The sequence below is a fragment of the Bacillus cereus group sp. RP29 genome (genome assembly GCF_040459765.1).
In the GTDB taxonomy this organism is placed as follows: Bacteria; Bacillota; Bacilli; order Bacillales; family Bacillaceae_G; genus Bacillus_A; species Bacillus_A paranthracis.
On the sequence record NZ_JARVHN010000001.1, the window covers coordinates 5,275,001 to 5,325,000 of the forward strand.

Consider the following 50,000-nt stretch of genomic DNA (forward strand, 5'->3'; position numbering starts at 1 on the left):
GATCAAACTCTCCAATAAAGTTAGTTTGTCTAGCATCATAAACTAAAAATTGACGTTTCACGTTGTTTGTTTCGTTCAGTTTTCAAAGAACTACTTCGTCGCTCAGAAGCGACTTTATTAATATAACATTTTGTTATATTTTCGTCAACAACTTTTTTCAAAAAGTTGTTTTTCGTTTGTTTTGCTTGTTACCTTTCGTGGCAACGAATATAAATATACCAGTTTGATTATTAAAATGCAATAGTTTTTCTAATAAAATTTTTAACTTAGTAAAAAAGTATAAAAACAGCACTTTTCTTCTATATAAATATAATTTCTTCCAACATCAACATCTAATCTCCACACTCATACTCAAATAAAGTGAAACTTTAATCAAGCCTCACCAATCGCGATAAAAAAAGCTTTGGAGAAATCTCCAAAGCTTAGTCTTGTTTATGACGCATAGCAGGGAATAATAGTACGTCACGAATAGATGGTGCATTCGTTAATAACATAACAAGACGATCAATACCAATTCCTAGTCCACCTGTAGGAGGCATACCATACTCAAGAGCTTCGATATAATCATCATCCATCATGTGAGCTTCATCATTACCTTGTTCGCGTTCTTTTAATTGCGCTTCAAAACGTTCTTTCTGATCGATTGGATCATTTAATTCAGTGAATGCATTTGCATGTTCACGTGCAACGATAAATAATTCGAAACGATCTGTGAATCGTGGATCTTCGTCATTCTTTTTCGCAAGTGGCGAAATTTCTACCGGATGACCGTAAATAAATGTTGGTTGGATTAATTTATCTTCTACTTTTTGCTCGAAGAATTCATTAATAATATGACCAACTTCCATTGTATCCTTAATTTCTACATTATGTTCTTTTGCAAGTTCACGCGCTTCTTCTACACTCATCGGATTCCAGAAATCTGCTCCAGAATGTTCTTTAATTGCATCTACCATATGAAGACGTGTCCATTCTGGTTCTAGATTAATTTCATAATCACCATACTGGATTGTTGTTGTACCTAGTACTTGCTTCGCGATATGAGCAACCATATTTTCTGTTAGTTTCATAATATCTTTATAATCAGCATACGCTTCATATAATTCAATCATCGTAAACTCGGGATTATGACGAGTTGATACACCCTCGTTACGGAATACACGGCCGATTTCATAAACTTTTTCTAATCCACCCACAATAAGGCGTTTTAAATGAAGTTCAATTGCGATACGCATATATAACTCCATATCTAACGCATTATGGTGCGTGATAAAAGGACGCGCAGAAGCTCCACCTGCAATTGCGTGCATCATAGGTGTTTCCACTTCAAGATAACCATTGTCATCTAAGTATCTTCTCATTTCACGAATGATTTTACTGCGAGTAACAAATGTTTCACGGCTTTCCATACTTGTAATTAAGTCTAAGTAACGTTGACGGTAGCGTTGTTCAACATCTTTTAATCCATGATATTTATCCGGTAATGGACGAAGAGATTTCGTTAATAGCGTAAAGCCCGTTGCTTTCACCGAAAGTTCTCCAACGTTCGTTTTGAAAACTTTACCTTCAATACCTACTAAGTCACCTAAATCTGCTGTTTTAAATAATTCGTACTCTTCATCTCCAACAGCATCTTTACGAACGTAAATTTGAACTTGTCCATGTAAATCTTGAATATGTGCAAATCCAGCTTTTCCTTTACCGCGTTTTGTCATAATACGACCAGCGATAGAAACAGAGATTTCTTTCTCCTCTAATTCTTCTTTAGAGAACTCTCCATATAGGCTTAATAATTCATTTGTTGCATTTGTACGTTCAAAACGTTTACCGAACGGATCGATCCCTTGCTCACGTAAGTTATGTAGCTTTTCACGACGAACAAGCAATTGGTCGTTTAATTCTTCGTGGTTCATGTTATCCATGGTATTGATATCACTCCAGCTCTATTAATTTTTACAATATATACAGTATAGCATTTTCTACTCAACTAGAAAAACTGCCAGCAACTAACTGGCAGTTCTTCTTTCTTTCACGTAATTATAGGAAGTGTATAGAAGAATGTCAATCTTCCCTTCCTATTATTAACCAACGTGAATTGTTTGTTGTTTCGCTTCTACTTCTTCTACAAATGTACCTAATACATTTGCAAGGTCTTCACGCGTATTACAAGCATTGATACCATTACGTACAGTTGCATTACCACGAATGCCTTTTAAATACCAAGCTGCGTGCTTTCTCATCTCTCTTACAGCGACATTTTCATTCTTTAAATCGATCAGACGATCTAGATGCAACATACATACGTCAATTTTCTCACGTACTGTCGGTTCCGGCATTAATTCACCAGTCTCTAAATACTTTACCGTACGATAAATCATCCATGGATCTCCAAGGGCAGCGCGGCCAATCATAACACCATCTACACCAATTTCATCAAGCATACGCTTTGCATCTTGCGGCGTTGCGACATCACCATTTCCGATAACCGGGATATTTACAGCTTGCTTTACTTGTTTAATAATATCCCAATCCGCTTTTCCTTCATACATTTGTACTCGTGTGCGCCCATGAACTGCTACCGCTTGTCCACCAGCACGCTCAACAGCTTTCGCATTCTCGATTGCGAAAATATGATCCTCATCCCAACCAATACGCATTTTTACTGTAACTGGTTTTTTTACAGCATCTACAACTGCTGCTACCATTTCATATATTTTATTTGGGTCTAAAAGCCACTTTGCTCCTGCATCACACTTAACGATTTTTGGTACTGGGCACCCCATATTAATATCAATGATGTCTGCTGTCGTATATTGATCTACGTATTTCGCAGCATCTACAAGAGTTTCTTTCTCGCCACCAAAAATTTGTAAACTTAATGGCTTTTCTCTCTCATCAATATATAACATATCTAATGTTCTTTTATTGTTCAGTAGTATCGCCTTATCACTTACCATTTCAGCACAAACTAGGCCTGCACCGAATTCTTTTACTGTCAAACGGAATGCAGAGTTACACACTCCCGCCATCGGTGCTAATACAACCGGATTTTTCATCTCAATATTTGCGATTTTTAACACTCGATTTACTCCTTCCTTCATGGTCACTTTGGCATTAGCTCATCTATCGAGACCTTTAATGCTTTAGCAACTTCCACTACAAAGTCTTGGGAAGGCGATCGATTTCCTCGCTCAACTTCACCTAAAACAGATACAGATACCCCTAATTCTTTTGCAAAACCTTCTTGCGTATAACCTTTTAGTTTTCGAAAAGCACGAATGCGTCTTCCCCATTTTTCTGCTTCCATACCGTTACTCCCTCTCGCCTTTTCATTTCTTCTACTTGTGAACGTGAAATGTTTTGTTTTATATCTTGATTAATCTCTAACAACGGAACGATAACAAAAGCTCTTTCGAACATCCGCGGATGCGGAACAATAAGATTCTCTGCTTCAATATTTTCTTGATTATATAGTAAAATGTCAAGGTCGATAGTCCTAGGTCCCCACCTAATTTCCCTTTTTCTTCCTAGATCATTTTCTACTTTTTGCGTTACTTTCAATAATTCTTGCGGTGATAAATTGGTAGAAATTTTTATAACTAAATTTAAAAAGCAACTTTGGTCAGTATAGCCAACCGGTTCCGTCTCATATACAGACGAAACATCCTCAACTTTGATATAAGGATTTTTATTCAGAAACTGAATCGCTTCAGTTAAATACGTATAACGTTCTCCAATATTTGAACCTAATGCAATGTAAGCTATATTATTCATGGACGTTCTCTCGTAATTTCTACCGCTACAGCACGATAATGTCCTGGTATCGGCGGATCTGGTTTAATTACCTTTATCGTACATCTTGAAATACTCTCATATTGTTTCAATATATCTGTAGCAATATTTTCAGCAATACTCTCTACAAGCTTATATGTTCTATCTTCTACAACCTTCCTACATAATTCGAAAAGCTCTCCATAATTAACAGAATGCTCTAAGTCATCACTTTCTCCTGCTTGTTTCAAATCCAATTCCACCGTTAAGTCCACTTTAAATCTCTGGCCCAATTTATTTTCCTCTGGGAATACACCATGATAACCGTAAAACTCCATATCATGAATATAAATTTTATCCAATTACTTTACCCCCTTACCAATCATCGCATCCATCATCTTAGCCATACGTGCCATTTCCTTCACATCATGAACACGAACAATCTCACAACCCTTTTCAATACCAAGACAAACGGTAGCTCCCGTCCCCTCAAGACGTTCTTCTACCGGCAAATCTAGCACATGCCCAATAAAGGACTTTCTTGAAGTACCTAAGAGAACTGGATAACCTAGTACGTTTAACTGTTCTAAATTACGCATCGCTTCTAAATTTTGTTCAGGTGTTTTAGCAAAACCGATGCCCGGGTCTAAAATGATATTCTCATCTCGTACACCAGCATCTTTAGCAATTTTAATACTGTCATATAAATCAGCAACCATATCAGCCATTAAATTACGATAATTCATGTTATCGCGATTATGCATTAAGATAATAGGTACATCGTAATGAGCCGCAACTTCAGCGATTTTCGGTTCCGCCTTCGCTCCCCAAACATCATTAATAATATGAGCACCAGCTTCGATTGCTTGTTTTGCAACTTCCGCTTTATATGTGTCGATAGAAATAGGCAAATTCACCTCTTTTGAAACAGCCTGAATCATTGGAACAACTCGTTTTATTTCTTCTTCCACTGACACTTTAGCAAAGCCTGGACGAGTAGATTCGCCACCAATATCAATAATATGAGCACCTTCATCTCGCATTTCTTTCGCATGGCGCACTGCAGCATCTACCTCGTTGTAACTCCCACCATCAGAAAACGAATCTGGTGTTACATTTAAAATCCCCATAATTAACGTTTTTTCATTTAAGTTCAATGTATATTCGCCGCAGCGCAAATCATAATCCCACTTCAAACTACACATCTCCTCTTTGTAATTCATTTCTGCTCCACAATTTCTCTCTCTGCATTTCATAAAGGTTCATAAATCTTTTTGTAACCATACCTACTTTACCCGGGAAATCTCGTCCCTCTATACGATTAAGCGGAACAATTTCTTGAATCGAGTTTGTTACGAAGACTTCATCGGCTGAAAGTAATTCATCTTTTGTAAAGAAACCTTCTTTTACTTCTATACCAATCTCTTCAGCAACCTTTATAATAAACGCACGAGTGATACCATTTAAAATCCCTGTTTCAAGCGAAGGTGTATATAAAATATCACCTTTCACAAAAAAGAGATTCGAAACAATACCCTCTGCAACATAACCTACTTCAGTCAGGAAAATCCCTTCCTTATTCACACCATTTCCAATTTCACGTTTCCCTAAAATGTTATTTAAATAATGGTGAGACTTCAAGCGAGATGCACCCTCTGGGGTATTTCTCACTTGATTTAAGATAACCCCTTCTTTTTCCACTACATCTCCCGGGGCCGCTAAAGGTTTTATAAAAACAATAATAGACGGCTCTTCATACATTTCTGTTTGCAATCCAATTTCATCTATACCCGCCGATACATTAAAACGGACATACGCATGCTCTAATTTATTCTTAACGATTAAATTCTTCAAAATAAGCATTACTTCATCTTTCGTCATTGTCCATTTTATTTGCAATGTATCCAGCGCATCTATTAAACGGTCATAATGATCATCCAATAAGAAAGGATGACCATTATAAATACGAAAAGTCTCAAAAACTCCAAGACCATATAAATAACCATGATCATAAGGAGAAATTCTCGCTTCACTCGATTCTACATACTGACCATTTACGTAAATTAACATGATGTCACACTTGGACTATATTTACGAATGAAATTTTGCAACAACTCTTTCCCGTGAGAAGTCATAATAGATTCCGGGTGGAACTGCACACCTTCAATCGGTAATGTTGTATGGCGGAGCGCCATAATTTCCCCTTCTTCTGTCCAAGACGTTACCTCTAAACAATCAGGTAACGTCTCTTTCTTAACAATAAGGGAATGATAGCGTGTCGCGGTAAACGGATTAGGGATATCCGAAAAAATCGTCTTCTCATCATGATGCATAAGCGATGTTTTCCCATGCATTAATCGCTCTGCACGAACAACCTCTCCACCAAACACTTGCGCAATAGATTGATGCCCAAGACAAACCCCAAAAATCGGAATCTTTCCAGCAAAGTATCGAATAACCTCCATACTAATTCCTGCCTCATTCGGACTACATGGACCTGGCGAAATCATTAAAAAGTCTGGTTTCATATTCTCAATATCTGAAATAGTCACTTCATCGTTACGTTTAACAACAAGATCTTGTCCAAGTTCTCCAAGAAACTGCACTAAATTAAATGTAAAAGAATCATAATTATCAATCATTAATATCATTTCTCTCACCTAACCGTTTCTTCACTACGTTCTTTTGCACGCCATAAAGCAATCGCCTTTTTTAACGACTCTTTATATTCATTTTCCGGATTTGAATCAATTACAATTCCCGCCCCAGCTTGTACATGCGCTTTTCCGTCTTTAGCAAGAAGTGTCCTAATTACAATATTCAATTCTGTATCTCCAGAATAACCGATCCAACCGATTGAACCTGTATAAATCCCTCGGCGAACAGGTTCTAATTCTTCAATAATTTCCATCGTACGTATTTTCGGAGCACCCGTAATTGTTCCTCCAGGGAATACAGCCTTCACTAAATCGAAAGCATCTTTATCTTCTTCCACCTCACCACGCACATTAGAAACAATATGCATAACATGTGAGTATTTCTCAATTACCATAAACTCGTCTACTTCTACAGTGCCATATTTACAAACACGTCCTAAATCATTTCGCTCTAAATCTACAAGCATGACGTGCTCTGCTCTTTCTTTTTCATTCTCAATTAATTCCCTTGCCAATTCTTCATCCTCTTGCTCATTTGCCCCTCTAGATCTCGTTCCAGCAATTGGTCTTGTACTTACTTCAGTTCCCTGTTTCTTAATTAGCAACTCTGGCGATCCACTTACAATTTGAAAATCCCCGAGCTCCAAGTAACCCATATATGGAGATGGATTAATTTCACGAAGACTTGTATATATTTCTAGTGGGTGTGTTTGTAACGTTCTTTCTTGTCTTGTCGACAAGTTTACTTGGAACACATCACCAGCCCCAATATATTCTTGAATACATTCAACCGCCTTCATAAAGCTTTCTTCAGTAAAAGCAACTGCTTCATTTTTCTTTTCAGGGCACGCAAACGGTATAGTCACTTCCGGCGCTTCTGTTGCCCAAAGAATCTTCCATTCATTTAATCGCTCTTTTGCCTCTTCGTGCTTATCTACATAATGTGTAATAATCCATAATACTTTTTCTTTTTGATCATACACAAACACATCATCAAATAATAAAAAGAATATATCAGGTATATTAATATCATCTTCCGCAAGAGAAGGAAGTTTTTCAATATAACGGATGCAATCATAACTAAAGTAACCAATTGCACCACCTTGAAAAGGCGGGTATTCCGGATTATAATCCGTTTTCCATCGCTCCATATATTCCTGCATTAAATCTAATGGGTTTCCTTGCTTTATTGTTTCCTTACCACTTTCACTTATATGTAACGTTTCACCCTTCCCTCGGATTACCGCTACTGGGTTTAATCCCACGATGTTATAACGACCGCCACGTCCACTCTCTAACAAAATATGTTGCGGTTTATCCTTAGAAAGAAATTTATATTGCTTAAAGAAATCTAACTGATATGGAATAGAAAGCGCTAAAGATTTTCTTCGTTGCATATCAACACCCCGTCTTCTTTTATCCCACCCTCTTATATTAACCACTTCAAGCTACATTCGTTATGTATATAGAAGGGTTATATTCGAAGGCTAGTGAAAATAAATTAATGATACTACCTCTTATTTTACATGAAGTTTTCTAGTCATTCACTCTTTTCCTATTTCCAATCCAAAAAGAAAAAGCATCCTTTTTTAAGGATGCTTTTTCAATCACATGTAATTAAGACTCAAATTGATAAAGTGGTGTACTTAAATAACGTTCACCATTACTTGGGATAATAACAAGTACCTTTTTCCCTTTACCTAACTTTTTCGCAACTTCTGTCGCTGCATAAATAACTGCTCCTGAAGAGATACCAACTAAAATACCTTCCTCTTTAGCCACTCTTCTTGCGTATTCGAACGCTTGCTCTGTTTTCACTTGAATGATTTCATCATATACTTCTACATCCAATGTTTCTGGAACAAATCCAGCCCCAATTCCTTGGATTTTATGTGGACCCGGTTTTCCACCAGATAACACTGGTGAATCCGCAGGTTCTACTGCATAAATTTTAATATCTTTATATGCTTCCTTCAGCACTTCACCAGCACCAGTAATCGTTCCACCTGTACCAATACCTGCAATAAATGCATCTAATTGGTCGCCCATTTGCTCAACAATTTCTGGACCTGTTGTTAAACGATGAATTTCTGGATTTGATTGATTTTTGAACTGTTGCGGTATAAAGTAGCCATGTTCTTTTGCTAATTCAGTCGCTTGACGAATTGCTCCGCCCATTCCTTCAGGCCCTGGAGTCAATACTAATTCAGCGCCATAAGCACGTAATAAATTGCGACGCTCAACGCTCATTGTTTCTGGCATTACTAAAATTGCCTTATATCCTTTAGCAGCTGCTACCATCGCTAAACCAATTCCTGTGTTACCACTTGTCGGCTCAATGATTGTATCGCCTTCTTTTAATAATCCTTTTTTCTCAGCATCTTCAATCATAGCTAATGCGATACGATCTTTAACGCTGCTCCCCGGATTCATAAATTCTAATTTTAAGTATATATCTGCGCTGTCTGATTCTACGATGCGGTTCAACTTAACGATCGGCGTTTTCCCGATTAATTCTGAAACTGATTGTGCCACTCGCATTCCTGTCACTCCTAACACCGAGTATTTTTATTGGTTTTGTCTATATTTAGATTTTGTCAGAAAATTCCCTGTTTGTCAATGTATTTAGAGGGTAAATTCCCTTATTACAAATTCTCAATTAAATTTGTAATATCTTCTTTAGAGAACTTGTATCGCTCATTACAGAAGTGACAATGAACTTCTGTTTCTTCTTCTTCTTCACGAACTTGCTCTAACTCCGTTTTACCTAAACTAATTAACACACTCTCGATACGTTCGCGTGAGCATGTGCAATTAAATTGAACATCCATCGTTTCTAATACTTTTACCTTATCTTCTCCAAGGACTGCATACAGTAACTCTTCTGGAGAAAGCCCTTGTTCGATCAATGTTGATACAGGAGGAATCTTCTGCAAACGCTCTTCAATGAATGAAATTGTCTCTTCCTGTGCACCCGGCATAATTTGAAGGATAAATCCACCTGCCGCTAATATGCTATCGTCTCCATTTACAAGGACACCAACACCTACAGAAGAAGGCGTCTGCTCAGAAACTGCAAAATAATACGTGAAGTCTTCTCCTAATTCTCCTGAAACAATTGGAGATTGACCAATAAACGGCTCACGCATACCAATATCTTTAATTACCGTTACAAATCCTTCAGTACCTACCGCTTGATATACACGTAATTTCCCTTGTTCTGTTCCTTCAAAGTCAACATGTGGATTCGTTACATAACCACGTACATCTCCATTTGCATGAGCATCTACTAAGATAGGACCAATCGGACCATTTCCTTCTACCTTAATTGTTAGCTTTTGGTCACCTTTTAACATTGCCCCCATCATTGTACCTGCAGTTAAAGAACGACCAAGTGCCGCTGAAGCTGTTCTCCATGTATCATGACGTCTTTGCGCCTCGCTTACCGTGTTTGTAGTACGTACACTATACGCACGCACTTCCCCATCAAATGCTAACGCTTTTACTAAATAATCTTTCATACTTATTTATTCACCTTTCTCATGCTGTAAATTTGCATTACGCTCGTATAACATATACAAACCTTTTAATGTTAAGAATGGATCTACAACATCAATTACATTCGATTCTTCTGAAATTAATTTCGCTAATCCACCTGTTGCAATAACTTTTGGTTCTTGTTTAGCTTCCTCTTTCATGCGCTTAACAATACCTTCCACTTGTCCAACATAACCATAAAGAATACCGGATTGCATCGCACTTACCGTATTCTTCCCAACTACACTGCTTGGTTTTGTAATTTCAATACGAGGAAGTTTTGCCGCTCTACTATATAAAGCCTCTGCTGAAATCATAATTCCTGGTGTAATAACTCCACCCATATAATGCTTTTCTTCGTTAATATAACAATATGTAGTAGCCGTACCAAAATCGACAATAATAAGCGGACTTCCATATAAGTGGATTCCTGCTACTGCATTTACGATTCGATCCGCACCTACTTCTCGTGGATTTTCATATTTAATATTTAGCCCCGTTTTTATTCCAGGACCTACTACAAGCGGCTTAATTTTAAAATACTTTTCACACATGCGCTCTAAAGCAAACATAATTGGTGGTACGACTGAAGACACGATAATACCTTTCACATCTTCAAACGAAAGACCCTCATGCTCAAGCAACTGTTTTACAAGCATTCCATATTCATCTTCTGTCTTATGACGATCCGTTTCCATGCGCCAATGTTGACGAAGTTCCCCCTCTTCAAACACGCCCAGTACAGCATTTGTGTTCCCTACATCCAATACAAAAATCATATTCTCACCACTTATCTTATTTAATCTATATTTGTGCAGTATGTATAAAACTTATAAAAACATCATATCACACATACTTATATAATCAGCTTTTCTATCCTCATCATTTTACAAAAAGATTACTCCCTATTTCAATTTTTAGTACCAGATTTATTTAAATTCTTTTTCTACTTAGTTCCCTTCTACAAATAAAAAAGGAGTGACTATCGTCACTCCTTCATCTCTTCTTACTTATCTTCTGATTCTTCATCGTCCTTCTTCATGTTGATGTTTACTTTCACATCAGCTGAAGATGTTGAACGTTCTGGCAATCTGCCATAGTCACATAAATGATTGATTTGCTCCGCATCTAACGTTTCTACTTCAAGTAACGTTTTCGCAATAAGATCTAGTTTATCACGATTGTCAGTAAGAATTTGTTTTGCACGAGCATAACATTCTTTCATAATCGTTTGCATTTCCATATCGATTTCGTGTGCAATCGCATCACTATAGTTTTGTTCTGAATGGAAGTCTCTTCCTAAGAACACTTGACCACCTTGTGAGCTACCAAATTGCATTGGTCCAAGCTTATCACTCATACCAAATTCCGTTACCATACGTCTTGCAATACCAGTCGCACGTTGGAAGTCATTATGAGCACCTGTACTTACTTCACCAAATACAATCTCTTCAGCTACTCGACCACCAAGTAAACCAGTGATTTTATCAAGTAACTCTGGTTTTGTCATGAAGTAACGATCTTCTTTTGGAAGCATTACTGCATATCCACCAGCTTGACCACGAGGGACAATTGTTACTTTATGAACGACATCAGCTTCATCAAGGACAACACCAATTACAGTGTGGCCCGCTTCATGGAAAGCAACGATATTACGTTCTTTTTCAGAGATAACACGACTTTTCTTAGCCGGACCTGCAATAACACGATCCGTCGCTTCATCAATGTCACTCATATCAATTTTCTTCTTATCTTGACGCGCAGCTACTAAAGCAGCTTCGTTTAATAAGTTTTCAAGATCGGCACCAGAGAATCCTGGTGTACGAGTTGCAATTGCTCTTAAGTTGATATTCTCATCAAGCGGTTTATTACGAGCATGCACTTTCAGTACAGCTTCACGGCCATTTACATCTGGACGATCTACTGTAATTTGACGGTCAAAACGACCTGGACGTAATAATGCTGGGTCAAGAATATCAGGACGGTTTGTCGCAGCGATGATAATAATACCTTCGTTGGCACCGAATCCATCCATTTCAACAAGCAATTGGTTTAACGTTTGTTCACGCTCATCATGGCCACCACCAAGACCAGCGCCACGTTGACGTCCTACCGCATCAATTTCATCAATGAAAATGATGCAAGGAGCATTTTTCTTTGCGTTTTCGAATAAATCACGTACACGTGATGCACCGACACCGACGAACATCTCTACGAAATCAGAACCACTGATAGAGAAGAACGGAACGCCTGCCTCACCCGCAACGGCACGTGCTAGTAAAGTTTTACCTGTACCTGGAGGTCCCACTAATAGAACACCCTTCGGAATACGGGCACCAACTTCAGCAAACTTACGAGGATCTTTCAAGAATTCAACTACCTCAACAAGCTCTTGTTTCTCTTCATCTGCTCCAGCAACATCTCTGAAACGAACTTTTTTCTTTTCGTCATTATATAACTTCGCCTTACTTTTCCCGAAGTTCATAACACGGCTACCGCCGCCCTGAGCTTGGTTTAATAAGAAGAAGAATAAAATGAAGATAATGACAAACGGGATGATAGAAGTAAAGAAGGTTACCCAAGCACTTGTTTCTTCTGCTGGTTGATACTTAACTTCAGCACCTTGCGCTTTATCATTAATTTTCTTTTGTAATTCCTCAGTATTTGGTGCATAAGTAACAAATTGTTCTCCCTGGCTAGAGTTATTAAATTGTCCTTTTACTTCAAACACACCATTTTTCGGTTGAAGCTGCACATTACGCACTTCACCTTTTTCTAGTTTAGTAATGAATTTATCGTAGCTAACTGATGTCGTTTTTTGTGTCGAACCATTAAAATAGCTCACGATTCCAATTACTACTAGGAATATCAGTAAATAAAAGATGGTATTACGGAAGATACGATTCATTCCTAACCTCCTCTCACGGCATAAACACTATAGTAAATCGTAACATAGAAAAACTTTCCTATACAATTGTGACGCCTGTATTTAATTAATTTGAGTAAACGCTTGGTTTTAATACTCCTACATAAGGAAGATTACGGTATTGCTCTTTATAATCTAATCCATATCCTACAACAAATTCATGCGGTACAGTAAACCCAACATAATCCGCTTTCAAATCTACCTTACGGCCTGTTGGTTTATCTAATAACGTAACGATTTTTACAGACTTCGCTTTACGATATTTAAATAGGTCTACTAAGTAACTTAGTGTAAGACCGCTATCAATAATATCTTCAACGATTAAAATATCGCGACCTTCTACAGAAGTATCAAGGTCTTTTAAAATTTTCACTTCGCCTGTTGAAACAGTTGAGTGACCGTAACTAGATACAGCCATAAAATCCATTTCAAGATATGTATCTGTTCTCTTTAATAAATCTGCCATAAATGGCATTGCACCCTTTAGTACACCAATCGCAAGAGGTACTGTGTTTTTATAGTCCTCTGCAATAATTGCGCCTAATTCGAGCACCTTTTCTTGTATTTGCTCTTCAGAAATTAATACTTTTTCGATATCTTGATTCATCATTTCATTATCCTCCCGGAAGACTCCTTGCTTTTGTAGTGAATAATCATATATTTATCCTTCTTTGCTGCCTCTTTCGAGATAGCAAATGCAGATCGCTTCAACAAGGGTAACCAAATAACATTCCCACTTGCATCACAAACGACCGGCCATTCTTCTCTTTTTTCTCTCGGTACTTTTGCTTCGATAAAAATAGCTTTTATCTTTTTGGTGCCATTCATACCTTGTATTGACATGCGATCTCCATTTTTTCTAGACCGAATACGAAGTGGATATGATATATCATTATACTTAGCAACAAATACTGTTTCATTCATGTCACTTGGTATATCTTCGCTCACCTCTGTTACAAGTTTATCCCCGTTCGATAGCGTAATTGTCCCGGGCACTGATAAATCTTGTAAGAAAGGAGAAACAATTTCTTGTTTAAATCCAAAGCTACACTCCTCGTATGCGCGAACAATTTTCAAATCACCTGGGAAATCAAGTGAACCCGAAGGCTGTGTCCGCTTAAAAAACTCAATCACTTTGTCAATATGTATAGAGGAAAGAGAAGATGGAATCTTATATTCATAAAGATAGTTTAATATTAGTTGAATCCCTCTTCTTTGTAAAGGCATAGACATGGATTCAAAGGCAGGAATTGATAAGCTAATTTGTTTATCACTTTTTTTTGTAATTACTTTATTCATTTTCTCAAAAGCTAATTCCTGCAAATACGCCTCATCCTCTTGCATCTGCATGCTAAATTTTTGGAATTTCTCATGCACTTGTGGGTTTTCTTCTTTCAAATGAGGAAGAACGTATTTACGTAATCGATTCCTTGTATATACTTCCTTTTTATTACTTGGATCTATACGAGGAATTATTTTCAGCTTATTACAGTAATCAACAATTTCTTCCTTTGTTACTCCAAGTAACGGCCTAATTAAATATCCATTATGAAAAGGACGCTTCACTGCAATTCCTGCATATCCTTTCGGAGTACTCCCTCGTACAAGACGCATTAAAATCGTCTCTACTTGGTCATCACCATGATGTCCAAGGGCTACATATCTCGCATCATATTTCTTCATTATTCTTTCCAAAAATGCATATCTGCATTCTCTAGCAGCAACCTGTGCATTCATCCCGTATTGCTGTTGATATTGCGACACATTAATTCTTATCGTTTCGCAAATAACTCCCAGTCCTTTACAAAGGTCCTGCACAAACTGTAGGTCCTCATGAGATTCATCACCTCTAAACATGTGATCCACATGCGCCACTACAATTTCAAACTGTTTTGCCGCTCTTTTTTCTAACAAATAATATAGAAGAGCCAAAGAGTCAGGACCACCAGAAACCCCTACAACAATTGTTGAGCGTTCCTTTAATACATCATGCTGCTTTACAAAGTCATCTACCTTTTCAACAAATGTATCTTTCAACTTCGTAATCACCTTTCATTAAACAAGAACAGCAACGTTAGTTACCTTGTTTATAATGGTACAACTTTTACAAACATTGTGCAAAAAAAAGATATACAAAAATTACATTTTTATCTTACATCATCCGTATATATTCACAAAAATAATAACATTATCTTTTAAAGCAAAAAAACCTAGGTATTCACCTAGGTTTTTAGAAAGAAACATTACACTTCAAGTTTCACTTTATTGCGCTTGCATTCCTACAATTGGAATGGTAGCCCACTTCGGCATATTTTTCTTCACTTTCGCTACTACAATAGTCATATCATCATTTATATAACCATCGCCAGATCGAATCACCTCTTCCATAATGATATCAGCAATTTCTTGCGGATCTTCAGTTTGTAACTCTTTAATTTTCCGCTTCATCCATAACTCGTGATTCTCCACATGCTGCGCGCCCTCAAAAATCCCATCACTCATCATAATAAGAATATCACCTGTTTTTAATTGCTCACCCACTACATCAACTTCAACATCCTCGATAATTCCCATTGGCAAATTACTTGCTTCAATTTTCAAAATATTATTTGCGCGTTTAACAAAACTCGGCGTCGATCCAATCTTTAAAAACTTCGCACTCGCATCCCGTAAATCTACCATAGCTAAATCTAACGTCGTAAACATCTCTTCTGTTGTTCTTAAAGAAAGAATAGAGTTAATAGACTTAATCGCTATTTCTTCATCAATGCCTGATTGAAGTATTTTTTGTAATAATTTCACCGTTTCTTTACTCTCCATATGAGCTCTTTGCCCATTTCCCATACCATCACTAATTGCAAGGGCATATTTCCCAACACTTAAATCCATCATCGCATAAGAATCACCCGAAACAAACCCACCGCCTTTCGCGGCTGTGGCCAAGCCGGTATCAAGGGAATACGTTTTTGCTGAACCAAATGATATTAAACTGTGCCCATTCGGATAAGAAGATTTTTCTTCATGTTTCACAACTATGTTTTCCTTCAGGATATCAGAAAGCATTGGTGCAACTAATTTTTCACACTCTCCATGTTCATTAGATGCAACTGGAATCAACATTTCAATATCAATACTTCCTCTATCTAAACAATAAATATCAACATGCTCTATTTCTACACCAAAATCACGAAACGCTTGCAGAATCTGTTCTTCCTGTACTTGATGATTTTCTCTTTCTCTTTGTATCTCCTTAGCAAAATCCTCCATAACTTTTGATACACCTAACAATTGCTCCGCTACTATTCTACGATTTTCTTTCATTTGTTTTCGTAATTTTTGTCCCTCATAGAAGTGATCTAATTCACCCGCTACTAAATCCGTCACTTTCTTGCCTCTTACGCAATGCTTGTCCCATTCACGAACTAACTTCCGATTATGCTGCAGAGTTCCTTCTTCCGTTTCACTCATTATTTGTTTCATATAATCATACGTTTTATCGAAATTAACTACCCAGCATTGGTCCTTTTTAAAGCATGTTTGACATGTTTTTGCAGTAATTGTACTTAAGAACAAATCTGCCTCCGTCTCTTTATCTTCCTCCTCCACATATCCATATACAGAAAAGCTATTAGATAAAGCAGCAAATACATTGGCAAATTGATTGATTTTATTCGCTGTAACATCACGCATTCTTCTTAAATACTGTTGTTGATCTTGCGAATGCTCCTGTGTGCCTGGCATAAATTTAGCAATACGATCCATAACAAGTTTCGGTGTTAATAAAAAGAAAGCAATCGCCACACCAGATTCAATTAAAGTTGTCACAATGTTTGTTTGCTTGTCTACATATAGCGTAATCAAGCTTGTCCCAATTAATAAACCTAAACTAACACCTAAGCGTTTCCCTTCTTTTAACAAACCACCAAGCAATCCAGAAAAGGCAAGCAGACTAAGTTGGGACAAACTAGAGACATTTGCTAAGCTTAATATTAACCCAGTGACGACCCCTACTGTAGATCCTGTAGCCGCTCCTGCGATAAACGCAAACACAAGCACTAAATACCTAGTAAAAATATGTTGAATAGAAGCGTCATATATGAACCAATCTGTTGTACCAGTTAAAACAGATGCTAGTAATATAATTAAACAAACAATTTCTTCTGTCTCTAACGCTTGTTGTTTCCCTTTTCTTTCTACTAAAAGCGGGACACTTTGTAAAAATATCATAGTTAATACGAAGCTAAGCCCTGCCTCAATCGTACTAACGAGTAAATCGTACATGGTAACAGTTTGTTGTGCAAAATATACGACAACTAAATGTGCAGTTAATGCGGAGATAAATACTTGGAATGGTACAAGTCCAACAGTTTTACGTGTAAACCGACTAAAGAAGATATTATAAATGAAGAAAGTAAAAATAGATGCAAAGGTAAAGAATAAATTATCTATCGAAACTGAAAGTGCGCCCCCCATTAGGGCCAAGAATGCGAGCGGCATTTTATCCCGCTTCATAACATAAACAGCAGCAAAAAACGGTAGTGCAAACGGTAAAATGTTTGTTAATATATATGCTCGTCCCAAAAGAAAACCAATAACAACAATAATGAATCCCCATCTAAAGAAAACTTGCTCAAACTTCATTCGCAACTTACTCGTCCACTTTACTCCTCCAAGCTGACCTTCATTCATTGCCAATGCACTTGTATTCATAGTATTCCTTCCTGCTTTAGGCATATTTTTAACACCACCTGCATAGTTTAATTACTGTCATTATAAAAGATGATTATTGGGATTTTTGTCAAAACAACAGTTTTCACTTTTATAATCGTTCGACTTTTTATTCGAAATAACTCTACATATATACACAGTATGTATTTTATTTTTAATATTTTAATCGAACATTCAGAAAATATAGGGTGATTTTGTAGAAGTGTTGTATGTCTTAATTTATTTAACAAAAAAAGATCATGCGCATTTGCATGATCTTTTTAGATGACCCGTACGGGATTCGAACCCGTGTTACCGCCGTGAAAGGGCGGTGTCTTAACCACTTGACCAACGGGCCGTTAAATTAAATATAGCGGCGGAGGGGATCGAACCCCCGACCTCACGGGTATGAACCGTACGCTCTAGCCAGCTGAGCTACACCGCCATGTCGTCTTATTTAACGGACAATTAGTATCTTACCTCAGATATAATTTAAAGTCAACACATCTTGAAAACTTTTTTAAAAATATATTTTCACATATAAAAAAGCACCCTGAGCAATCGCCCTGGGCACCTCTCTATATTCTAAGAATTAAACGTTCTTATTATCCGCGACGTGCGCCACGGCCACCACGTTTAGATTCAGTGTTACGCTTTAAAGAAGTTAAACGATCTTCGCTATCCTTTAAGAAACGTGCCATCTTTTGCTCGAATGTTTCTTTTGGAGCACGGTCGTTACCGCCACCACGGTTATCTCTGTTGAAAGAACGATTACGTTGTGGACGTCCAGAACGTTGTTGATCACCACCGCGTTGGTATTCACCACGTGGACGATCTCCTTCTGTTTTTTCACGCTCTTTCGCTTTTTTAATAGATAGACCAATCTTACCATCTTTTTCAACGTTAATAACTTTTACTTCTACTTGGTCGCCCACTTTTAAGTGATCGTTAATATCTTTCACATAATTATCAGCAACTTCACTAATATGAACAAGACCCGTTAAGCCTTCTGGCAGCTCCACAAAAGCCCCAAAATTTGTAATACCTGTTACTTTACCCTGTAACTTGCTGCCTACCTCGATTGACATAAAAAAAATGCTCCTCCTTAGTGGTTAAAAAGTCAAATTTTACTTTATTATATATAATCCTAAAATATAGTGTCAATAAGACATACTCTACTTAGAAACAGGAAAAATTATCTCCCCTTTTCCAGAGAAGAAATAATCCCTTCTAGCAATCTTTAATACGTACTCTTCATCATTTAACTTTTGAACTTCGTCTTTTAGACTCTTTTCTTTGTTCGTTAATGAATCCAGTTCTTTTTTCATGTCCTTAACTTTTGCTTCTTTTGCTTTAATGGAACTGTTTTGTTGATAAAACGTTACACTAATACTCGCAATAATTGTAAAAGCAAAGACAAGAAAAACCGCTAAACGGCGATAAAGTCGCTTCCTGTTCTCATCCGTTTGTATTATATGCTCTTTAACAGGATTTGGACTCTGTTTTTCGATTGTTCTTTGTCTCAGTTCCCTCATTTCCGAGGTCCCCCTAACTTCTTTTTTATACGCTCCCATAATTGGAAGATATGTCCCTTCAATTTTGCTATATATTGCAGGAACCCTACATGCTTCATTATAAAAAGTTTAACACGATTAGGGAGAAGTTTCCATATGAGCGAAGCAATAAATCGAACAGGCCAGAAAAAAACTTTCCATATGAAAAGTAATATCCAAATCACCATTTTCCATAACACATGTCCAATTGAAAGCAGTATACGAAATAAGAATAATATAAATGCAATAAATAGCTGCGCTATAATAATAACAGGTTTTATCATGAGTAGCTGTATAATTTGAACAAAAAAGTGTGTTGTTTGCACAAAAATATAGATGAGAAAATTTAACAGTCTCATGTATATTGCTTTCAACATGCTTTGATATGCCGCAAAACCACATAATAATGCTAAAAATACATATATACGTAGTTCAGCTTCATTTACAAGAAGTAATACGTAAAAAACGAATAATGCTTGGACAATCCAAAATAGTATATCATGTATAAATACAATCCAACGCTTACGTTCTTGACGTTTTAAAAATCGTTGGTATGTATCTAAAGACGCTCCAATCCAAGCACCCATTCCGATCATTGAGAGCATCGTATACAACTGAATTGTTAGACTCATTTAAACAACTTACTAAAGAAGCCTTTAGTTTTCTCCCCTTGATTCTCATCAATATACAGCATCTCATGAACTTTCCCTTTAATCGATACAACACCTTTTTCTACATCTAAATTTTTCATTTGCAAATTTTGACCGCGAATTGTTAAAAAGCCCATTACGGTCTCAAGTAAAAACTCTTCGCTATCAAAACTCTCTACCTGCTTTACACCGGTAATATCAATTACACGTCTGCCACGCATAATAATATCATGCTCTACAGAAACATTTTGTTGATTAGAAGACATAGGTGAGTAACCATTATTCACGTAAATCCCCCCATACATTTATACTAGCTAATAGTAATGTATGAAGGGATAATCAATTTTAGAACAAGCCTTCTTCGGCCTTTACTTTTTCTTCACGAACTAAGCTATACATATTTGCTGCATCTTCTTTTTTAGTCGTTTCTTTCAATTCATTTATTTTTACAGTTACTATTTTTTGACCAAAACGAATTGTTAATTCATCAGCTACTTTTACATCTGAACTTGCTTTTGCCACTTGACCATTAATGGATATTCTTCCTTGATCAGCTACTTCTTTCGCCAATGTTCTTCTTTTAATTAAACGTGATACTTTTAAAAACTTATCTAGACGCATATTAAATCCCCCTATTAACGCTCTGTTTGTTTTGCCTCTTCCCAGAAAATATCTAACTGCTCTAATGATAAATCTTGCATCTCTTTCTTCATTTCAGCTACCTTTGCTTCCATGTATAAAAAACGACTGACGAATTTCTCATTTGTTGAACGTAACGCTTCTTCTGGATCTATTTTATAATGACGAGCTATATTAACAAACGCAAATAGTAAATCGCCAAATTCACTTAACATCTTCGCCTCATCCATGTTTGTAACTTCTTGTTGGAACTCTTGCCATTCTTCTAAGGCTTTCTCTATCATCGGCTGTACATCAACCCAATCGAAACCAACCTTACCAGCTTTTTTCTGGATTTCATAAGCGCGTAGTAACTGCGGCAAACTTTTTGGAACCCCATTTAAAACAGATTCTTTTACAAACCCTTTTTCTTGTTTTTTAATTTCTTCCCAATTGGCAATTACTTCATCGGCATTATTTACATCCGTATTCCCAAATACATGCGGATGACGACGAACCATTTTCTCAGATAAAGTTCGAATAATATCATCTATAGAGAACCAACCTTCGTCCTCTCCGATTTGGGCATGAAGCATAACTTGTAATAATACATCACCCAGTTCTTCTACTAAGTGATCATCATCCTCTTCATCAATTGCTTCTAATACTTCATAAGCTTCCTCAATTAAATATTTCTTTAAAGATTGATGTGTTTGCTTTTTATCCCATGGACAGCCATTCGGGCCACGAAGATCTGCAATAATTTCTCTAAGCACATCAAACTGTTGATACAAGGATGCACGTTCCTGAACTGGTGGTATGTACACACTCGTTAAATTATTCAACTCCGTTTCATGATCTAACATGTACAACGGCACCTTTTTCACTTGCTCAAATGAAGTCCCTGCAGCTGTTACGATATACACTTCATAATCATCTGGCAGCATCTCCATTAATGTTAATTTCACATCTGATGCAACGAATGCGTCATATACCTGGCAAAAGATTAAGTGTTGACGTAATTCTAATTGTCCTCTTTCAAATGATGTAGCGTCAATTAATTGGAATCCTTCAATCGGATCAATCTTAAGACTTGCAAACATAGGATCAAGGAAACTTTGCCCACCTTCAATTCGCACTTCAATATTCGCTACTTCACTTTTTTCCAATAGTAGCTGAACCGTTCTTTCCGCTACAAGTGGATGCCCTGGAACAGCATAGATGATTTCTGCACCTTCAGCTTGTTTTAGCAATGTATTCGCAATTGTTTCATATACAATTTCAAATGTATCATGTGCTTCATATACATTGTCAAAAGCAGTATATCGTATACCTTCTTTCTCTAACTCTTCTATAACGGGATGTTCCTTCGTTCTAACAAACATGTGATCTGCTTCTTTTATTTTTCTATATACACCCATCGTTAACTGATCTAATTCACCAGCACCTAATCCTAAAATAGTAATGATTCCACTCACAACCTGTCACCTCTATCCACTCTTCTTCAATGAACCTTCTTTTTTCTCTTTTTTCATAACGGTTCCTATTTCTGTTTTTGTAAATACACGTAATTTTAAAATGAAAAACATATATGCCAATCCGCCGATGGCTACACCTAACAACGCCTCAAGTGTTGCAACACCTCTATGACTTGTATCCATTACTAATCCAGACATTTGCAATACACGCATAAACATTATTAGTACAAATCCCATACCGATACCACTAATAACTATACCTAACATATTCCGTTTGTCGATAAGCGATTCGGATACAGCTCGCATAAGTAATACACTATTTAGTATAGAAATTACAATTAACGCAACTAGCGTCGCAATTGCAGCTCCCTTCACACTAAAATATGGCATTAATATATAATTTAAAGCTAACTTTAAACAACCGCCAAATATAACGAATATTGCTGGTTTTAATGTTTGTCCTAACCCTTGCAAAATAGAAGCAGTTGTAATCGACAATGAACTAAATAAAATAGATAAAGATAAAATAGATAAAACATCTGACCCATCACTATTTTCAAACAACATAATATTCGTAGGTTGGATAATACAAGTTAATCCAATGGCTGCTGCAAATCCGATAACAAATGTTATTTTCATCGCTAACCTTACCTTTTCTCGAATAAAGGTAAGATCCCCTCTTTCCTTCGCTGCTGTAATAATTGGAATAAGCGACAACGAGAAGGAAGTTGTCACGACAGTACCCAATTGCATAAGCGGGATACTTCTGTCATAAACACCTTTTAACACCTTTGCACTTTCAACTGGCTCTCCCGCTCCAATAAGTAGAGAATAGAAAGAAATAGAATCAGCCATTTGTATAAAAATAAGTACTAAGTTACTAACACAAATCGCTAACCCCTGCCAAAACAGGATTTTTATAATCTTCTTTTTCCCTTTAATCCTCTTTACACTTTTGAAGAATATAGAACGAAAGTCATGACGCATATAAAGTATAAGTACGATAATCCCAATCAATCCACCTGCGATTGAACCGAGCATAGCACCTGCACCAACTGTATATAAATCAAATTCGTGAGCAATTAGGAATAGAGATAAAAATACAATAATAGAAACACGAATCGTTTGTTCTATCACTTGCGAAACAGCTGTTGGCATCATATTATTGAATCCCTGGAAATATCCTCTTGCTACAGATAAAAACGGCATCAATATGAATGAAAAGGAAATAACGCGTAATAGCTTATCTAAGTGTATATCGCCCATAGCTATCGCAATTGCTTCGGCACCAAAGAACAATGTAAAAAATCCTATGAAACCAATCCCTAATAAAAACCAAAAAGATACACAAATAATTTCCTCTGCTTCTTGTTTTTTCCCTCGCTCTAATCGTTCCGCAACCATTTTTGAAATTATAATAGGGAACCCATAAGTAGCTAAAATTAAACAAAATCCATAAAATGGATAAATTTGTTGGTAAATATAAAAACCAACGTCACCCGCTATATTTTGATATGGAATACGGTAAAAGGCGCTTAATACCTTTGTAACAAAACTTGCGATTGTTAATATAATAGCCCCACGCCAAAAGGCTTGATACTTCTTCGATTCCATGCAAGAAAACTCCTTTTTCTATTCTCACCCCTCGTATTATATCATAAAGAAAAGGACAAGCTTCCTTACCTACACAAGTAAGAATACGTTCGTGCAACGTTAGAAATATTCAATGAAAAAAGGTAGCAAAGCGCTACCTTCATTCAATATACATATATCTCCAAATAATTGATTTCTCAAGAAGAAATATCATAATTAGGAAAGATTGCTACTTCTAAAATCATACACCTTTACTGTTCCATTTGTTTCGCTAAGAAACTGGCAGCAGTATTGACCGCCTTGTGCTCTATTTCGCTTATAATCGCTTCTTTTGAAAAAATAATGACAGCCCCAATTGGGTCTCCATTTGCAACAATCGGCCCAACTGTATAAGAATGAACCTTTTCTGTTACACCATCAATAATGGAAATATCACTTTCGTCCGTCATAATAACAGACTTTCTTTCTTCCATCGTTTTTTCAATTAGATCGCCAACGCTTTTATTTAAGTATTCTTTTTTTGATACACCTGATACTGCGATAATAGAATCTCGATCACATACAAGCACATTATGTCCTAAGCTATCATATAAAGCATCTGCATATTCTTTTGCAAAATCACCTAGCTCGCTAATTGGAGAATATTTCTTTAAAATTACTTCTCCATCGCGATCTACAAATATTTCTAGTGGGTCCCCTTCTCGAATACGTAAAGTTCTACGAATTTCCTTCGGGATTACTACCCTACCTAAATCATCAATTCGACGTACGATTCCAGTTGCTTTCATTCTAATGCTGCCTCACTTTCTACTGATGATGAAAGTGGTGAATTTACCTGTTCATGTAAAAATCACCAACTGTTAGACATAGTATTTTACACATTAGTTCTTCTATGCACGTCGAATTGCATTTTTTTATCTAATATTAGGCATTTATGACTTCTTTTTTTACATCTGGCAAGCCTTTTAATAAATTTTCAGCAATTGTTAACCACTTCGATGTCTCTAAGCCATTTGTTTTCATGACGATTTTCAATTGTGATCCTTCCATTCCTAGACCGATCATTCGTCCAAAACTATTTCCAAGCATGAATAATTTTCCGCCATCAATGTTTTGACTCGCTTGTTCTGAGAACAGAATTGTTACTTCAAATTTATTTTGCTTAATTAATTCAATTTGTTCTTTCATTGCTAATACTTTAATATTTGCGATTTGCAATAAGTAACCAACTTCTTGCGGGTAATCACCAAATCTATCTATCATCTCTTCCTGCAACTCTTCAATATCCTCAATTGCAGAAACACCTCTAAACTGTTTATACATCATAATTTTTTGTTTACTATCAGAAATATAAGCATCCGGTAAATATGCATCTACTTCTAAATCAATTTCAACATTAACTGTATTTTCAACTCCGTCTGTTCCTCTACGCTGTTCAATTGCATCTTTTAACATTTGAGAATATAAATCAAATCCGACAGAATCAATAAATCCATGTTGTTCGGCTCCTAACAAGTTACCAGCACCACGAATTGATAAATCTCGCATCGCAATTTTGAAACCAGATCCAAGCTCTGTGAACTCCTTAATGGCTTGCAGGCGCTTCTCCGCAACTTCCGATAACACTTTATCCCGTTTGTATGCAAAGTAAGCATATGCAACACGATTAGAACGTCCAACACGCCCACGAAGCTGATACAACTGCGATAATCCCATACGATCTGCATCAAATACAATTAATGTATTTACATTTGGAATATCTACACCCGTCTCAATAATCGTTGTACTTACAAGAACATCATGCTGTCCTTCTAAAAACGATAGCATAACAGACTCTAATTCACTCTCGTTCATTTTCCCATGTGCATAAGTTACACGCGCATCTGGAACTAACATCGAAATTTCATCTGCTTTTCGTTCGATATCCTCTACACGATTATATAGGAAGTAAACTTGACCACCTCTTGCAAGCTCCCGTTCTATCGCTTCTCGCATTAATGCTGGATTATACTCTACTACATATGTTTGAACCGGGAAACGATTTTCCGGCGGCGTCTCAATAACAGATAAATCACGCACACCAAGCATAGACATATGGAGCGTACGCGGAATCGGAGTTGCCGTTAATGTTAATACGTCAACATTTGCTTTTAATTGTTTAATTTTTTCTTTATGCGTTACACCAAATCTTTGTTCTTCATCAATAATAAGAAGACCTAAATCTTTATAAGTAACATCTTTAGATAAAATACGGTGCGTTCCGATTACAATATCTACTGTGCCATCTTTTAAACCTTTAATTGTTTCATTTTGCTGCTTTCTCGTACGGAATCTACTTAATAATCCTATATTGATTGGATAATCTTGAAAACGCTCTCGAATTGTTTCATAGTGTTGTTGTGCAAGGATCGTTGTCGGCACTAAAATTGCAACTTGTTTTTCATCCATAATTGCTTTAAACGCCGCACGAATAGCTACTTCCGTCTTTCCATATCCTACATCACCACAAAGAAGCCTATCCATCGGACGTCCACGTTCCATATCCTTTTTAATCTCTTCAATAGAACGTAATTGATCCTCTGTCTCTTGATACGGGAAAGAGGACTCGAATTCTTGTTGTTCTGCCGTATCCGGTGTATATGCATAACCCTTTGAAGCTTCGCGCTCAGCATATAGTTTAATTAGGTCATCCGCAATGTCTTGTACAGATTTTTCAACTTTCGTTTTGACCTTCTTCCAATCATTTCCACCCAATTTATAAACTTTCGGATCCTTACCCTCAGATCCTACATATTTTTGCACTTGGTCAATTTGTTCAATTGGAACGTATAACTTATCATTACCTTGATATTTAATGTTTAGATAATCTTTATGAACACCGTTAATCTCTAATGTCTCAATACCTAAGAATTTACCTATACCATGATTTACATGAACTACATAATCCCCAACTTTTAATTCCGAATAACTTTTAATACGTTCAGCATTCGATAACTTTTGCTTACGTTGTGATTTTTTAACTTTCTTATGAAAAAGCTCTTTTTCAGTAATGACAACAAGCTTTTGCATCGGCATTTCAAATCCTGCATGCAAATCACCTACAGCAATTTGTAACCTTCCAGGCAACAATATATCTGTGCCCTCTACAATATCTGCCTCAATATCATAATCACTTAAAATATGTTGTAGTTTTTTCACACGTTCATCATCTGTACCTAGCACAACAGTCGTAAAATGCCCTTCGTTCCATCTATCAATTTCAGTTTTCAACAACTGCATCTGCCCATGGAAATCTTGCATTGTTTTACATGTCACATTCACAATGTTTTGTGGATGTGTATGTGCTATATGACGTAAGAATAACGTTAAATATACAAAGCTTCTTTTTTTATGATGAAGAAATTCTTCAAACGAATGAGAGAAAGTTAAATCTTGAATAATTGTTCCCTCACCAAGAAGGGATATATACCATTCCGCCTCTTCCGTTTCAAGATGTGATGCTGTTTCTTGAATACGTGAAATCTCATCTAAAATCACAACACCATCTTCTGGTAAATAATCTATCAGACTAGCAGGTTCGTTATAGAAAATAGATAAATATTTAAACATCTGTTCTATACTTTGCCCGTTTTTTAACATCTCAATTTCATGACTTACCGTCTCAAGCACTGTAGTCTTCAACTTATCATCAGAAAGTTTTTGCATCGTCTTAGTCAGACCTTCTTCAAGATGCTTAATTCCTGATTTCAATTCTTCCTGCGAAAATAAAAACTCTGTTGCTGGACCAAATCTAACACTTTCTTTTTTATCTTGAGAGCGCTGTTCATCCACATCAAATAATCGAATAGAATCGACTTCTGTATCGAAAAATTCAATACGAAATGGTAACTCTTCAGTTAGTGGATATATATCTAATATTCCCCCACGCAAACTAAATTCTCCAGGAGCTTCTACCATAGACTTACGCTCATAGCCAATATGATGTAAAGTATGCAAAAATGTATCTAAATCAATCTCTTGCCCTAGACTGATTTCGATTTGCCTTTGCTTCCACAACTCTTTCATTGGTAAAAATCTGCGTAGTCCTGCAACTGGTGCTACAATAATCCCATGCTCTCCTGCAGCTAAGCGATTTAACACTTCAATACGTTGCGCCTTCAATTCTGGGCTTGCAACACCAAGTTCTGATGCTATCAATTCATTTACTGGATATAGCCATACATCTTTTTCACCAAGTAACGCCACTAAATCTTCATGTACTTTTTGTGCTTGATATAAATTATGCGTCACAATAAGTTGTGATTTTTTTGTTTTTTTATATAAGGCCGCCATTAATAACGAACGAGAAGAGGTTGCCATACCTGATACAAGTTGCTCTTTTAAACCATCTTCTAATCCATTAATGACCGATTGGATCTCTTCATTTTTATAAAATTGCTCTAATAAACCTATCATTTTCAAAACCCCTCTCAACATAAAGAGCAAGCCACTATATTTTATGCAAATATTTTGGAAAAAGAAAACAGAAAAATGCTTTGGACATGCCAAAGCGACAACATTTTATTGCAGAAATTTTTCATATTCATAATACTCAGGATAAGATGCGAGCGTTTCTTGACACAATTCACAAATCGTTTTTATATATATATTTCCATTCTCATGAAAATGAATCATCTCTACTACTTCTTGCTCTGTTAGTTGAAATAAAACGTCGCTATATACTTTTTCTGCGGTAACGGAGCCTACATTACTCCCGCAATGTCTGCAATAATAATACCCTTCCATACTAGCCTCCTAAAAATCCAATTACTGCTAGTATGGGTAAAAACAAAATAAAATATTCCCAATTGTACCCTTAACTATTGAAAGTATTCATAATTTGAAGAAAAGGTTTATTTAACCACTCTTCACATGCATCTGCTGCTTTTTCAATAGAATGATTTACATCAGGAATTTCTTCCGATGTAAAACGTCCTAATACGTAATCTACTACCTTCATTCCATTTTTCGGACGATCGATTCCCATGCGGATACGTTGAAACTCTTGTGTTCCTAAATGTGAAATTGTTGATTTCACACCATTATGTCCACCAGCACTGCCTTTCATACGAAGACGTAATTTACCTACAGGAATGTCTAAATCATCGTACAGAACAACGAAGTCCTCTACATCAATTTTATAGTAATCCATTAGCGGACGAATACTTTCCCCAGATAAATTCATATATGTAAGTGGCTTTAATAAGATTACTTTTTCTCCATTAACAAATCCTGCACCAAATACTCCTTTAAACTTTTGTTCGTTCAAAGAAATATTCCAACGCTTTGCAAGTTCATCAATCGCCATAAATCCAATATTATGCCTTGTTAATTCATATTCTCTACCCGGGTTCCCAAGTCCTACTATCAATTTCATTCTTGTACCACTACTTTCTTTTTTCGATACGAAAAGACGTAACCAATCTTGGTTACGTCTCATTCTATCCAATTAATTGAATAATACACTTACAGATTCTTCTTCGTATACACGAATGATTGCTTCTCCGATTAGTGGAGCAACTGAAAGTTCATGTACTTTGTCGATTTTCTTCTCTTCTGGTAATACGATAGAGTTCGTTACAACTAACTCTTTAATATTTGAGTTTTGGATACGCTCAATTGCTGGACCAGATAATACTGGGTGTGTACAGCAAGCATATACTTCAGAAGCACCGTTCTCAACAAGAGCGTTTGCTGCTAATGTAATTGTACCAGCTGTATCAATGATGTCATCAATTAAAATTGCCGTTTTACCTTCAATATTACCGATAATGTTCATTACCTCAGATACGTTCGGACGAGGGCGACGCTTATCAATAATAGCGATTGGTGCTTTTAGGCGATCTGCCATTTTTCTAGCACGAGTTACTCCACCGTGGTCAGGTGACACGATTACGATATCTTTAAGACCTTTTGTTTCAAAGTAATCTGAAAGAATCGGTACACCCATTAGGTGGTCGATTGGGATATCAAAGAACCCTTGAATTTGTGGAGCATGTAAATCTAGAGTGATTACACGAGTTGCACCTGCTGTTTCAAGCAAGTTTGCTACAAGTTTCGATGTAATTGGTTCACGAGAACGCGCTTTACGGTCTTGACGCGCATAACCATAGTAAGGAATAACAATATTAATTGTTTTTGCAGATGCACGCTTTAATGCATCGATCATAATAAGTAATTCCATGATATGTTCGTTTACTGGGAAGCTTGTAGATTGAATAATGAATACATCGCAACCACGGATACTTTCTTCAATGTTAATTTGAACTTCTCCATCACTAAAACGATCAACAGAACATTTTCCTAGTCCTACTCCAATGTGCTTTGCAATTTGCTCAGCAAGTTCCTTATTAGAGTTTAAAGAGAATACTTTCAAATTAGAATTTAGATATTGAGTCGACATCTAGATTAACCCTCCACATTATGATTTTTTCTTATTCAGCAATTGATCAACATAGTCTTCTTTGTTAACTTGACGTGCACGTGCTACAGATAATGCTTTTGATGGAACATTCTCTGTAATTGTAGAGCCTGCTGCCACATAAGCACCATCTTCAACTGTTACAGGAGCAACAAGGTTTGAATTACATCCAATAAATACCCCGTTACCAATCACAGTTTTAAATTTATTCTTACCGTCATAGTTCACCGTAATTGAACCACAACCAAGATTCACGTCTTCTCCAACTTGTGCATCCCCGATATAACTTAAGTGTGAAGCTTTACTTCTATTACCAAAAACAGTTTTTTTGATTTCCACGAAGTTTCCAACGCGTACTTCATCTCCAATAACTGAATCTGGGCGAATATGTGCAAATGGGCCAACCGATACTTCTGTACCAAGCTTACTATCATGTACAGTAGATTGACGAATTGTCGTACAATCTCCAATTTCACTATCGCGAATTACTGTATGCGGTCCAATCTCACAATCAGAACCAATTACAGTGTTCCCCTCAATAATTGTTCCTGGATGAAGAACTGTATCACTACCGATAATTGCATCAGCAGAAATATACGTGTTACTTGGATCAATAATAGTAACACCATTTACCATGTTCTTTCGGTTGATACGGTTTTTCATAATAATTTCCGCTTGCGATAGAGCGACTCTGTCGTTAACACCTAACGTTTCATCGAAGTGCTCTGTTTGATAAGCTGATACAATATGACCTTCATTTTTTAAAATTTCAATAACATCTGGCAGGTAATATTCACCTTGTACGTTATCATTTGAAACTTTAGAAAGTGAAGCGAATAAAGCTTTATTATCAAAACAATACGTGCCTGTATTGATTTCTTTAATAGCTAATTCTTTCTCATTTGCATCCTTATGCTCAACAATCTTTTCAACATGACCATTCTCATTACGAACGATACGACCATATCCAGCAGGTTCTTCTATGTAAGCTGTTAATACCGTTGCCATTGCCCCTGCTTCTTTATGTTGCTGAAGTAATGCTTCCATCGTTTCAGCAGTTATTAGCGGTGTATCACCACAAATAACTAAAGTTGTTCCTTCTTCGTTTGCAAGTACACTTGCAGCTTGATCTACGGCATGCGCTGTACCAAGTTGTTCTGCTTGTAATGCAAACTCACTTACGTTTCCTAGCTGTTCTTGTACCATTTCAGCACCATGTCCTACGACTGTTACAAGTTTCTGCAATCCTAATTGAGATACTTGATCGACAACATGTTGTACCATAGGTTTTCCACATACAGGATGAAGCACCTTGTATAGCTTAGACTTCATACGTGTGCCTTTACCTGCCGCTAGAATCACTGCAAATCTGTTTGACATATAGACCCTCCATCGCAACCTATTTATCCATTAACGATATTATCCTAAATCATCATATATTTCAAGAAACACATTTTAACTATTAAATTTTACCATAATTCTTATAAGATGTTTTACTCTTTAGTATCTTTTTTAAGAAATAAGCTATACTATTTAAAATGATTTTGAAAAAATTAGAAGTTCCCCTCTTTATTTTATTTAATTCAGAATTTTCTAAACGAGATATATGTATAAACACAAAAAAACAAACCCCTGTAAATGCTTACAGGAGTTTGTTGCAAAATTATAGGGCTTCCTTTAAAAAGCCCTTTTCATTCGAATTTTACGAAGCGCCCGCTTCTTCAAACTCAACCTCTTCTAACTCGCCTAAACGATGATACTCTGTTAAAACCGCATCTTGAATTTTAGAGCGTGTACCAGAATTAATTGGATGTGCAATGTCACGGAATTCTCCATCTGGAGTACGTTTACTTGGCATTGCTACAAATAATCCATTATTACCATCAATTACACGAATATCATGAACAACAAATTCATGGTCTAGAGTAATAGAGGCAATTGCTCTCATGCGGCCTTCTGTGTTTACGCGGCGTAATCTTACGTCAGTCACTTCCATCTTGTGTTCACCACCCTTTTCTAAATAAGCGATATATTTGTATAAATTCCACAAAATTTCTATTTTCCCTTTAATTTTTTAAAAATTTTTAAGATAAAAATTTTTAGTGTAATTGAATATAGAGATTAGTGGAGGTTATCGCTTACAAAGAATTACTTAACTAGGGCAATTACTTCAATTTCAACTGAAACATCTTTCGGTAATTTTGCTACTTGTACGCAAGAACGAGCTGGCTTATGAGCAGAGAAATAAGATCCATATACTTCATTAACAGCATTAAAATCATCCATGTCTTTTAAGAATACTGTTGTTTTTACTACCGTATCAAATGAAGCACCTGCTTCTTCTAATACTGCTTGTAAATTTTGAAATACTTGCTCTGTTTGTACTGTTACGTCTCCTGCTACAAGCTCTCCACTTGCAGTCAACGGAATTTGTCCTGAACTGTAAAACATATTATTTACAATAATCCCTTGTGAATATGGTCCAATCGCTTGTGGTGCATTGTTTGTTTGAACAACTTTCATACTTTTCACCCTTTTATTATTTATTTTTACTCTTTAAAAATAGTGCACGAAAAGCAGTTTGTCCATCTATTTTATAACTTATAAATAGAATAAAAAAAGATAAAGCTATTTGCTTTACCTTTTTACTCAGCCTCTACAAGCCCTTCATCAAATGGTGCCAGTGAATAATTTCCCTTTTCCACTTGAATCGCTTTTTCTTTCACATCAACTTCCGATAGACGAATTAATGATACAAAATTATTAATTAGTCTTTCTTCAATATCCGTAGACTCTACTAATACACCAATACCAACAACATTAGCTTTAAACTCTTCTAACATACTCATCATACCTTGAATGGTTCCGCCAGCTTTCATGAAGTCATCAATAATTAAAACATTGGATCCTTCTGGAAGGCTACGCTTCGCTAACGTCATTGTTTGAATTCGCTTAGAAGAACCTGATACATAGTTAATACTAACAGTGGGGCCTTCTGTTACCTTATTATCTTTTCTTGCAATCACTACCGGTACATCTAAGTAGTTCGCCACTGCATATGCAAGTGGGATCCCCTTCGTTGCCACCGTCATAACTGCATCAATTGGTTGCCTAGCAAAAACAGAAGCAAACAAACGACCTGCGCCATTAATATGACGAGGATTACTTAAAAGATCTGTCATATATAAGTAACCACCAGGCAAAATACGATCTGGATTTTCAAATAAGCTACACAGCTCACCAATAATTAGATCTGCCTCTTCTTCACTTATATATGGTATATATTTCACTCCTCCTGCTGCTCCTGGTATCGTTTGCAATGTGCCGACCCCTTGTTGTTCAAACGTTTGCTTAATAATAACTAAATCTTCACTAATAGAAGACTTAGCTGATTGATACCTTTCAGCAAAAAAAGTGAGAGAAACTAGCTGACGAGGGTTTTGTAACAAGTAATAAGTCATATCGACCAATCTTGTACTTCGTCTAATTTTCATACTCTCACCTCAAATCACGAATATTCTAAACAAATCATAACGTATTATACGTCTTTATTCAAGCGTTTCTCGCTCTCCTAATAAACGTACTGCGTATACTTGTTCACAAAATCCTTTTAATCCGTTATATATACGATGCATTCGCGAATCATGGTGCACAAGACCGAATACAGTTGGACCACTACCACTCATTAATACGGCATCTGCTCCAAATCGCTTCATCTGTGCCTTAATACGTGCAACTTCAGGATGCATCGCAAACGTTACATCTTCTAAAACGTTACCGACAGTATCACAAATCCCTTTGTAGTCTCCAGCATTTATGACATCCACCATTTTATCTACATTTGGATGTGTAACTCGATTTAACTTTAAATTTCCATACACATCAGCAGTAGATACACCAATATGGGGTTTTGCTAAAATAACCCAACAAGAAGGTGGAGTTTTTATGTGCTCAATCTGCTCCCCTCTTCCAGTGGCAATTGCTGTCCCACCATATACGCAAAACGATACGTCTGACCCAATTTCTGCGCCAAGCTCTGCTAACTGATCAATTGTAAGCCCTAAATTCCATAATTTATTAAGGCCACGTAATGTCGCTGCTGCATCACTACTTCCACCCGCTAATCCAGCTGCTACTGGAATCGTTTTTTCAATAGTAATAGATACACCTTTTTTCACATTAAACTTCTCTTTTAATAATTTCGCTGCTTGATAAGCCAGATTTCTTTGGTCGTCTGGGACATACCGATTATGGGATAAAATTTCAATACGGTCTTCTGCTAATTCCATTAGTTCTAAACGATCCGCTAAATCAATTGTTGTCATAATCATTTTCACTTCATGATATCCGTCTTGTCTTTTTCCCAGTACATCTAACGACAGATTAATCTTTGCTGGTGCTTTCACTAGTAGCTTCAATCTATTCACCCACTCTATGTACTCAATCTTTTATCGTTTATTTTACCATAAATTTATAGTAAGACGATGACACTTCCCTAATTATAACGAAAAGCATTCAGAATGAAACTACTTATGTAAAATGATGGCACCTTTTATAGTACAAAAAGCCGAGGAATCACTCCTCGGCTACCGTAGCATAGAAAGTATCTTACAACTACTGGTTTTGTTTCATTAATTGCTGTTCTGCAATTTCTATAGCACGTTTCACCATGTTACCAGCATCTTTCGCACGAATTCCGCCCCATCCTTCTTTCTGAACAACATCATAAAAGCCCAACTCTTTTGCAAGCTCTTCTTTAAATTGATTCGACATGACACCTCTTCGTCTACTCAATGCAGAGTCCCTCCTTATTTTGCTACGGTATCATTAGTATGCAAAATAATATAGCTTTTCATTTGTGGGAATATATGTAACGATACATGAATTATAAAATCACTTCATTATGAGGTTCACCATAAAATGTTAACTCTACTGTCTCTGTTAAAACATCCGCATAACTATACGATACACGTTGTAACGCATCTTCTTGTTGATCCAGTTGTACAACAAAAACAGAACGGTACGTTTCTGCAAGTACACCCGATTGTTCTACAGTTTTTCTTCTCCCACTGTTCGCCTTTAACATCAGTCTCTGTCCAAGATGGTGATCTAATTCGCTTTTAATTTCATCTAAACGTTTTGACATATACTTCGTTACACCTCGCTGTAATTTAGATTGAACACTTAAAACACGATATATCTATCCCAATTATTAACCGCAACTCACAGACAATATCATTATAAAAGCATCATGCGTTCGAATAGATAGAAGAAATACTATATTGTAAAAGTATCATTATGTAGTCTGTGCGTTCTTGTCTCTTTTTATCCAAACTGATTTAAATCCTCTCCAAATAAAAAAGCAAGATACATATGTACCTTGCTTATTCTTCATAATGTTGAAAAGGTAATCCAGTTCGTAAAATCCCCCTCGTCTCAATCCCGCCAAGCCCCTTTTCACCAGTAATCGTATTACGTACAACATCCCATACATTAACCCTTTCCATAAATGACGTAAAACTAATTTTACCAACCACATATACAGGATCTAGTGCGTGAATATTAATTCTAGATGGGGAACTAGCAAAATTAGCGCCTGCTCGAATTAATGCTTCAAAGTGTGATTGACATGCCCCAGCAAAAATAACGAGTTGATCCAATGATGGATATTTTTTTCTCACTTCTCGAACAGCCTGTACAAAATGCCTTGAATGCCTATAGGCTGCTAAATCTCCCTTTACGCCTTTTGATTTTGTATACGCATCGTGCCCTGTAATAACTAAAATGTCCGGACGAAAATGATCTATTAAATCTACTACCTTTTCATGCATCTCTGTTTCTTTACAATGAATACCTTGTACAGGAACACCAATTTTATTATATAAATCTAGGCACTTGCGCAAATATAACGGGTCTCCATCTATATGCAAGACACGCCCTGGCATTTGAAAATAATTCACTTCACTTGTATATCCACCAGTTGAAGTGTGTTCATGCCTTTGTTTCATTAATACGTAATCTTGTTGAAACAAACGATACGTCCGCTCCATTGTTTCTTTCTCACGCTTCGCTCTCTTTTTATGTTCTCGTTGATCTATACTAATTAAATCTTCAAGTGGCGCATCTGCCACTAATCTAATTTCCTCTCCAAACAATATAGCTATCTCGCCTTTTATTTCTATAATACGAAAAAGGATATCCCTATTATGAGAATATCGTTCCACTAATTCTCCAACATGTAAAGCCATTCTCCTACCTCCAAACTCGTTAGGCCATCTTACCTGTTTTTAAAGTATGAATTTAGGAGGAGAAAGGTGACAAAAGGGACAGTTCAAATTGAACTGTCCCTTTTGTACCCTTATGATAACTTATGCAGAACTAATGCATTACTTAATGTCGCAAACTCTTCGATAGATAGTGTTTCGCCTCTTCGTTTTGGATCAATTCCTACTTCTGTTAAAATCCGATCCAACAGCTCTTTATCTTTCGGGAAACCATTTAAATTATTTGATAAATTATTCATTAAAGTTTTACGACGCTGTGCAAAACTTGCTCGTACTACTTCAAAGAAGAATGTCTCATCTGTTACTTCTACCACTGGTTTAGGACGCTTTAGGAGGCGAATAATTGCAGAATCAACATTCGGTTGTGGCACAAACACTGTACGCGGTACAGTCATAACTGTTTCTACCTCTGTATAATACTGAATAGCAATGGATAAAGAGCCATACTCTTTCGTTCCAGGCTTAGCCGCTAAACGATCCCCAACTTCTTTTTGCATCATAACAACGAATCCACGAACCGGTAATTTCTCTTCCAGCAATTTAAATAAAATTGGCGTCGTAATATAGTATGGTAAGTTAGCTACTACCATTACATCTTGCCCTTCTTCAAATTGCTCACTAAACACCTCATGTACATCTGCCTTTAGTACATCTTTATTGATAACAGTAACGTTGCCATATGGAGCTAACGTCTCATCTAAAATCGGTAATAACCTTTGATCAATTTCAAAAGCCACTACTTTTTTAGCACGCTTCGCTAATTGTTCTGTTAATGCACCGATACCTGGTCCAATTTCAATTGCACCACTTTCTGAACCAATTTCAGCGTGATCAACGATACGATTTAATACATTCGTATCAATTAAAAAATTTTGTCCTAAACTTTTTTTGAATGAAAATCCATACTTTTCAACAATATCTTTCGTACGATTTGGCGTTGCGATATCCTTCATTTTCTTTCCTCCTGTATGACTTGCTTATAAGCTTCTGCAAATGATTCTTTTGAAACTTGAAACATTTGTAAACGTTTATGTAACTGTTTTGCGTTTGTATAACCAATCTTTAATAGCTTACCCATTCTTTCTCTGCGACTCTTTGCCATTTCTCCGCCCACTAAACCTGCATCGACTAAATCGCTCCAACTGATTTCACTTGTGTAAGCTTCCATTTCTTCATGTATATTCTCTAAAGCACGGCGAATTGATTCATCAGAAGCATGTTCAATCCCGACACCTTTTTTCCTCTTAGCAAGTGCTTCTTCCTTCGGTAAAAAAGCATGTTTACATCCAGGCACCTTATCAGAAATAATTTTTCGAATACGCTCTCCAGGATAATCCGGATCTGTGAAAATAATAACGCCTCGTTTTTGCAGCGCTAATTTAACTTGTTCAATAACATGATCACCGATTGCTGAACCGTTCGTTTCAATTGTATCCGCATCAACAGCACGCTTAATCGCGACTGTATCATCTTTACCTTCTACAACGATAATCTCTTTAATTTTCATGCTTGCCTCCACACTCGTTTCGTCTCTACTTAGTAAAACAAAAAAATGACGACTTTTCCATTATTATTTTCCCCATTGTTACATTTTAAAAAATAGAATGTCCAAAACTTTGTTCTCTCTCCTTATTGTAACACTTACTCATTCACCCTCGTTTTCTCTACCACTTCTACTATTCTGTTTCTCAAAAAATAAAAAGAATGGGCTCCCCCATTCTTTTTATTCGACACCAAATAAAGCTTTTGCATTCTTAGTTGTTACTTCCGCTACCTCTTCATAAGAAATTCCTTTTAAGTTCGCAATTTCTTCTGCTACGAGTTTTACATAACTTGGTTCATTTCGTTTCCCGCGAAATGGATGCGGTGTTAAATACGGACAATCCGTCTCTATTAATAATTTCTCTAATGGAATCTCCGTAGCAACTTCTTTCGGTTTCTTAGCGTTTTTAAATGTAACTGGTCCACCTAACGAAATTAAAAAGTTCATATCAACACATCGCTCTGCTACCTCTACGCTACCGCTAAAGCAATGCATAATACCCCCTACTTCAGCTGCATTCTCTTCTTCTAGAATATCAACAATATCTTGAGTTGCATCGCGGTTATGTATAATAATCGGTAATTTTACTTTTTTCGCTAATGCAATTTGTTTACGGAATACTTCTTTCTGTATTTCTTTTGGAGACTTATCCCAGTGATAATCTAAGCCCATTTCTCCAAGTGCAACGACTTTAGGATGAGAAGCAAGTTCTTCTAACCAAGCTAAATGCTCTTCTGTCATGTCGATTGCATCAACTGGATGCCATCCAACCGCGGCATAAATAAAATCATAGGCTTCAGCTAATTCAATCGCCTTTTTTATCGTTACTTCATCAAAACCAACAACAACTGTATAAGTAACCCCCGCTTCTTTCATTCGGGCAATAACTTCTTGTAAGTCTTCTTCAAATTGCTCTGCATTCAAATGTGAATGTGTATCAAACAACATAATACATAACTCCTTTTATATTGAAATCAAATTTATTCTACGCAAATAAGCTCTTTTATAACTTAACGATAACAATACTACAATCTTAATGCAAAAATTGAGAGTGTAAAAAGAAAAAAGACGCTTCACACATGTTACACGTGAAACATCTCTTTTCTTGTCTTAATTACTTAATTTTTGTACCATTCGGTAGATTTTGGTCAATAGATGCTAATGACAATACGCCATTCTCTTCACCCGCTAAAATCATACCTTGCGATAATTCACCGCGTAATTTTACAGGTTTTAAATTTGTTACACAAATAACCTTTTTACCTTTTAGGTCTTCTGGCGAATAGAATTTTGCAATTCCAGAAACAACTTGACGCTTTTCTGTACCTAAGTCTAGTTGAATTTTTAACAACTTGTCTGCTTTTTTCACAGGTTCCGCAGATAGAACTTCAGCTACACGCAATTCTACTTTAAAGAAATCATCAATTGTAATTTCTTCTGCCTTCGGTTCTTCTTCTTTTTTCTCTTCTACTTTAGGAGCAGAGGCTTTCATTTGTTCTTTAATGTACGCCACTTCCACGTCCATTTCTAAACGAGGGAAAATTGGTTGTCCTTTTTCTACTTTTGTTCCAGCTGGAATACAGCCGATTGTAGATAGGCTTCCCCAAGATGTATGTGCTTCATCAGTCAGGCCAAGCTGAGCAAACATCTTGCTTGGTGCTACTGTTAAGAATGGCATAAGCATAATACCTGTTTGACGAAGTACTTCTGCTAAGTGAGCCATTACAGAGGCTAACTTTTCGCGATCATTCTCATCTTTCGCTAATACCCACGGTTGTGTTTCGTCAATGTATTTATTCGTACGGCTAACCAATTGCCAAATTGAGCTTAGAGCTACAGAGAATTCCATATTCTCCATTGCTTCTTCAACTTTTTTCAATGTATCTTTCGCAAATGTTACTAACGTTTCATCAAATTCCGTTACATTTTCTTTAAATGCAGGGATTTCTCCGTTAAAGTACTTATCAATCATAGCTACTGTACGATTTAATAAGTTACCTAAGTCATTTGCTAAATCGAAATTAATACGCTCCACAAATCCTTCTGGTGTGAATACGCCATCAGATCCAAATGGAACTTCACGAAGTAAGTAATAACGTAATGCATCTAATCCGTAACGATCAATTAATGTAACTGGATCTACTACATTTCCTTTTGACTTACTCATCTTTCCATCCTTCATTAAAATCCAACCGTGAGCAAAGACTTTTTTCGGAAGAGGTAAATCTAATGCCATTAAAATGATTGGCCAATAAATCGTATGGAAACGAACGATTTCTTTTCCAACTAAATGCACATCTGCTGGCCAGAACTTCTTATACATCTCTTCATTTTCTGTTCCATAACCTAATGCTGTAATGTAGTTAGATAATGCGTCAACCCATACGTAAATAACGTGTTTCGGATTACCTGGAACACGAACTCCCCAGTCAAATGAAGTACGGGAAACTGCTAAATCTTCCAATCCTGGTTTAATAAAGTTATTAATCATTTCATTCTTACGAGACTCTGGCTGAATGAAATGTGGATTCTCTTCATAGAACTTTAATAGTCTGTCAACATATTTACCCATTCTAAAGAAATATGATTCTTCACGAACAAGTTCTACATCATGACCACTGTCTGGACTTTTTCCCCCAACTACTTTGTCACCTTCCATAATTGGATCTACTAATTGATGCTCTGTATAGAATGTCTCATCTTGTACAGAATACCAACCTTCATATTCATCAAGATAAATATCACCTTGATCTACTAGTTGCTTGAAGATTTTTTCGACAACATCTTTATGACGATCTTCCGTTGTACGGATAAAGTCATCATAGGAGATATCCATCTTCTCCCAAAGTTCTTTAATTCCTGCAACGATGTTATCCACATATGCTTGTGGTGTAACATTTAATTCTTCTGCTTTCTTTTGGATCTTCTGTCCATGCTCATCAGTTCCTGTTAAATAATGAACATTATATCCTTGCATACGCTTATATCGTGCCATCGCATCTCCTGCTACTGTTGTATAAGCATGTCCAATGTGTAATTTTCCACTTGGATAATAAATTGGGGTAGTAATATAAAAGGATTTGTTTTCCTTTGTCATTGTTTTGGACCTCCCGGATAACCTCATATGTATTTATAAATAGTATATCAAAAACTTATATATAAAGTGAAACTTTAATCTGTGAGGGTCTTGTTCATTCCCACAGATTATCAACCCACACCAATCGGACTTTTACGAGCAATCCGACTTCCACTTAACTTCTTTTTGGCCCAGCCGAATTTAAAATTTAGAATCTTACTACTCGTTAATGCAGGATAAAAACAAGTTCATATTTTTATATTTATCATCTATTACTCATATTTCAAGAAAATATACAGTCATTACCTATAATTTCTTGATTTTTCCGAAAATAAAGTGAAATAATAGTAGAAATTACTCAAATTCTATTATATATAAGAAGTAAGAAATCTATAAATCTTTTTAAAAAATATAGAATTAAAGAATTGACGGAAATGTAAATGATTGGTATCATATGTCTATAGGGTATTTTGTCGAAAAATGACGAATCTAAAAATAGACTCGAAACTTATAAACTATTTCTTTAGGAGGAAAAGAATTATGAAATCTACTGGTATCGTTCGTAAAGTTGATGAATTAGGTCGTGTAGTAATTCCGATCGAATTACGCCGTACTTTAGGTATTGCAGAAAAGGATGCTCTTGAAATCTATGTTGATGACGAGAAAATCATCTTAAAAAAATATAAGCCAAACATGACTTGCCAAGTAACTGGTGAAGTATCTGATGGTAACCTATCTTTAGCTGAAGGTAAAATTATCTTAAGCAAAGAAGGCGCTGAGCAAATCTTAAACGAGCTTCAAAATTATATCGAAACAGCAAAATAAGCTTCTCAATTATGAGAAGCTTATTTTTTATCGACATGATAGATTTGATATACATCGCGTTTCGACAAATCTCGATCTTTAGCGACTGTTTTTATCGCCTCTTTTGAATTCATACCTTTTTCGTTTATATAATGTTCAATATGATTATATACTGAAATAGATTCCCACCATTGTTCTTCTGGAGCAGGTTCTTCCGTTGAACCAGCTACTAAAATACAAAACTCACCACGGACTTCATTTTGTTTCGTCCACTCAATTGCTTCTTCAACTGTTCCTCGAATAAATTCCTCGAATTTTTTCGTTAACTCTCGGCATAATACGATTTCTCTATTTCCCAATACTTCTTGCATCGAGATTAAAGTATCATCCAGGCGGTGAGGCGCTTCATAAAACATCATTGTAGTTTGTATGTAACGAAGCTTCTCTAACTCCATTTTTCTTTCTTTTTTATTTCTTTGTAAAAACCCATAGAAATAAAACTGTTTTGTTTCAAGTCCTGATGCAATTAATGCTGTAAGGGCTGCATTTGCCCCAGGAAGCGGGATTACATGATATTGCTCAGCTACTGCCTCGACAACAATATCATAGCCTGGATCGGAAATACACGGCATACCAGCGTCACTAACAAGTGCTATAGTCTTTCCTTCATCTAACTTCTCTAATATTTTCTTTCCACTTACTTCTTTATTATGCTCGTGGTAACTCATAACAGGCGTTTCAATTTCAAAATAATTACAAAGTTTTTTCGTTTGTCTCGTATCTTCAGCAGCAATTAAATCCGCTTCTTTTAAAATTCGGATTGCACGAAATGTCATATCTTCTAAATTTCCAATAGGAGTTGGTACTAAATATAAAACTCCCTTTTCACTTTGTTGAAAGCTTTTTTGTTGCCACATAGCGTTCTCCTTTTTGCATATATTCTTCTTTTTGTTTTCTATTTAATTGCTTAAAATAATACTCTGCTTGCATAGCTGTACGCTTATCTTCATGAAATTCTACATATTTTAAAGCAACAGGAAGTCTAGCACGCGTATACTTAGCTCCTCTTCCGCTATTATGGGTCCCAATCCGTTTCTCTATATGATTTGTATATCCAGCATAGTAACTTCCATCAGAGCACTCCACTACATAAAAACAATGCTTATTCTTCTCCATATAAAATCGAGCGAATCTCCTTTGTATATTCATTATTTTCTTCATATACAAAAAGGGGTGGCAATATTTTCAAATCTGCGTTTCCGTCCTTAATTCCTTCAATTAACAATGTATTCGCTTCTTTCCCTGCCTTAGGATAAACAAATCGTACACGCTTCGGTTCAATTTTGTATTTACGCATTAATGTAACAATATCTAATAAACGACCTGGACGATGTACAAATGCTACTTTCCCGCCTTGCTTTACTAGCTGACTACTTGCAGATACAACATCCTCTAGTGTACACATAATTTCATGACGAGCTATCGCTAAATGTTCATTCATATTTTTTTCAGAAGTTGCAGGTGTTTGGAAATAAGGCGGATTACATGTGACAACATCATATTGATGACGCCCAAGTTTCTCCGGCATATCTTTCAAATCCCCGTGTATTAAGTGAATTCTTTCTTCCAACTTATTGTATTGGACACTTCTTATTCCCATATCATATAAGCGTTCTTGAATTTCTACACCAGTAATATTCCCTTTCGTCCTTGTACTTAATAGCAGGGGCACAACTGCATTACCTGTACACAAATCAAGTAAATTACCTTTTTGAATTGGCACCCAAGCAAAGTCTGCAAGTAAAACAGCATCTAACGAGAAATTAAATACTGATGGGCTTTGTATAATCTTCAAATCTTGTGCTAATAAGTAATCTAAACGTTCATCTTCATATAAATTCATATGTTGCTCCTTTTCTTACACTTAACCTACCCTATTTCATCTTCTACTAATAAAAAACATATTCGATTCTACTCTCATGTATAAAAAATTACCTTTCCAATTATTATTGGAAAGGTAATTTCACTTTTTATTTAAAAATGACAGGCAGAATAAACAATCTCCCTCTTTACGTACACTTCCATAATGCAGATTACAAATATGAAAACCTTCTTGATATAGTCTTGCTAAATTATCGTAGCCTTCACCAATATCTGTCTTCGGCTTCACTTCTTTACGTTTTTGAGTTTTTTGTTTTTCTTTAATCTGTACTTCTTCAAAGCGGTGTCGCAAATTTTCATTTTCCATTTTTATATGTTGGTTTTCTTCCAGTAACTCTGCAAGATGTTGTTTTAATTCTCCCAACTGTTTGTATAAATGTCCAATTTGCTCTTCCATACTAGAAACCGATGCAAAAATATCTTTTTTCTCCACAAGCACCCACCTCATTAATCTGTGGTTTGACTCGAAACGACCCCTTTATTCACTAACTCATCTAACGTATATTCTACTATCCGTTCCTTGTCTACTAGTTCCACTTGAATTAATCTTTCTAAAATATTTAATCCGATAACACGGCCAGTACCATGCGGGGTTTGTATACGTTGATCTAAATCAGGAAGTTGTTCCTTTGCTGCCTCATATTCATCGTTCTCATATTTTAAGCAACACATTAAGCGACCACATAAACCAGAGATTTTTGCAGGATTTAATGATAAATTTTGATCCTTTGCCATCTTAATGGATACAGGTTCAAAATCCCCTAAAAAAGTAGAACAACAAAGCATACGACCACATGGACCAATACCACCAAGCATTTTCGCTTCATCACGAACACCGATTTGTCTTAGTTCAATTCTTGTCCTAAAAATTGCTGCTAAGTCCTTCACTAGTTCGCGAAAATCAATCCGACCATCCGCAGTAAAGTAGAAAATAATTTTATTGCGATCGAACGTATACTCTACATCTACAAGTTTCATATCAAGATTATGTTCTACTACCTTTTGCTGACAAACTTGATATGCTTCTTTTGCAGCATGTTTGTTCTCTTCAACAATGGTACGATCGTTTTCATTTGCAATGCGAATAACCTTTTTTAGTGGTAATACAACGTCGTTTTCATCAACTTGCTTTTTGGTAATAACTACTTTTCCGTATTCAATACCTCTTACCGTTTCTACAATTACAAACTCATTTTCAGAGATATCGAACTGATTCGGATCAAAGTAATACACCTTTCCGGCCTTCTTAAAGCGAACACCTACTACATCATACAAAACGGTCATCCCTCCTGCAACCGCAACACTAACTGTTCGAACACAAGCTGCGCATTTACATTAGCGTTGATTCTATTTTTTGCCTCTAATATATTAAAGAGAGCTGATACAATGCGCTTCTGAGCGTAGGAGAAAGATTCAAACATCTCTTTCTGCTCATGAAAAACAAGACGATCTTCTTCTCCAAGTTGAACATATAATAAATCCTTATAAATAAGGAGTAACATATCTAAACCTTGCTGTAATTGTTCCTTCTCTCCAAAGTGTTTTCCCCATTTTTCTTGTACAAAAAAAATAGAGGCTTTATCTTTTTCGAGCGCTTCACATAATTTTATCACTAAAGCTCGTGCTTGTGCAAACCATTCATCACTACATAAAGCTAAAGCTTCATCAAAACTATTTGTGAGTTGTGCAGCAAGTGTCGATAAAGATGTCGTAACACCTTCATCCTGTAATCTTCTAATTAAAGATTCCGTAGGTAACGGTCTAAATGTAACAACTTGACAACGAGATAAAATCGTATTTAAAATTTGATGACTTTGTTCAGTAAGTAAAATAGCTGTTGTATCACTACTTGGTTCTTCTAAAAATTTCAACAGTGTATTCGCCGCATTTGCTGTCATACGGTCTGCGTGCTCAATAACATATACTTTTTTATTTGCTTCTAATCCTGTTTTTGAAAACTCTTCTTGTAAATCATGAATTTGCTGCTTCTTAATAGACAATCCGTCTGGCTTTACAATATGTAAGTTTGGGTGGTTACCTGAATCAATTCGCTTACAATTTGTACATACATGACAAGGTTCTACCCCATTCCGCTGAGAACAGAGGAAACTCTTTGCCATTTGAATTGCTGTCGCAAATTTTCCTGTCCCTTTCCCTCCCTCTAATAAGTAAGCGTGGGATATACGCTCTTTTGCGATGCTATTCATCAACATTTTTACACCGATGGGTTGTATAGCAGAAAGCTGCTCCCACGTCTTCGTCATAATGCATACCTCACTTATTTCATTCTTTCCTTCTATTATAACAATTTATCTTCTATAACTTGAATAACTTCTTCTATAAGTTTTTCCATTGGTTGATCAGCATTTACTAATACAATACGATCCGAGAAACGTTCTACAACTTGTAAATACCCTTCACGCACACGTTTATGGAAAGTGATATCTTCCATATCTAACCGATTCACTTCACGTCCTGCATCTTTTGCAATTCGAGCTAAACCAACCTCGGGTTCAATGTCTAGGTAAATTGTTAAACTAGGCATGCAGTCTTCCGTTGCGAAACGATTGATTTCAAATACTTTATCCATACCTAACCCTCTTGCATAGCCTTGATACGCTAAAGAGCTATCTATAAAACGATCACATAATACAAGGTAATCCTCATCAAGTGCCGGCATAACTTTTTCCACTAAATGTTGTCTACGTGCAGCGGCATATAGAAGTGCCTCTGTACGTGCTTCCATCATCGTATATTCTTGCTTATGTAAAATCGTTCTAATCTCCTCAGAAATTGCAATACCACCTGGTTCTCTCGTCGCCATTACCTTTTGTTCCTTTTGTTCAAAGTATGGCAATAAACCTTGAATTAACGTTGTTTTACCCGAACCTTCTGGCCCCTCAATTGTTACAAATAATCCCTTCATCCTAAAACCTACTTTCTATATCATACACTTTCATATATTTCGTGCTACCTTGAAAACGAGCGCCTGCTCTCTCTAAATGCATAATTTGCTCTTTATGTTCTGAAGTAATTCTTTCTCCATACATAATCAATGGAATACCAGGTGGATATGGAATTACCATTTCCGCCGCTATCATCCCAACTGCTTCTTCTACAGATACTACTTTTGTTTCATATCCTTCCAGTTGTTTATATGTATACGGCAGGGGAGAAATTTCTCCTTTATAAGTATAACGAATAGATTCCGTCTTGTCTTTCACCTCATAAGGTTGCAATGCCGCCCGGATCATCTCTATAGCCTTCATATACTTCTTATCTACTTGCAAAGGCAAAATAAATAAGGCATTATATGGATCTGCCATTTCGGTATATATACCAACCTTTTCTAATACAGACTGTAATTCGTATCCTGATAACTGACAACGCGTCTGTATGGTAACTTTTAGCTCGTCTTGTAATGGATATTGTAAAATAGCTAATTGTGGGATAGAAGACAATTCTTCTTTAAATTCCTGTAAAAACTCGACAATTTCATCATGTCCCTTTTCTTTTATACGCGCTATCGTAAAGCGTGCAATATCAAGAGAAGCCATAATTGGATACGATGGACTACTAGATTGTAGCATACTTAAATAAGTAGAAACTTTTTCTTCTTTCACTAAGCGGCTATTTATATGTAAATAGGATCCCATCGTCATTGCGGGTAATGTTTTATGCGCAGAATGAACTACAATGTCTGCACCATATGCTAACGCTGACTTTGGAAATGCCCCGCCTAAACAAAAATGAGCTCCATGCGCTTCATCTACTAACACAGGAATTTTATGTGCATGTGCATAAGCGATGCTTGCCTCTAAATCCATACCCATACCATAATAATTAGGATGCGTTAAAATGAGTGCTTTCGCATTCGGATACTTTTCAATTGCTTCCTTAATAATTTCATCATGAATTCCCACTGGTACGTTATAAGCCTCATCAATCCATGGATCTAAAAAAATAGGATTTGCTCCCGCTAACTTTAAACCATTAATAATGGATTTATGACAATTTCTTTGTACAAGAACAATATCATGTTCCCCACAACAAGACAAAATCATTGCTAGATTCCCGACTGTTGAGCCATTAATTAAAAAATAACTTTTGTTCACTCCATATACATCAGCTAATAATTGTTGTGCCTCATCTATACATTCAAACGGACTATGTAAATCATCTAATCCTGACAACTCAGTTACATCGATAGATAGTATATCTTTAAACTCTCCTACCGCCTCCTGAGGGAAGTTTAAACCATTTTTATGACCTGGGACATGAAAGGATAACGGCCTTCTTTCTTTAAACTCTATTAATGCTTCATATAAAGGTATGCGATTTTGATTCATCTATATCTCTTCCTTATTATTTCATTCTTTCTCTATTATACAGAACAAAAAAAATAATAGGCATATGCCTATTTAAAAATATGATACTTCTAATTTCCGAAGCTGTTTTAAATAATATATATACTTCGGATCATTTGTTTCCGTATTCACCATGTCCTTTTCACATTCATAACATATTAAATTATTATAAACATATATCCCTTCTTTTCTTTCTGTCTCACAAACAATACAAACTTCGTTTTGTGATTTCATATCTTTCCCTCCCTATTTAATTTAAATGGACATATTTTATACTTCTATTCCTTAACAATTTACAGAAAAATATACATCGATTTCTTATATAATATGATTCATCCTTGGGCAACGTGTTTGTATTACCATTACTTCTTTTTGCATACTGTTTGAAAACACAAAAAAACACAAGTCAAAAGACTTGTGTTTTTAGTTGCTTGGCGACGTCCTACTCTCACAGGGACAAGGTCCCAACTACCATCGGCGCTAGAGAGCTTAACTTCCGTGTTCGGTATGGGAACGGGTGTGACCTCTCTGCCATCATCACCAAACTATGAAGGCATATTCCTTCAAAACTAGATAACATTTGCTACATATTATATGGTTAAGTCCTCGATCTATTAGTATTCGTCAGCTCCACATGTCACCATGCTTCCACCTCGAACCTATCAACCTGATCATCTTTCAGGGATCTTACTAGCTTACGCTATGGGAAATCTCATCTTGAGGGGGGCTTCATGCTTAGATGCTTTCAGCACTTATCCCTTCCGCACATAGCTACCCAGCTATGCCCTTGGCAGAACAACTGGTACACCAGCGGTGCGTCCATCCCGGTCCTCTCGTACTAAGGACAGCTCCTCTCAAATTTCCTACGCCCACGACGGATAGGGACCGAACTGTCTCACGACGTTCTGAACCCAGCTCGCGTACCGCTTTAATGGGCGAACAGCCCAACCCTTGGGACCGACTACAGCCCCAGGATGCGATGAGCCGACATCGAGGTGCCAAACCTCCCCGTCGATGTGGACTCTTGGGGGAGATAAGCCTGTTATCCCCGGGGTAGCTTTTATCCGTTGAGCGATGGCCCTTCCATGCGGAACCACCGGATCACTAAGCCCGACTTTCGTCCCTGCTCGACTTGTAGGTCTCGCAGTCAAGCTCCCTTATGCCTTTGCACTCTACGAATGATTTCCAACCATTCTGAGGGAACCTTTGGGCGCCTCCGTTACACTTTAGGAGGCGACCGCCCCAGTCAAACTGCCCACCTGACACTGTCTCCCGGGTCGATAAGACCCGTAGGTTAGAATTTCAATACAGTCAGGGCGGTATCCCACCAGCGCCTCCACCGAAGCTAGCGCTCCGGTTTCAAAGGCTCCCGCCTATCCTGTACAAACTGTACCAAAATTCAATATCAGGCTACAGTAAAGCTCCACGGGGTCTTTCCGTCCTGTCGCGGGTAACCTGCATCTTCACAGGTACTATAATTTCACCGAGTCTCTGGTTGAGACAGTGCCCAAATCGTTACACCTTTCGTGCGGGTCGGAACTTACCCGACAAGGAATTTCGCTACCTTAGGACCGTTATAGTTACGGCCGCCGTTTACTGGGGCTTCAGTTCAGAGCTTCGCTTACGCTAACCCCTCTCCTTAACCTTCCAGCACCGGGCAGGTGTCACCCCCTATACTTCGCCTTACGGCTTCGCAGAGAGCTGTGTTTTTGCTAAACAGTCGCTTGGGCCTATTCACTGCGGCTTTCCGTTAAGAAAGCACCCCTTCTCCCGAAGTTACGGGGTCATTTTGCCGAGTTCCTTAACCAGAGTTCTCTCGCACACCTTAGGATTCTCTCCTCGCCTACCTGTGTCGGTTTGCGGTACAGGCACCTTTTATCTCGCTAGAAGCTTTTCTTGGCAGCGGGGAATCAAAGACTTCGCTCCATAAGGAGCTTCCCCATCACAGCTCAGCCTTTACGATAAGCGGATTTGCCTACTTATCAGCCTAACTGCTTGGACGTACACAACCAATCGCACGCTTCTTCTATCCTTC

General features: G+C 36.7%; 50 protein-coding genes, 2 tRNA genes and 3 rRNA genes (2 of these 55 running past the window's edge). 1 reads left to right on the plus strand and 54 read right to left on the minus strand.

Going from position 1 to position 50,000, the window contains the following annotated elements:
- From QCI47_RS27845 to metG, 43 genes are all read right to left on the minus strand, one after another.
- A 16S ribosomal RNA gene (locus QCI47_RS27845) occupies window positions 1-18 on the minus strand; it reaches 1,533 nt to the left of the window's first position.
- A 404-nt stretch (window positions 19-422) separates the two neighbouring features.
- Window positions 423-1,922: a lysine--tRNA ligase gene (gene lysS / locus QCI47_RS27850; protein WP_000369678.1), complete on the minus strand. Its 1,500-nt coding sequence runs from the start codon at window positions 1,920-1,922 to the stop codon at window positions 423-425.
- Between the two features lie 159 nt (window positions 1,923-2,081).
- Window positions 2,082-3,080 carry a tRNA dihydrouridine synthase DusB gene (gene dusB / locus QCI47_RS27855; protein WP_000912268.1) on the minus strand — a complete coding sequence of 333 codons (999 nt, stop codon included), beginning with the start codon at window positions 3,078-3,080 and terminating at the stop codon, window positions 2,082-2,084.
- Window positions 3,081-3,103: 23 nt separating this feature from the next.
- On the minus strand, window positions 3,104-3,307 hold the full coding sequence (locus tag QCI47_RS27860; RefSeq protein WP_000387027.1) for a helix-turn-helix domain-containing protein: 204 nt from the start codon (window positions 3,305-3,307) through the stop codon (window positions 3,104-3,106).
- Window positions 3,259-3,774, minus strand: a complete 516-nt coding sequence (folK, locus tag QCI47_RS27865) for a 2-amino-4-hydroxy-6-hydroxymethyldihydropteridine diphosphokinase (protein WP_001059445.1) — start codon at window positions 3,772-3,774, stop codon at window positions 3,259-3,261. The genes QCI47_RS27860 and folK overlap by 49 nt, the downstream gene beginning before the upstream one ends.
- Window positions 3,771-4,133, minus strand: coding sequence for a dihydroneopterin aldolase (gene folB / locus QCI47_RS27870; protein ID WP_000358059.1), 363 nt, complete (start codon window positions 4,131-4,133; stop codon window positions 3,771-3,773). Before folB ends, folK begins: the two co-directional genes overlap by 4 nt.
- Complete coding sequence (gene folP, locus QCI47_RS27875) at window positions 4,134-4,994, minus strand: dihydropteroate synthase (RefSeq protein ID WP_076874471.1); 861 nt, start codon at window positions 4,992-4,994, stop codon at window positions 4,134-4,136.
- Window positions 4,969-5,841, minus strand: coding sequence for an aminodeoxychorismate lyase (gene pabC, locus QCI47_RS27880; protein WP_076874470.1), 873 nt, complete (start codon window positions 5,839-5,841; stop codon window positions 4,969-4,971). Before pabC ends, folP begins: the two co-directional genes overlap by 26 nt.
- On the minus strand, window positions 5,835-6,422 hold the full coding sequence (gene pabA / locus QCI47_RS27885) for an aminodeoxychorismate/anthranilate synthase component II (protein WP_000602276.1): 588 nt from the start codon (window positions 6,420-6,422) through the stop codon (window positions 5,835-5,837). The genes pabC and pabA overlap by 7 nt, the downstream gene beginning before the upstream one ends.
- 5 nt (window positions 6,423-6,427) lie before the next feature.
- Window positions 6,428-7,825: an aminodeoxychorismate synthase component I gene (gene pabB / locus QCI47_RS27890; RefSeq protein WP_001189691.1), complete on the minus strand. Its 1,398-nt coding sequence runs from the start codon at window positions 7,823-7,825 to the stop codon at window positions 6,428-6,430.
- A 220-nt stretch (window positions 7,826-8,045) separates the two neighbouring features.
- Window positions 8,046-8,969, minus strand: coding sequence for a cysteine synthase A (gene cysK, locus QCI47_RS27895; RefSeq protein ID WP_001261709.1), 924 nt, complete (start codon window positions 8,967-8,969; stop codon window positions 8,046-8,048).
- A gap of 104 nt (window positions 8,970-9,073) precedes the next feature.
- The gene (hslO, locus tag QCI47_RS27900; RefSeq protein WP_000656366.1) at window positions 9,074-9,949 is read right to left on the minus strand and encodes a redox-regulated molecular chaperone HslO; all 876 of its coding nucleotides are present in this window, start codon (window positions 9,947-9,949) and stop codon (window positions 9,074-9,076) included.
- Window positions 9,950-9,955: 6 nt separating this feature from the next.
- Window positions 9,956-10,744, minus strand: a complete 789-nt coding sequence (locus QCI47_RS27905; protein ID WP_000578367.1) for a type III pantothenate kinase — start codon at window positions 10,742-10,744, stop codon at window positions 9,956-9,958.
- Between the two features lie 227 nt (window positions 10,745-10,971).
- The gene (ftsH, locus tag QCI47_RS27910) at window positions 10,972-12,873 is read right to left on the minus strand and encodes an ATP-dependent zinc metalloprotease FtsH (protein WP_001079660.1); all 1,902 of its coding nucleotides are present in this window, start codon (window positions 12,871-12,873) and stop codon (window positions 10,972-10,974) included.
- A gap of 85 nt (window positions 12,874-12,958) precedes the next feature.
- Window positions 12,959-13,501, minus strand: coding sequence for a hypoxanthine phosphoribosyltransferase (gene hpt / locus QCI47_RS27915; protein WP_000981838.1), 543 nt, complete (start codon window positions 13,499-13,501; stop codon window positions 12,959-12,961).
- The gene (tilS, locus tag QCI47_RS27920; RefSeq protein WP_046199543.1) at window positions 13,498-14,928 is read right to left on the minus strand and encodes a tRNA lysidine(34) synthetase TilS; all 1,431 of its coding nucleotides are present in this window, start codon (window positions 14,926-14,928) and stop codon (window positions 13,498-13,500) included. Before tilS ends, hpt begins: the two co-directional genes overlap by 4 nt.
- 225 nt (window positions 14,929-15,153) lie before the next feature.
- A complete protein-coding gene (gene spoIIE, locus QCI47_RS27925) occupies window positions 15,154-17,625 on the minus strand; it encodes a stage II sporulation protein E (RefSeq protein WP_001123528.1) in 2,472 nt (823 codons plus the stop codon).
- A gap of 259 nt (window positions 17,626-17,884) precedes the next feature.
- A tRNA-Glu gene (locus QCI47_RS27930) sits at window positions 17,885-17,956 on the minus strand.
- A gap of 13 nt (window positions 17,957-17,969) precedes the next feature.
- Window positions 17,970-18,043: transfer RNA gene (locus QCI47_RS27935), tRNA-Met, on the minus strand.
- A gap of 160 nt (window positions 18,044-18,203) precedes the next feature.
- On the minus strand, window positions 18,204-18,686 hold the full coding sequence (locus QCI47_RS27940; protein WP_000021452.1) for a S1 domain-containing RNA-binding protein: 483 nt from the start codon (window positions 18,684-18,686) through the stop codon (window positions 18,204-18,206).
- Between the two features lie 87 nt (window positions 18,687-18,773).
- Window positions 18,774-19,133, minus strand: a complete 360-nt coding sequence (gene divIC, locus QCI47_RS27945; RefSeq protein ID WP_001208736.1) for a cell division protein DivIC — start codon at window positions 19,131-19,133, stop codon at window positions 18,774-18,776.
- On the minus strand, window positions 19,130-19,783 hold the full coding sequence (gene yabQ, locus QCI47_RS27950; RefSeq protein ID WP_000059762.1) for a spore cortex biosynthesis protein YabQ: 654 nt from the start codon (window positions 19,781-19,783) through the stop codon (window positions 19,130-19,132). The genes divIC and yabQ overlap by 4 nt, the downstream gene beginning before the upstream one ends.
- Complete coding sequence (gene yabP, locus QCI47_RS27955) at window positions 19,780-20,088, minus strand: sporulation protein YabP (RefSeq protein ID WP_001059101.1); 309 nt, start codon at window positions 20,086-20,088, stop codon at window positions 19,780-19,782. The genes yabQ and yabP overlap by 4 nt, the downstream gene beginning before the upstream one ends.
- Before the next feature lie 58 nt (window positions 20,089-20,146).
- The gene (locus QCI47_RS27960; protein WP_001234876.1) at window positions 20,147-20,422 is read right to left on the minus strand and encodes an RNA-binding S4 domain-containing protein; all 276 of its coding nucleotides are present in this window, start codon (window positions 20,420-20,422) and stop codon (window positions 20,147-20,149) included.
- Between the two features lie 14 nt (window positions 20,423-20,436).
- Window positions 20,437-21,897: a bifunctional methyltransferase/pyrophosphohydrolase YabN gene (yabN, locus tag QCI47_RS27965; RefSeq protein WP_000014266.1), complete on the minus strand. Its 1,461-nt coding sequence runs from the start codon at window positions 21,895-21,897 to the stop codon at window positions 20,437-20,439.
- Between the two features lie 12 nt (window positions 21,898-21,909).
- Complete coding sequence (locus QCI47_RS27970; protein WP_000444157.1) at window positions 21,910-23,511, minus strand: putative polysaccharide biosynthesis protein; 1,602 nt, start codon at window positions 23,509-23,511, stop codon at window positions 21,910-21,912.
- A gap of 230 nt (window positions 23,512-23,741) precedes the next feature.
- Window positions 23,742-24,278 carry a stage V sporulation protein T gene (spoVT, locus tag QCI47_RS27975; protein ID WP_000648302.1) on the minus strand — a complete coding sequence of 179 codons (537 nt, stop codon included), beginning with the start codon at window positions 24,276-24,278 and terminating at the stop codon, window positions 23,742-23,744.
- 136 nt (window positions 24,279-24,414) lie between these two features.
- A complete protein-coding gene (gene mfd, locus QCI47_RS27980) occupies window positions 24,415-27,945 on the minus strand; it encodes a transcription-repair coupling factor (RefSeq protein WP_071743057.1) in 3,531 nt (1,176 codons plus the stop codon).
- A 105-nt stretch (window positions 27,946-28,050) separates the two neighbouring features.
- Window positions 28,051-28,275 (minus strand): anti-sigma-F factor Fin, encoded by a 225-nt coding sequence (locus QCI47_RS27985; protein ID WP_000399440.1) that lies wholly within the window; start codon window positions 28,273-28,275, stop codon window positions 28,051-28,053.
- 70 nt (window positions 28,276-28,345) lie between these two features.
- Entirely contained in the window at window positions 28,346-28,906 is a 561-nt protein-coding gene (pth, locus tag QCI47_RS27990) for an aminoacyl-tRNA hydrolase (protein ID WP_001979768.1), read from the minus strand.
- 72 nt (window positions 28,907-28,978) lie between these two features.
- A complete protein-coding gene (locus QCI47_RS27995) occupies window positions 28,979-29,932 on the minus strand; it encodes a ribose-phosphate diphosphokinase (RefSeq protein ID WP_000107420.1) in 954 nt (317 codons plus the stop codon).
- An 18-nt stretch (window positions 29,933-29,950) separates the two neighbouring features.
- Window positions 29,951-31,330, minus strand: coding sequence for a bifunctional UDP-N-acetylglucosamine diphosphorylase/glucosamine-1-phosphate N-acetyltransferase GlmU (gene glmU / locus QCI47_RS28000; protein ID WP_309422417.1), 1,380 nt, complete (start codon window positions 31,328-31,330; stop codon window positions 29,951-29,953).
- Window positions 31,331-31,652: 322 nt separating this feature from the next.
- Complete coding sequence (gene spoVG, locus QCI47_RS28005) at window positions 31,653-31,946, minus strand: septation regulator SpoVG (RefSeq protein ID WP_000454041.1); 294 nt, start codon at window positions 31,944-31,946, stop codon at window positions 31,653-31,655.
- A 152-nt stretch (window positions 31,947-32,098) separates the two neighbouring features.
- The gene (locus tag QCI47_RS28010) at window positions 32,099-32,473 is read right to left on the minus strand and encodes a RidA family protein (RefSeq protein ID WP_000869808.1); all 375 of its coding nucleotides are present in this window, start codon (window positions 32,471-32,473) and stop codon (window positions 32,099-32,101) included.
- A gap of 122 nt (window positions 32,474-32,595) precedes the next feature.
- Window positions 32,596-33,444, minus strand: a complete 849-nt coding sequence (gene purR / locus QCI47_RS28015) for a pur operon repressor (RefSeq protein ID WP_000702473.1) — start codon at window positions 33,442-33,444, stop codon at window positions 32,596-32,598.
- Window positions 33,445-33,498: 54 nt separating this feature from the next.
- The gene (gene ispE / locus QCI47_RS28020) at window positions 33,499-34,368 is read right to left on the minus strand and encodes a 4-(cytidine 5'-diphospho)-2-C-methyl-D-erythritol kinase (RefSeq protein WP_000772094.1); all 870 of its coding nucleotides are present in this window, start codon (window positions 34,366-34,368) and stop codon (window positions 33,499-33,501) included.
- A gap of 196 nt (window positions 34,369-34,564) precedes the next feature.
- The gene (gene sspF, locus QCI47_RS28025; RefSeq protein WP_001985066.1) at window positions 34,565-34,744 is read right to left on the minus strand and encodes an acid-soluble spore protein SspF; all 180 of its coding nucleotides are present in this window, start codon (window positions 34,742-34,744) and stop codon (window positions 34,565-34,567) included.
- Window positions 34,745-34,835: 91 nt separating this feature from the next.
- Window positions 34,836-35,096, minus strand: a complete 261-nt coding sequence (veg, locus tag QCI47_RS28030) for a biofilm formation stimulator Veg (protein ID WP_000044349.1) — start codon at window positions 35,094-35,096, stop codon at window positions 34,836-34,838.
- Between the two features lie 238 nt (window positions 35,097-35,334).
- Window positions 35,335-36,198: a sporulation peptidase YabG gene (gene yabG, locus QCI47_RS28035; protein WP_001173738.1), complete on the minus strand. Its 864-nt coding sequence runs from the start codon at window positions 36,196-36,198 to the stop codon at window positions 35,335-35,337.
- Between the two features lie 110 nt (window positions 36,199-36,308).
- Window positions 36,309-37,187: a 16S rRNA (adenine(1518)-N(6)/adenine(1519)-N(6))-dimethyltransferase RsmA gene (gene rsmA, locus QCI47_RS28040; protein ID WP_000651552.1), complete on the minus strand. Its 879-nt coding sequence runs from the start codon at window positions 37,185-37,187 to the stop codon at window positions 36,309-36,311.
- Window positions 37,184-37,741: a ribonuclease M5 gene (gene rnmV / locus QCI47_RS28045; protein WP_000692826.1), complete on the minus strand. Its 558-nt coding sequence runs from the start codon at window positions 37,739-37,741 to the stop codon at window positions 37,184-37,186. The genes rsmA and rnmV overlap by 4 nt, the downstream gene beginning before the upstream one ends.
- A 216-nt stretch (window positions 37,742-37,957) precedes the next feature.
- Window positions 37,958-38,725 carry a TatD family hydrolase gene (locus QCI47_RS28050; protein WP_000895831.1) on the minus strand — a complete coding sequence of 256 codons (768 nt, stop codon included), beginning with the start codon at window positions 38,723-38,725 and terminating at the stop codon, window positions 37,958-37,960.
- Between the two features lie 166 nt (window positions 38,726-38,891).
- A complete protein-coding gene (metG, locus tag QCI47_RS28055) occupies window positions 38,892-40,874 on the minus strand; it encodes a methionine--tRNA ligase (protein ID WP_061131938.1) in 1,983 nt (660 codons plus the stop codon).
- A 519-nt stretch (window positions 40,875-41,393) separates the two neighbouring features.
- Between metG and QCI47_RS28060 the strand changes: the two genes are divergently transcribed.
- Window positions 41,394-41,678, plus strand: coding sequence for a transition state genes transcriptional regulator AbrB (locus QCI47_RS28060; RefSeq protein WP_061131937.1), 285 nt, complete (start codon window positions 41,394-41,396; stop codon window positions 41,676-41,678).
- A 20-nt stretch (window positions 41,679-41,698) separates the two neighbouring features.
- Here QCI47_RS28060 and rsmI read toward each other — a convergent pair whose 3' ends face one another.
- From rsmI to QCI47_RS28115, 11 genes are all read right to left on the minus strand, one after another.
- Window positions 41,699-42,574 carry a 16S rRNA (cytidine(1402)-2'-O)-methyltransferase gene (rsmI, locus tag QCI47_RS28065; protein ID WP_000267828.1) on the minus strand — a complete coding sequence of 292 codons (876 nt, stop codon included), beginning with the start codon at window positions 42,572-42,574 and terminating at the stop codon, window positions 41,699-41,701.
- The gene (locus QCI47_RS28070; RefSeq protein ID WP_074543969.1) at window positions 42,543-42,833 is read right to left on the minus strand and encodes a GIY-YIG nuclease family protein; all 291 of its coding nucleotides are present in this window, start codon (window positions 42,831-42,833) and stop codon (window positions 42,543-42,545) included. The genes rsmI and QCI47_RS28070 overlap by 32 nt, the downstream gene beginning before the upstream one ends.
- A complete protein-coding gene (locus QCI47_RS28075; protein ID WP_001055351.1) occupies window positions 42,820-43,560 on the minus strand; it encodes a tRNA1(Val) (adenine(37)-N6)-methyltransferase in 741 nt (246 codons plus the stop codon). The genes QCI47_RS28070 and QCI47_RS28075 overlap by 14 nt, the downstream gene beginning before the upstream one ends.
- Window positions 43,561-43,680: 120 nt before the next feature.
- Window positions 43,681-44,031 (minus strand): DNA replication initiation control protein YabA, encoded by a 351-nt coding sequence (gene yabA / locus QCI47_RS28080; RefSeq protein ID WP_000412056.1) that lies wholly within the window; start codon window positions 44,029-44,031, stop codon window positions 43,681-43,683.
- A gap of 14 nt (window positions 44,032-44,045) precedes the next feature.
- Window positions 44,046-44,873 carry a PSP1 domain-containing protein gene (locus QCI47_RS28085; RefSeq protein ID WP_000272429.1) on the minus strand — a complete coding sequence of 276 codons (828 nt, stop codon included), beginning with the start codon at window positions 44,871-44,873 and terminating at the stop codon, window positions 44,046-44,048.
- A 5-nt stretch (window positions 44,874-44,878) separates the two neighbouring features.
- The gene (holB, locus tag QCI47_RS28090) at window positions 44,879-45,862 is read right to left on the minus strand and encodes a DNA polymerase III subunit delta' (protein ID WP_000169574.1); all 984 of its coding nucleotides are present in this window, start codon (window positions 45,860-45,862) and stop codon (window positions 44,879-44,881) included.
- 35 nt (window positions 45,863-45,897) lie between these two features.
- On the minus strand, window positions 45,898-46,524 hold the full coding sequence (gene tmk, locus QCI47_RS28095) for a dTMP kinase (RefSeq protein ID WP_000677231.1): 627 nt from the start codon (window positions 46,522-46,524) through the stop codon (window positions 45,898-45,900).
- A 1-nt stretch (window position 46,525) separates the two neighbouring features.
- Window positions 46,526-47,947, minus strand: a complete 1,422-nt coding sequence (locus QCI47_RS28100) for an aminotransferase class I/II-fold pyridoxal phosphate-dependent enzyme (protein WP_061131935.1) — start codon at window positions 47,945-47,947, stop codon at window positions 46,526-46,528.
- Window positions 47,948-48,019: 72 nt separating this feature from the next.
- Window positions 48,020-48,199, minus strand: a complete 180-nt coding sequence (locus QCI47_RS28105; RefSeq protein ID WP_000842028.1) for a sigma factor G inhibitor Gin — start codon at window positions 48,197-48,199, stop codon at window positions 48,020-48,022.
- Between the two features lie 195 nt (window positions 48,200-48,394).
- Window positions 48,395-48,510 (minus strand): 5S ribosomal RNA (gene rrf / locus QCI47_RS28110).
- 49 nt (window positions 48,511-48,559) lie between these two features.
- Window positions 48,560-50,000, minus strand: a 23S ribosomal RNA gene (locus tag QCI47_RS28115); it runs 1,482 nt beyond the window's last position.

Coding starts and splice junctions, on each gene's coding strand:
- lysS (WP_000369678.1), bottom strand. CDS start 1,922: ATGGATAACATGAACCACGAAGAATTAAACGACCAATTGCTTGTTCGT.
- QCI47_RS27860 (WP_000387027.1), bottom strand. CDS start 3,307: ATGGAAGCAGAAAAATGGGGAAGACGCATTCGTGCTTTTCGAAAACTA.
- folK (WP_001059445.1), bottom strand. CDS start 3,774: ATGAATAATATAGCTTACATTGCATTAGGTTCAAATATTGGAGAACGT.
- folP (WP_076874471.1), bottom strand. CDS start 4,994: ATGAATTACAAAGAGGAGATGTGTAGTTTGAAGTGGGATTATGATTTG.
- pabC (WP_076874470.1), bottom strand. CDS start 5,841: ATGTTAATTTACGTAAATGGTCAGTATGTAGAATCGAGTGAAGCGAGA.
- pabA (WP_000602276.1), bottom strand. CDS start 6,422: ATGATATTAATGATTGATAATTATGATTCTTTTACATTTAATTTAGTG.
- pabB (WP_001189691.1), bottom strand. CDS start 7,825: ATGCAACGAAGAAAATCTTTAGCGCTTTCTATTCCATATCAGTTAGAT.
- cysK (WP_001261709.1), bottom strand. CDS start 8,969: ATGCGAGTGGCACAATCAGTTTCAGAATTAATCGGGAAAACGCCGATC.
- hslO (WP_000656366.1), bottom strand. CDS start 9,949: ATGAAAGATTATTTAGTAAAAGCGTTAGCATTTGATGGGGAAGTGCGT.
- QCI47_RS27905 (WP_000578367.1), bottom strand. CDS start 10,744: ATGATTTTTGTATTGGATGTAGGGAACACAAATGCTGTACTGGGCGTG.
- ftsH (WP_001079660.1), bottom strand. CDS start 12,873: ATGAATCGTATCTTCCGTAATACCATCTTTTATTTACTGATATTCCTA.
- hpt (WP_000981838.1), bottom strand. CDS start 13,501: ATGATGAATCAAGATATCGAAAAAGTATTAATTTCTGAAGAGCAAATA.
- spoIIE (WP_001123528.1), bottom strand. CDS start 17,625: ATGCCTAAAGCAGGAAGGAATACTATGAATACAAGTGCATTGGCAATG.
- QCI47_RS27940 (WP_000021452.1), bottom strand. CDS start 18,686: ATGTCAATCGAGGTAGGCAGCAAGTTACAGGGTAAAGTAACAGGTATT.
- divIC (WP_001208736.1), bottom strand. CDS start 19,133: ATGAGGGAACTGAGACAAAGAACAATCGAAAAACAGAGTCCAAATCCT.
- yabQ (WP_000059762.1), bottom strand. CDS start 19,783: ATGAGTCTAACAATTCAGTTGTATACGATGCTCTCAATGATCGGAATG.
- QCI47_RS27960 (WP_001234876.1), bottom strand. CDS start 20,422: ATGCGTCTAGATAAGTTTTTAAAAGTATCACGTTTAATTAAAAGAAGA.
- QCI47_RS27970 (WP_000444157.1), bottom strand. CDS start 23,511: ATGGAATCGAAGAAGTATCAAGCCTTTTGGCGTGGGGCTATTATATTA.
- spoVT (WP_000648302.1), bottom strand. CDS start 24,278: ATGAAAGCAACTGGAATCGTACGTCGAATTGATGATTTAGGTAGGGTA.
- mfd (WP_071743057.1), bottom strand. CDS start 27,945: ATGATAGGTTTATTAGAGCAATTTTATAAAAATGAAGAGATCCAATCG.
- QCI47_RS27985 (WP_000399440.1), bottom strand. CDS start 28,275: ATGGAAGGGTATTATTATTGCAGACATTGCGGGAGTAATGTAGGCTCC.
- pth (WP_001979768.1), bottom strand. CDS start 28,906: ATGAAATTGATAGTAGGACTTGGGAACCCGGGTAGAGAATATGAATTA.
- QCI47_RS27995 (WP_000107420.1), bottom strand. CDS start 29,932: ATGTCGACTCAATATCTAAATTCTAATTTGAAAGTATTCTCTTTAAAC.
- glmU (WP_309422417.1), bottom strand. CDS start 31,330: ATGTCAAACAGATTTGCAGTGATTCTAGCGGCAGGTAAAGGCACACGT.
- spoVG (WP_000454041.1), bottom strand. CDS start 31,946: ATGGAAGTGACTGACGTAAGATTACGCCGCGTAAACACAGAAGGCCGC.
- QCI47_RS28010 (WP_000869808.1), bottom strand. CDS start 32,473: ATGAAAGTTGTTCAAACAAACAATGCACCACAAGCGATTGGACCATAT.
- purR (WP_000702473.1), bottom strand. CDS start 33,444: ATGAAAATTAGACGAAGTACAAGATTGGTCGATATGACTTATTACTTG.
- veg (WP_000044349.1), bottom strand. CDS start 35,096: ATGTCAAAACGTTTAGATGAAATTAAAAGCGAATTAGATCACCATCTT.
- yabG (WP_001173738.1), bottom strand. CDS start 36,198: ATGGCTTTACATGTTGGAGAATTAGTGGAACGATATTCTCATAATAGG.
- rsmA (WP_000651552.1), bottom strand. CDS start 37,187: ATGAAGGATATCGCAACGCCAAATCGTACGAAAGATATTGTTGAAAAG.
- rnmV (WP_000692826.1), bottom strand. CDS start 37,741: ATGAAAATTAAAGAGATTATCGTTGTAGAAGGTAAAGATGATACAGTC.
- QCI47_RS28050 (WP_000895831.1), bottom strand. CDS start 38,725: ATGTTGTTTGATACACATTCACATTTGAATGCAGAGCAATTTGAAGAA.
- metG (WP_061131938.1), bottom strand. CDS start 40,874: ATGACAAAGGAAAACAAATCCTTTTATATTACTACCCCAATTTATTAT.
- QCI47_RS28060 (WP_061131937.1), top strand. CDS start 41,394: ATGAAATCTACTGGTATCGTTCGTAAAGTTGATGAATTAGGTCGTGTA.
- rsmI (WP_000267828.1), bottom strand. CDS start 42,574: ATGTGGCAACAAAAAAGCTTTCAACAAAGTGAAAAGGGAGTTTTATAT.
- QCI47_RS28070 (WP_074543969.1), bottom strand. CDS start 42,833: ATGGAGAAGAATAAGCATTGTTTTTATGTAGTGGAGTGCTCTGATGGA.
- QCI47_RS28075 (WP_001055351.1), bottom strand. CDS start 43,560: ATGAATTTATATGAAGATGAACGTTTAGATTACTTATTAGCACAAGAT.
- holB (WP_000169574.1), bottom strand. CDS start 45,862: ATGACGAAGACGTGGGAGCAGCTTTCTGCTATACAACCCATCGGTGTA.
- tmk (WP_000677231.1), bottom strand. CDS start 46,524: ATGAAGGGATTATTTGTAACAATTGAGGGGCCAGAAGGTTCGGGTAAA.
- QCI47_RS28100 (WP_061131935.1), bottom strand. CDS start 47,947: ATGAATCAAAATCGCATACCTTTATATGAAGCATTAATAGAGTTTAAA.
- QCI47_RS28105 (WP_000842028.1), bottom strand. CDS start 48,199: ATGAAATCACAAAACGAAGTTTGTATTGTTTGTGAGACAGAAAGAAAA.